The sequence below is a fragment of the Streptomyces sp. cmx-4-9 genome, from assembly GCF_046548835.1.
Taxonomy (GTDB): domain Bacteria; phylum Actinomycetota; class Actinomycetes; order Streptomycetales; family Streptomycetaceae; genus Streptomyces.
The window spans coordinates 896971-952776 of record NZ_JAEBEE010000001.1; the positions used below are offsets into that span (position 1 = coordinate 896971).

General features: G+C 72.2%; 52 protein-coding genes, 2 tRNA genes, 1 pseudogene and 1 riboswitch (2 of these 56 cut by a window edge). Of the genes and pseudogenes, 26 read left to right on the top strand and 29 right to left on the bottom strand.

What is annotated here, in order from left to right:
- The 3 genes from ACLJTM_RS04190 to ACLJTM_RS04200 all read left to right on the top strand — a co-directional run.
- Positions 1-615, top strand: partial view of a globin domain-containing protein gene (locus tag ACLJTM_RS04190; RefSeq protein ID WP_411101945.1) — the 3' portion only. It extends 582 nt beyond the left edge of the window; only the last 615 of its 1197 coding nucleotides appear in the window; its start codon lies beyond the left edge, outside the window; its stop codon occupies positions 613-615.
- 155 nt (positions 616-770) lie between these two features.
- Positions 771-1361: an N-acetylmuramoyl-L-alanine amidase gene (locus ACLJTM_RS04195; protein WP_411101946.1), complete on the top strand. Its 591-nt coding sequence runs from the start codon at positions 771-773 to the stop codon at positions 1359-1361.
- A gap of 100 nt (positions 1362-1461) precedes the next feature.
- Entirely contained in the window at positions 1462-2400 is a 939-nt protein-coding gene (locus tag ACLJTM_RS04200; RefSeq protein WP_411101947.1) for a 1-aminocyclopropane-1-carboxylate deaminase/D-cysteine desulfhydrase, read from the top strand.
- On the opposite strand, the gene ACLJTM_RS04205 is transcribed toward ACLJTM_RS04200, so the two are convergent.
- On the bottom strand, positions 2397-3977 hold the full coding sequence (locus ACLJTM_RS04205) for a Na+/H+ antiporter (protein WP_411101948.1): 1581 nt from the start codon (positions 3975-3977) through the stop codon (positions 2397-2399). The genes ACLJTM_RS04200 and ACLJTM_RS04205 overlap by 4 nt on opposite strands.
- A 53-nt stretch (positions 3978-4030) precedes the next feature.
- Between ACLJTM_RS04205 and ACLJTM_RS04210 the strand changes: the two genes are divergently transcribed.
- The 3 genes from ACLJTM_RS04210 (at position 4031) to ACLJTM_RS04220 (ending at position 5943) form a co-directional block, all read left to right on the top strand.
- On the top strand, positions 4031-4291 hold the full coding sequence (locus tag ACLJTM_RS04210) for a UBP-type zinc finger domain-containing protein (protein WP_411101949.1): 261 nt from the start codon (positions 4031-4033) through the stop codon (positions 4289-4291).
- A gap of 213 nt (positions 4292-4504) precedes the next feature.
- On the top strand, positions 4505-4918 hold the full coding sequence (locus tag ACLJTM_RS04215; RefSeq protein WP_411101950.1) for an anti-sigma regulatory factor: 414 nt from the start codon (positions 4505-4507) through the stop codon (positions 4916-4918).
- An 11-nt stretch (positions 4919-4929) separates the two neighbouring features.
- Positions 4930-5943, top strand: a complete 1014-nt coding sequence (locus ACLJTM_RS04220) for an RNA polymerase sigma factor SigF (RefSeq protein WP_411102276.1) — start codon at positions 4930-4932, stop codon at positions 5941-5943.
- Between the two features lie 33 nt (positions 5944-5976).
- Here ACLJTM_RS04220 and ACLJTM_RS04225 read toward each other — a convergent pair whose 3' ends face one another.
- A complete protein-coding gene (locus ACLJTM_RS04225) occupies positions 5977-6420 on the bottom strand; it encodes a hypothetical protein (protein WP_411101951.1) in 444 nt (147 codons plus the stop codon).
- Between the two features lie 83 nt (positions 6421-6503).
- Here ACLJTM_RS04225 and ACLJTM_RS04230 point away from each other — a divergent pair, with 83 nt between their 5' ends.
- Positions 6504-7469 carry a diacylglycerol/lipid kinase family protein gene (locus tag ACLJTM_RS04230; RefSeq protein ID WP_411101952.1) on the top strand — a complete coding sequence of 322 codons (966 nt, stop codon included), beginning with the start codon at positions 6504-6506 and terminating at the stop codon, positions 7467-7469.
- A gap of 320 nt (positions 7470-7789) precedes the next feature.
- Complete coding sequence (locus ACLJTM_RS04235; protein ID WP_003953983.1) at positions 7790-8047, top strand: WhiB family transcriptional regulator; 258 nt, start codon at positions 7790-7792, stop codon at positions 8045-8047.
- Between the two features lie 182 nt (positions 8048-8229).
- On the opposite strand, the gene ACLJTM_RS04240 is transcribed toward ACLJTM_RS04235, so the two are convergent.
- Entirely contained in the window at positions 8230-9699 is a 1470-nt protein-coding gene (locus ACLJTM_RS04240) for a sensor histidine kinase (RefSeq protein WP_411102277.1), read from the bottom strand.
- A gap of 800 nt (positions 9700-10499) precedes the next feature.
- Between ACLJTM_RS04240 and nagB the strand changes: the two genes are divergently transcribed.
- On the top strand, positions 10500-11285 hold the full coding sequence (gene nagB, locus ACLJTM_RS04245) for a glucosamine-6-phosphate deaminase (protein WP_411101953.1): 786 nt from the start codon (positions 10500-10502) through the stop codon (positions 11283-11285).
- A 40-nt stretch (positions 11286-11325) separates the two neighbouring features.
- Here nagB and ACLJTM_RS04250 read toward each other — a convergent pair.
- The 4 genes and pseudogenes from ACLJTM_RS04250 to ACLJTM_RS04265 form a co-directional block, all read right to left on the bottom strand.
- Positions 11326-12804: pseudogene (locus ACLJTM_RS04250) on the bottom strand (glycoside hydrolase family 3 protein); the annotation flags it as partial.
- A gap of 7 nt (positions 12805-12811) precedes the next feature.
- The gene (locus ACLJTM_RS04255) at positions 12812-13684 is read right to left on the bottom strand and encodes a carbohydrate ABC transporter permease (protein WP_411101954.1); all 873 of its coding nucleotides are present in this window, start codon (positions 13682-13684) and stop codon (positions 12812-12814) included.
- Complete coding sequence (locus ACLJTM_RS04260; RefSeq protein WP_411101955.1) at positions 13681-14676, bottom strand: carbohydrate ABC transporter permease; 996 nt, start codon at positions 14674-14676, stop codon at positions 13681-13683. Before ACLJTM_RS04260 ends, ACLJTM_RS04255 begins: the two co-directional genes overlap by 4 nt.
- Before the next feature lie 76 nt (positions 14677-14752).
- On the bottom strand, positions 14753-16036 hold the full coding sequence (locus ACLJTM_RS04265) for an extracellular solute-binding protein (RefSeq protein ID WP_411101956.1): 1284 nt from the start codon (positions 16034-16036) through the stop codon (positions 14753-14755).
- Positions 16037-16326: 290 nt separating this feature from the next.
- Between ACLJTM_RS04265 and ACLJTM_RS04270 the strand changes: the two genes are divergently transcribed.
- The 6 genes from ACLJTM_RS04270 (at position 16327) to ACLJTM_RS04295 (ending at position 23934) form a co-directional block, all read left to right on the top strand.
- On the top strand, positions 16327-17091 hold the full coding sequence (locus ACLJTM_RS04270; RefSeq protein ID WP_031144861.1) for a GntR family transcriptional regulator: 765 nt from the start codon (positions 16327-16329) through the stop codon (positions 17089-17091).
- Between the two features lie 101 nt (positions 17092-17192).
- Positions 17193-19415: a carbon starvation CstA family protein gene (locus tag ACLJTM_RS04275; RefSeq protein WP_411101957.1), complete on the top strand. Its 2223-nt coding sequence runs from the start codon at positions 17193-17195 to the stop codon at positions 19413-19415.
- Entirely contained in the window at positions 19412-19609 is a 198-nt protein-coding gene (locus ACLJTM_RS04280) for a CstA-like transporter-associated (seleno)protein (protein WP_411101958.1), read from the top strand. Before ACLJTM_RS04275 ends, ACLJTM_RS04280 begins: the two co-directional genes overlap by 4 nt.
- 99 nt (positions 19610-19708) lie before the next feature.
- A complete protein-coding gene (locus ACLJTM_RS04285; protein WP_411101959.1) occupies positions 19709-20203 on the top strand; it encodes a GNAT family N-acetyltransferase in 495 nt (164 codons plus the stop codon).
- 17 nt (positions 20204-20220) lie between these two features.
- A riboswitch (cobalamin riboswitch) is annotated at positions 20221-20379 on the top strand.
- 136 nt (positions 20380-20515) lie between these two features.
- Positions 20516-22918, top strand: a complete 2403-nt coding sequence (locus ACLJTM_RS04290; protein ID WP_411101960.1) for a ribonucleoside-diphosphate reductase subunit alpha — start codon at positions 20516-20518, stop codon at positions 22916-22918.
- Positions 22918-23934 (top strand): ribonucleotide-diphosphate reductase subunit beta, encoded by a 1017-nt coding sequence (locus ACLJTM_RS04295; RefSeq protein ID WP_411101961.1) that lies wholly within the window; start codon positions 22918-22920, stop codon positions 23932-23934. Before ACLJTM_RS04290 ends, ACLJTM_RS04295 begins: the two co-directional genes overlap by 1 nt.
- On the opposite strand, the gene ACLJTM_RS04300 is transcribed toward ACLJTM_RS04295, so the two are convergent.
- Complete coding sequence (locus ACLJTM_RS04300) at positions 23931-24158, bottom strand: hypothetical protein (protein ID WP_411101962.1); 228 nt, start codon at positions 24156-24158, stop codon at positions 23931-23933. The two genes, ACLJTM_RS04295 and ACLJTM_RS04300, sit on opposite strands and share 4 nt — an antisense overlap.
- Before the next feature lie 81 nt (positions 24159-24239).
- Between ACLJTM_RS04300 and ACLJTM_RS04305 the strand changes: the two genes are divergently transcribed.
- Positions 24240-25211 (top strand): helix-turn-helix domain-containing protein, encoded by a 972-nt coding sequence (locus ACLJTM_RS04305; RefSeq protein ID WP_411101963.1) that lies wholly within the window; start codon positions 24240-24242, stop codon positions 25209-25211.
- Positions 25212-25541: 330 nt separating this feature from the next.
- Here ACLJTM_RS04305 and def read toward each other — a convergent pair whose 3' ends face one another.
- The 8 genes from def to ACLJTM_RS04345 form a co-directional block, all read right to left on the bottom strand.
- Entirely contained in the window at positions 25542-26180 is a 639-nt protein-coding gene (gene def, locus ACLJTM_RS04310; RefSeq protein WP_411101964.1) for a peptide deformylase, read from the bottom strand.
- A gap of 83 nt (positions 26181-26263) precedes the next feature.
- A complete protein-coding gene (locus ACLJTM_RS04315; RefSeq protein WP_411101965.1) occupies positions 26264-27274 on the bottom strand; it encodes a tetratricopeptide repeat protein in 1011 nt (336 codons plus the stop codon).
- 119 nt (positions 27275-27393) lie between these two features.
- Positions 27394-28680 carry an HD-GYP domain-containing protein gene (locus tag ACLJTM_RS04320; protein WP_411101966.1) on the bottom strand — a complete coding sequence of 429 codons (1287 nt, stop codon included), beginning with the start codon at positions 28678-28680 and terminating at the stop codon, positions 27394-27396.
- The gene (locus ACLJTM_RS04325) at positions 28677-30197 is read right to left on the bottom strand and encodes an HD-GYP domain-containing protein (RefSeq protein WP_411101967.1); all 1521 of its coding nucleotides are present in this window, start codon (positions 30195-30197) and stop codon (positions 28677-28679) included. Before ACLJTM_RS04325 ends, ACLJTM_RS04320 begins: the two co-directional genes overlap by 4 nt.
- 211 nt (positions 30198-30408) lie before the next feature.
- Positions 30409-30732 carry a mycothiol system anti-sigma-R factor gene (rsrA, locus tag ACLJTM_RS04330; RefSeq protein WP_411101968.1) on the bottom strand — a complete coding sequence of 108 codons (324 nt, stop codon included), beginning with the start codon at positions 30730-30732 and terminating at the stop codon, positions 30409-30411.
- Positions 30729-31373, bottom strand: coding sequence for a sigma-70 family RNA polymerase sigma factor (locus ACLJTM_RS04335; protein ID WP_030709911.1), 645 nt, complete (start codon positions 31371-31373; stop codon positions 30729-30731). Before ACLJTM_RS04335 ends, rsrA begins: the two co-directional genes overlap by 4 nt.
- A gap of 416 nt (positions 31374-31789) precedes the next feature.
- Positions 31790-32464, bottom strand: a complete 675-nt coding sequence (locus tag ACLJTM_RS04340) for an alpha/beta family hydrolase (RefSeq protein ID WP_411101969.1) — start codon at positions 32462-32464, stop codon at positions 31790-31792.
- Between the two features lie 30 nt (positions 32465-32494).
- Positions 32495-33313 (bottom strand): SOS response-associated peptidase, encoded by an 819-nt coding sequence (locus tag ACLJTM_RS04345; RefSeq protein WP_411101970.1) that lies wholly within the window; start codon positions 33311-33313, stop codon positions 32495-32497.
- A 53-nt stretch (positions 33314-33366) separates the two neighbouring features.
- Here ACLJTM_RS04345 and ACLJTM_RS04350 point away from each other — a divergent pair, with 53 nt between their 5' ends.
- From ACLJTM_RS04350 to ACLJTM_RS04365, 4 genes are all read left to right on the top strand, one after another.
- Positions 33367-34080 (top strand): M50 family metallopeptidase, encoded by a 714-nt coding sequence (locus ACLJTM_RS04350; protein ID WP_411101971.1) that lies wholly within the window; start codon positions 33367-33369, stop codon positions 34078-34080.
- A 53-nt stretch (positions 34081-34133) separates the two neighbouring features.
- Positions 34134-35507, top strand: a complete 1374-nt coding sequence (aroA, locus tag ACLJTM_RS04355; protein WP_411101972.1) for a 3-phosphoshikimate 1-carboxyvinyltransferase — start codon at positions 34134-34136, stop codon at positions 35505-35507.
- Between the two features lie 8 nt (positions 35508-35515).
- Complete coding sequence (gene rsgA, locus ACLJTM_RS04360) at positions 35516-36526, top strand: ribosome small subunit-dependent GTPase A (RefSeq protein ID WP_411101973.1); 1011 nt, start codon at positions 35516-35518, stop codon at positions 36524-36526.
- A 144-nt stretch (positions 36527-36670) separates the two neighbouring features.
- Positions 36671-36994: a DMT family transporter gene (locus tag ACLJTM_RS04365; protein ID WP_073911826.1), complete on the top strand. Its 324-nt coding sequence runs from the start codon at positions 36671-36673 to the stop codon at positions 36992-36994.
- Between the two features lie 33 nt (positions 36995-37027).
- Here ACLJTM_RS04365 and ACLJTM_RS04370 read toward each other — a convergent pair whose 3' ends face one another.
- Positions 37028-37573 (bottom strand): TetR/AcrR family transcriptional regulator, encoded by a 546-nt coding sequence (locus tag ACLJTM_RS04370; protein WP_411101974.1) that lies wholly within the window; start codon positions 37571-37573, stop codon positions 37028-37030.
- A gap of 135 nt (positions 37574-37708) precedes the next feature.
- Here ACLJTM_RS04370 and hisN point away from each other — a divergent pair, with 135 nt between their 5' ends.
- Both hisN and ACLJTM_RS04380 read left to right on the top strand, forming a co-directional pair.
- Complete coding sequence (hisN, locus tag ACLJTM_RS04375) at positions 37709-38512, top strand: histidinol-phosphatase (RefSeq protein WP_411101975.1); 804 nt, start codon at positions 37709-37711, stop codon at positions 38510-38512.
- A 186-nt stretch (positions 38513-38698) separates the two neighbouring features.
- Complete coding sequence (locus ACLJTM_RS04380) at positions 38699-39091, top strand: cyclic nucleotide-binding/CBS domain-containing protein (protein WP_411101976.1); 393 nt, start codon at positions 38699-38701, stop codon at positions 39089-39091.
- A gap of 90 nt (positions 39092-39181) precedes the next feature.
- On the opposite strand, the gene ACLJTM_RS04385 is transcribed toward ACLJTM_RS04380, so the two are convergent.
- Entirely contained in the window at positions 39182-40651 is a 1470-nt protein-coding gene (locus ACLJTM_RS04385; RefSeq protein ID WP_411101977.1) for a catalase, read from the bottom strand.
- A gap of 139 nt (positions 40652-40790) precedes the next feature.
- Between ACLJTM_RS04385 and ACLJTM_RS04390 the strand changes: the two genes are divergently transcribed.
- Positions 40791-41207, top strand: a complete 417-nt coding sequence (locus ACLJTM_RS04390; RefSeq protein WP_411101978.1) for a Fur family transcriptional regulator — start codon at positions 40791-40793, stop codon at positions 41205-41207.
- Positions 41208-41325: 118 nt separating this feature from the next.
- Here ACLJTM_RS04390 and ACLJTM_RS04395 read toward each other — a convergent pair.
- From ACLJTM_RS04395 to ACLJTM_RS04410, 4 genes are all read right to left on the bottom strand, one after another.
- Positions 41326-41399 (bottom strand) — tRNA-Met (locus ACLJTM_RS04395).
- A gap of 74 nt (positions 41400-41473) precedes the next feature.
- Positions 41474-43330 (bottom strand): tetratricopeptide repeat protein, encoded by a 1857-nt coding sequence (locus ACLJTM_RS04400; RefSeq protein ID WP_411101979.1) that lies wholly within the window; start codon positions 43328-43330, stop codon positions 41474-41476.
- A gap of 192 nt (positions 43331-43522) precedes the next feature.
- Positions 43523-43596, bottom strand: a tRNA-Met gene (locus tag ACLJTM_RS04405).
- A gap of 78 nt (positions 43597-43674) precedes the next feature.
- Positions 43675-46554: a UPF0182 family protein gene (locus ACLJTM_RS04410; protein ID WP_411102278.1), complete on the bottom strand. Its 2880-nt coding sequence runs from the start codon at positions 46552-46554 to the stop codon at positions 43675-43677.
- Between the two features lie 131 nt (positions 46555-46685).
- Between ACLJTM_RS04410 and ACLJTM_RS04415 the strand changes: the two genes are divergently transcribed.
- Positions 46686-47255 (top strand): PPA1309 family protein, encoded by a 570-nt coding sequence (locus ACLJTM_RS04415; protein ID WP_411101980.1) that lies wholly within the window; start codon positions 46686-46688, stop codon positions 47253-47255.
- Between the two features lie 34 nt (positions 47256-47289).
- Here ACLJTM_RS04415 and ACLJTM_RS04420 read toward each other — a convergent pair whose 3' ends face one another.
- The 4 genes from ACLJTM_RS04420 to ACLJTM_RS04435 all read right to left on the bottom strand — a co-directional run bounded on the left by ACLJTM_RS04420 (position 47290) and on the right by ACLJTM_RS04435 (position 50726).
- Positions 47290-48381 carry a PDZ domain-containing protein gene (locus tag ACLJTM_RS04420; RefSeq protein ID WP_411101981.1) on the bottom strand — a complete coding sequence of 364 codons (1092 nt, stop codon included), beginning with the start codon at positions 48379-48381 and terminating at the stop codon, positions 47290-47292.
- Positions 48382-48478: 97 nt separating this feature from the next.
- Entirely contained in the window at positions 48479-48676 is a 198-nt protein-coding gene (locus ACLJTM_RS04425; RefSeq protein ID WP_411101982.1) for a hypothetical protein, read from the bottom strand.
- A 170-nt stretch (positions 48677-48846) separates the two neighbouring features.
- Complete coding sequence (locus ACLJTM_RS04430; RefSeq protein ID WP_411101983.1) at positions 48847-49308, bottom strand: molybdenum cofactor biosynthesis protein MoaE; 462 nt, start codon at positions 49306-49308, stop codon at positions 48847-48849.
- Between the two features lie 236 nt (positions 49309-49544).
- Positions 49545-50726 carry an SDR family oxidoreductase gene (locus ACLJTM_RS04435; protein WP_411101984.1) on the bottom strand — a complete coding sequence of 394 codons (1182 nt, stop codon included), beginning with the start codon at positions 50724-50726 and terminating at the stop codon, positions 49545-49547.
- Between the two features lie 192 nt (positions 50727-50918).
- Here ACLJTM_RS04435 and ACLJTM_RS04440 point away from each other — a divergent pair, with 192 nt between their 5' ends.
- Together ACLJTM_RS04440 and ACLJTM_RS04445 are read left to right on the top strand one after the other, a co-directional pair.
- Positions 50919-52367, top strand: a complete 1449-nt coding sequence (locus ACLJTM_RS04440; RefSeq protein WP_411101985.1) for a zinc-dependent metalloprotease — start codon at positions 50919-50921, stop codon at positions 52365-52367.
- Positions 52364-52894 (top strand): NUDIX hydrolase, encoded by a 531-nt coding sequence (locus ACLJTM_RS04445; RefSeq protein WP_411101986.1) that lies wholly within the window; start codon positions 52364-52366, stop codon positions 52892-52894. The genes ACLJTM_RS04440 and ACLJTM_RS04445 overlap by 4 nt, the downstream gene beginning before the upstream one ends.
- A gap of 84 nt (positions 52895-52978) precedes the next feature.
- On the opposite strand, the gene ACLJTM_RS04450 is transcribed toward ACLJTM_RS04445, so the two are convergent.
- The 3 genes in view from ACLJTM_RS04450 to ACLJTM_RS04460 are tightly spaced (at most 20 nt apart) and all read right to left on the bottom strand, a layout consistent with a single transcriptional unit that may run on beyond the window.
- Entirely contained in the window at positions 52979-53734 is a 756-nt protein-coding gene (locus tag ACLJTM_RS04450; RefSeq protein WP_411101987.1) for an AIM24 family protein, read from the bottom strand.
- Between the two features lie 17 nt (positions 53735-53751).
- Complete coding sequence (locus tag ACLJTM_RS04455) at positions 53752-54432, bottom strand: AIM24 family protein (RefSeq protein ID WP_411102279.1); 681 nt, start codon at positions 54430-54432, stop codon at positions 53752-53754.
- Positions 54433-54452: 20 nt separating this feature from the next.
- On the bottom strand, positions 54453-55806 hold the 3' portion of the coding sequence (locus ACLJTM_RS04460; protein ID WP_411101988.1) for a TerD family protein. The gene runs 305 nt beyond the window's last position; 1354 of the gene's 1659 nt are visible here — the last part of the coding sequence; its start codon lies beyond the right edge, outside the window — the gene reads right to left on this strand; its stop codon occupies positions 54453-54455.

Genomic DNA, 55806 nt, shown 5'->3' on the forward strand with positions numbered 1-55806 from the left:
CAGGTGGAACTGGCCGACGGAGCCCGCCAGATACGGCAGTACAGCCTGGTGGGCGCCCCCGGCTCCGACACCCGCGCGATCACCGTCAAGCGGGTGCACGGACCGGCGGCCGGCGGCCCCGACGGCGAGGTGTCCGGCCACCTCCACGCCCACGTCCGCGCCGGCGACACCCTGCGCGTCTCCGCCCCGTACGGCGACCTCACCCTGCGGGACACCACCGCACCGGTGCTGCTCGCCTCGGCCGGCATCGGCTGCACCCCGATGCTGGCGATGCTGGCGCACCTGGCCGACAGCGGGCACGGCGCCCCGGTGACGGTCCTGCACGCCGACCGCTCCCCCGCGGACCACGCCCTGCGCGGCGACCACCGCGCCCTGACCCACAAGCTCGCCGACGCCTCGGCCCGCTTCTGGTACGAGGAGGACGCGGAGCCGGGTGACGGGGAGGGCCTGCTCGACCTTGCGGCCGTCCCGGTCCCGGCGGGCACCGTGGCCTACCTCTGCGGTCCGCTGCCCTTCATGCGGTCCGTCCGCGCGCAGCTCCTGGCCAAGGGGGTGCGGGCCGCCGACATCCACTACGAGGTCTTCGGCCCCGACCTGTGGCTGGCCTCGGCCTGACCCGGCCCTTCCCGGCCGCCGCACCCCCCCGCATGTCCGGATCGGATCGCTCGGCGTGCGAATGCCCTAGCGGCGGAAGGCTCCCCTCCACTACACCGGAGCGTAAGGAGTCGAACACACAGGGTGTTCCTCGCACCGCACCGAAGGAGGCGGCCATGGCCGCACCCCTGTCCGCGGACCGCTTTATCAAGGCATTGCGGGACGCGGGCCTCACCGTCGTCGAGGTCGGCGCCTGGCGCACCCACAACCGCAACCACAAGGGCCCGTGGGGCCCGGTGCACGGCGTGATGCTGCACCACACCGTCACGCACGGCGCCGCATCCACGGTCGCCCTCTGCCGCGACGGCGACGCCGCCCTGCCCGGCCCGCTCTGCCACGGCGTGATCACCAAGGACGGCCGGGTCCACCTCGTCGGCCACGGCCGCGCCAACCACGCGGGCTCCGGCGACGCCGACGTCCTGCGGGCGGTGATCGCCGAGAAGCGGCTCCCCCCGGACGACCGGGCGGAGGTGGACGGCAACCGGCACTTCTACGGCTTCGAGTGCGAGAACCTCGGCGACGGCCGCGACCCGTGGCCCGCCGTGCAGCTCGACGCGATGGCCCGCGCGGCGGCGGCCCTGTGCCGGGCCCACGGCTGGACCTCCCGCTCGGTCATCGGCCACCTGGAATGGCAGCCGGGCAAGATCGACCCGAAGGGCTTCACGATGGCCTCGATGCGCGAGCGCATCACGGCCCACCTCAAGTAACGCCCTGCCACCCGGCCCGTCCGCCGCCTCCCTCGCCGGGACGGCGGACCGGGGGCTCTGACGTGCGACGGCGCGGGCAGGAGCGCTCCACAATGGACGAGTGAACCGCCCCGCGAACGTTGACGTGCTCTTGCAGCCGCGCCCGCCGTCCCCGTTGCAGGAGATCCGTGACGACAGGTTCGAGCGTCACGGCGTCCGCCTGCTGCTCAAGCGGGACGACCTGGTGCATCCGGTGCTGCCGGGGAACAAGTGGCGCAAGCTCGCGCCGAACCTTCGGGCCGCGGTGGCCGCCGGGCACGGGCGGATCGTCACCTTCGGCGGGGCCTACTCCAACCACCTGCGGGCCACCGCCGCGGCCGGCCGGCTGCTCGGGCTGCAGACGGTGGGCGTCGTGCGGGGCGAGGAACTGGCCGGGCGGCCCCTGAACGACTCCCTCGCCCGGTGCGCCGAGGACGGGATGCGGCTGCACTTTGTGTCCCGCTCCGACTACCGCCGCAAGGCCGAGCCGCCGACGCTGGCCCGGTTGCTGGCCGGGGCGGGCTGCCCCGAGGCGTACCTCGTCCCCGAGGGCGGCAGCAACGCCCTCGCCGTACGGGGCTGCGCGGAGCTGGGGCGCGAGCTGCGCGGGGCCGCCGACGTGGTGGCGGCGGCCTGCGGTACGGGCGGCACCCTGGCGGGCGTGGCGGCCGGCCTCGCCCCCGGCCAGCGTGCCCTCGGGGTGCCGGTCCTCGCAGGCGGCTTCCTGGGCCCGGAGATACGTTCCCTCCAGGACTTGGCCTTCGGCGGCCCGGCCGGCGAGTGGAGCCTCGCGGAGGACTTCCACCACGGCGGCTACGGCCGCGTGCCCGCTCCGCTGGAGGCCTTCGCCGCGGACTTCGAGGAGCGCCACGGCCTCCCGGTGGAGCGGATCTACGTGGCGAAGCTCCTGTGGGCCCTGGCCGCCCTCGCCCGCTCGGGCGCCTTCCCTGCGGGCACCGCCCTGGCCGCGGTCGTCACGGGCCGCCCGCAAGCCCCGCCGGCACGGAGCCCCGGGCACTAGCCCGCCTCCTCCCGGTAGGCCGCCGCCTCTTCCAGGTCGAGCCTGCGCAGCAGGGCCCGCAGCATCTCGTCGTCGATGCGGCGCCGGTCGCGCAGCGAGACGAAGACCTCGCGTTCGGCCGCGATCATCTCGCGGGACAGCCGCCGGTAGACGTCGTCGGCGGACTCGCCGGTCATTGGGTTGACCTCGCCCAGCCGTTCCCACACCGCGTTGCGGCGGCGCTCCATGACGGTGCGCAGCCGGTCCGTCAGCGGCGGCGGCAGGCTGTTCTGCGGGTCCGCCAGGAGTTCGGTGAGGCGCTCCTCCGCCGCCTGCGAGGCCTCGCTCTGCGCCTGCGCCTCCGCCAGGGTCTCGGCGTGCACGTCCCGCGGCGGCAGCTTCAGGGCCCGGATCAGCGCCGGCAGGGTCAGTCCCTGCACCACCAGGGTGCCGATGACGGTGGTGAAGGTCAGGAAGAGGATCAGATTGCGGTGCGGCACCGAAATCGGCACGGAGAAGGCGATGGCCAGCGAGACCACGCCGCGCATGCCCGCCCAGCCCACGATCGCCGGGGCCCGCCAGTCGGTCTCCGGTTCCCGACTGCGGATGCGTGCGGAGAGCCAGCGCGGCACGAAGGTCGCGGGGAACACCCACAGGAAGCGGGCCAGGACCACGGTGACGAAGACCGCGACCGCGTACCAGGCGGCGACCGCGCCCTCGTACTCCCCCAGGCCCTTGAGCACGACCGGCAGTTGGAGCCCGATCAGCGCGAAGACCACCGACTCCAGGATGAAGGCGACCATCCGCCACACCGCCTCCTCCTGGAGCCGGGTGGCGAAGTCGACCTGCCAGTTCCGGTGGCCGATGTAGAGCGCCACCACGACCACGGCCAGGACGCCGGAGGCGTGCACCCGCTCGGCCGCCGCGTACGCCACGAAGGGGATCAGCAGCGAGAGGGTGTTCTGCAGCAGCGGCTCCTTCAGGCGCGTGCGCAGGTGGTGGATCGGCACCATCAGCAGCAGGCCCACCCCGACCCCGCCCACCGAGGCCAGCAGGAACTCCGCGATGCCGTCCGCCCAGCCCGCCCCCACCCCGACGGCGGCCGCCAGCGCCACCTTGTACGCGGTGATCGCGGTCGCGTCGTTGACCAGGGACTCCCCCTGGAGGATGGTCGTCATCCGGTTCGGCAGGCCGAGCTTGCGGGCGATCGCGGTGGCGGCCACCGCGTCAGGCGGCGCGATCACGGCGCCGAGGACCAGGGCCACGGGCAGCGACAGGCCGGGGACCAGCAGGTACGCCGCGTAGCCGACGGCGAGGGTCGCGAAGAGCACGTAGCCCACCGACAGCAGCCCGATCGCCCTCATGTTCGCCCGCAGGTCCAGGTACGAGCTGTCCACGGCGGCCGTGTGCAGCAGCGGCGGGAGCAGCAGCGGCAGCACGATGTGCGGGTCGAGGACGTACGTCGGCACGCCCGGGACGTACGCCGCGGCCAGGCCGGCCGCGACCAGCAGCAGCGGCGCGGGCACCGGTGTGCGGCGCGCCAGGCCGGCCACGGCCGCGCTGCCGGCCACCAGCCCGACCAGCGTCAATACCTCCATCGAAGCCATCCTCCTCCGTCGTGCGCCCGCCCCCGCGTCGTACGCTCGTCATCATGAGCGAGTGCACCCACGTTGCCGAACTGCCGCGCCCCGAGCCCATCCCGCTTGATCGGACTTGCCCGCAATGTCTGGAGGTGGGCAGCCATCCCGTCCAGTTGCGGCTCTGCCTCGGGTGCGGGTACGTGGCCTGCTGCGACTCTTCTCCCCTGAAGCACGCCACCGCGCACTACCGGGAGACCGGTCATCCGGTGATGCGCAGCTTCGAGCCGGGCGAGACCTGGCGCTGGTGCTTTGTCGACGGTTCGATCGTGTGAGCCGGGGGTAGGTCAACCCTCCGCCGGTTCCCCTGATTTGGGCCCGCCGACCTCTAGCCACTGTGCGCACCCGTGGGCTTACCATCAGTCACCGGGGAGGATCCGGCCGGTCAGGCGCTCCGAACGGGCGCCATGAGGGGGTGCCGCGACACGATCGCCCGGATCGCGATAGCGTCACCGGCGAACAGAGCTCGTACCACCTTGGAGGTGAGGGTGTCCCAGATCGCAGGCGAGCCCGGGACCCAGGACTTCGTGGAAGTCCGGCTGCCCGCTGCGGGTGCCTACCTGTCGGTGCTGCGGACGGCCACGGCCGGCCTCGCGGCACGTTTGGACTTCACTCTCGACGAGATCGAGGACCTCCGCATCGCGGTGGACGAGGCCTGCGCGATCCTGCTCCAGCAGGCCGTGCCGGGCTCCGTCCTCAGCTGCGTCTTCCGGCTGGTGGACGATTCGCTGGAGGTGACCGTCTCGGCGCCCACGACGGACGGCCGTGCACCGGAACGCGACACGTTCGCCTGGACCGTGCTGTCGGCGCTGGCCGGCAAGGTCGAGTCGACCGTCGAGGAGGACCGGACGGTGAGCATCAGTCTCCACAAACAGCGCGGCGCGGGACCAGGACCGGCGTGAGCGGCGGGGAGATCCCGGTGCGGGGCGGGGATCGGCCCCGGGTACGGCACGAGGTCGACGGCGGCATCCCGGAGCAGCAGCACGCCCGGCCGCACCCGGCTGACGCGGATGCGGAAGACGGCTTTTTGGACTCGGCGGAGCGACGGGCGGGCCCTGTGAGCGAGAACCAGCACGAACAACCCCAGCCGCCGGCCCCACCGGCCGAGGAGGCGGCCGGTGCGGCCGCGACCGCGCTGCCGGTGTTCCCGGTGTCCGCGCCGTTGCCGGATCCGCGCGACCGCAGCGGCGCGCGGGCCCTGTTCATCGAGCTGCGGGCGCTGCCCGACGGCTCGGTGGAGAAGGCCGAGCTCCGCAACCGCCTCGTACGGATGCACCTGCCGCTGGTCGAGCACCTGGCCCGGCGGTTCCGCAATCGCGGGGAGCCGCTGGACGATCTGACGCAGGTCGCGACCATCGGCCTGATCAAGTCGGTGGACCGGTTCGACCCGGACCGCGGGGTGGAGTTCTCCACCTACGCCACTCCCACGGTCGTCGGCGAGATCAAGCGGCACTTCCGCGACAAGGGCTGGGCGGTTCGGGTGCCGCGCCGGCTGCAGGAGCTGCGGCTCTCGCTGACCACGGCCACGGCGGAGCTGTCACAGCAGCACGGCCGCTCGCCCACGGTGCACGAGCTCGCGGAGCGGCTCGGGATCTCCGAGGAGGAGGTGCTGGAGGGGCTGGAATCGGCCAATGCCTACAGCACGCTCTCGCTGGACGTCCCGGACACCGACGACGAGTCGCCGGCGGTTGCGGACACCCTGGGCGCGGAGGACGAGGCCCTGGAGGGCGTCGAGTACCGGGAGTCCCTCAAGCCGCTCCTGGAGGGGCTGCCGCCGCGAGAGAAGCGGATTCTGCTGCTCCGCTTCTTCGGCAACATGACCCAGTCGCAGATCGCCCAGGAGGTCGGCATCTCCCAGATGCACGTCTCGCGCCTGCTGGCCCGCACCCTGGCCCAGCTCCGCGAGAAGCTCCTGGTCGAGGAGTGACCCTCCGCCCGGCGGCGCCGGGCGGTCCGGTCCTCAGGAGTCGGCCGGCCCGATGCCCAGGGCCTCGGTGGCCGTCGGGTTCACCAGCAGTGCGCCGACGGCCACCGCGGACAGGGCCAGCGCGACGGCGGCGGCGGTCATCGCCCCGCCGGAGCGGAAGAGGGTCCAGGCCACCGGCAGCGCCATCAGCTGGGTGATCAGCGCCGGGCCCCGGCTCCAGCGGCGGCCCAGGCGCAGCCCGCGGGCGGCGACCAGCGGCAGCGCGGCGAGGGCGAGCAGGGTGATCCCGCCGGTCTCGGCCTGGCGTACGGAGTCGGGGTCGCCGGTGAGGCCCTCGACCAGCACATGGACACCGAGGCCGGCGAGCGCCAGTCCCTGCAGGGCGGTGACCACGGCGGCGGCGGTCAGCCGGCGGGGCAGCGCCACGGCCCGGGCTGCTTCGGGGGCGGGGGCCTTCGGGGTCTGCTTCTCACTCACCCCGGCAGCCTAACCGCCCGCCCGGGACCCGGAGGGGACGGGCAGTAGGGTCGGCGCGCGGAGGGGTGGGTAGTCTGGCGCTCATGCGTGCACTTCTCGTGGCCAATCCAGCAGCGACGACCACCAGTGCGCGTACGCGCGACGTCCTCGTCCATGCCCTGGCCAGCGAGATGAAGCTGGAGGCGGTGACCACCGAGTACCGCGGGCACGCACGGGACCTGGGCCGCAGGGCCGCGCACGAGGGACTCGACCTGGTGGTGGCCCTGGGCGGCGACGGCACGGTCAACGAGGTGGTCAACGGACTGCTGCACGACGGGCCGGATCCGGAGCGGCTGCCCCGGCTGGCCGTGGTGCCGGGCGGTTCCACCAATGTGTTCGCGCGGGCGCTGGGCCTGCCCAATGACGCGGTCGAGGCGACCGGAGCCCTGCTGGACGCGCTGCGCGAGCAGCGCGAGCGGACGGTGGGCCTGGGTCTGGCGGCGGGCACCCCGGGCACGGAGGACGAGTCGGTCCCGGCGCGCTGGTTCACCTTCTGCGCAGGCTTCGGCTTCGACGCGGGCGTGGTGGGGCGGGTCGAACAGCAGCGCGAAAGGGGCAAGCGTTCGACGCATGCCCTGTATGTACGACAGCTCGTGCGCCAGTTCTGGGACGACCCGAACCGCCGGCACGGGGTGGTCACCCTGGAGCGGCCCGGCGCGGATCCGGTGACGGACCTGGCGCTGTCGATAGTGTGCAACACCTCACCGTGGACGTATCTGGGCAATCGTCCGCTGTACGCCTCCCCGGAGGCGTCGTTCGATACTGCGCTTGACGTATTGGCCCTCAACCGTTTGTCAACTCCGGCGGTCGCGCGGTACGCGACACAGCTGCTGACCTCGACTCCTGAGCGCGGCCCGCACGGCAAGCACGCGGTGTCTCTCCATGATTTGACCGACTTCACCTTGCATTCGAAGGTTCCGCTTCCCTTCCAGATGGACGGCGACCACCTCGGACTGCGCACCAGCGTTCGGTTCACAGGCGTACGGCGGGCACTGCGTGTGATTGTGTGAGTGGAAGGGCCCAAAGTCCTTTCACTCGAACGTTTACACGTGGGTCCACCCCTAGGAAGTAGGGCTGTGACCTAGTCGACACCGACGAATCAAAAAAAACTTTCCGGAAGGGGTTGTATCCCCGTCCGAGGTTTGCGAATCTCTACATGGCGATCGGGACAGCCCGCAGAACCCGGCACCCACACAGAGCGCCAGAACCCCTCCACGAATCACGGACCACCACCAGGAAACTGGGCGGTCGCCCTTCCCTCACGGGGGGATTCGTGAAAGCGTTCACATTCACAAGCAACCTGCCCGCAATACAAGGAGATGGAGCAGCCATGGACTGGCGTCACAACGCCGTTTGTCGTGAGGAAGACCCGGAACTCTTCTTCCCCATCGGCAACACCGGTCCTGCGCTGCTGCAGATCGAGGAAGCCAAGGCCGTCTGCCGCCGCTGCCCCGTCATGGAGCAGTGCCTGCAGTGGGCGCTCGAGTCCGGTCAGGACTCCGGTGTCTGGGGCGGTCTCAGCGAGGACGAGCGCCGCGCGATGAAGCGCCGCGCCGCTCGCAACCGGGCGCGCAACGCCAGCGCCTGACCACGACTTTCGAGCCTCGACGCAGCGCGTAGTACCTCATATCAGCGCTTGGCAACGTGCTCTTGAACCCCGGATTGGGGTCCTCCCCAGCAATCGCCGGGGGTGGCCCTCAGGTCCGGGGTTCAGTGCTGTCCGGGGCACCTACCGCTCACCCTGCGTGAGCGGAGGGATGGCCCCCCGGGTCACTTCTGCGGGCTGACCGGTATGTCGAGGACCACCTTGGTCCCGCGCGGCCGGGCTCGGACCATGTCGAAGGAGCCGCCGAGCTCCCCCTCCACCAGGGTCCGTACGATCTGCAGCCCGAGGTTGCCGGCCCGCTGCGGGTCGAAGCCCTCGGGCAGTCCGCAGCCGTCGTCGAGCACCGTGATCATCAGTCGGGCGTCCGCGCGGCCGGTGCCGGTACGGGTCGCGGACACCTCCACGGCGCCGCCCTCCCCCTGGGTGAAGGCGTGCTCCAGGGCGTTCTGCAGGATCTCGGTCAGCACCATCGACAGCGGGGTGGCGACCTCCGCGTCCAGGATTCCGAAGCGCCCGGTGCGCCGGCAGTCCACCTTGCCGGGGGAGATCTCGGAGACCATCGCGATCACCCGGTCGGCGATCTCGTCGAACTCGACCCGCTCGTCGAGGTTCTGAGACAGCGTCTCGTGCACGATCGCGATCGAACCCACCCGGCGGACGGCCTCGTTGAGCGCTTCGCGGCCGGTCTCCGAATCCATTCGGCGGGCCTGGAGCCGCAAGAGGGCGGCCACCGTCTGGAGGTTGTTCTTCACCCGGTGGTGGATCTCCCGGATGGTCGCGTCCTTGGTGATGAGTTCGCGTTCGCGACGGCGCAGTTCCGTGACGTCGCGGCAGAGCACCAGGGACCCGATCCGGACCCCCTTGGGCTTGAGCGGGATGGCGCGCAGTTGGATGACCCCGCCGTTGCCCTCGACTTCGGTCTCCCGGGGGGCCCAGCCGCTGGCGAGCTTGACCAGCGCCTCGTCCACCGGGCCCCGGGAGGGGGCGAGTTCGGTGGTGGCGCTCCCCAGGTGTTGGCCCACCAGGTCGGAGGCGAGGCCGAGCCGGTGGTAGGCGGACAGCGCGTTCGGCGAGGCGTAGGTGACCACGCCGTCGGCGTCGAGGCGGATCAGGCCGTCGCCCACCCGCGGCGAGGCGTCCATGTCCACCTGCTGGCCCGGGAAGGGGAAGGAGCCCGCGGCGATCATCTGGGCCAGGTCGGAGGCGGACTGGAGGTAGGTCAGCTCCAGGCGGCTGGGTGTACGCACAGTGAGCAGGTTGGTGTTGCGGGCGATGACGCCGAGCACCCGGCCCTCGCGCCGCACCGGGATCGACTCGACGCGCACCGGTACCTCCTCGCGCCACTCCGGGTCGCCCTCGCGCACGATCCGGCCCTCGTCGAGCGCGGCGTCGAGCAGCGGGCGGCGGCCGCGGGGCACCAGGTGTCCGACCATGTCGTCCTGGTACGAGGTGGGGCCGGTGTTGGGGCGCATCTGGGCGACCGAGACGTACCGGGTGCCGTCGAGGGTGGGCACCCACAGCACGAGGTCGGCGAAGGAGAGGTCGGAGAGCAGTTGCCACTCCGAGACCAGCAGGTGGAGCCACTCCAGTTCGGTTTCACTGAGAGCGGTGTGCTGGCGGACGAGGTCGTTCATGGAGGGCACGCTGCGAGCGTACCCCGGGTACGGCGCATGACTTTCCCCACGCGAATACCAAGGAGTATCCAGGAGGGGCAGGGGCCGCGTAGTGTTGGAGGAAGCGACGGGAGCGCAGGCTCCGTCATTGGATGGACAGAACAGATTGGTCTAGTCCACAATTGAGCAAAGCTTCCGCCCTCCCCGCACAGGAGGACGGATCGAGGTAAGCCGCGCGCTCTGCCCTGATCGCGCAGGCACCTCCCAGACGGCCGCCGGGAACCGCACACCCGACGGCCGAAAGTACTCCGGGCTACGGTGCCGGATGGGCTGAGGGTCCCGTCCTGCACCGTGGCCCAGAGGAACGTGCGGGCGGGCATGCAGGGGCCGGACCGCCACCCCGGGCCCCACCCCTCCCCCGCCGTCCGGGCCGGCACGGCCCGCGGCACACTCCCCTTCCGCTCCCGGCCCCGCGCAGCGCGCACCGGCCCCGCGTCGCTCTCGCCGCGCCCGTCGCAAGCCGCCCGTCGTGCACCCCTGTCGCGCACCGCCCGCCCCGCGCCGCCCCGTCCCGCGCACCGGCCCCGCAGCCGCCCGGCAGGCAGGACGGAGCGGCCTCCCCGGCACCCCGCGGGCCCCCGGACCGCCCCGCCCCGTACAAGGCCGCGCCCCGCGCCCTCCGGGCCCGACGGGCCCCCCGCCCGCAGGCCGCGCACCCGGATCGGGACCACCATGGAAGGGCGCCGGGAACCCTCCCGGAGACGGCAGGCTCTGCTAGATTGGTCTATACCACACCACCACTCCAGATCGGCAGGCACCGCGTGGAAGTTGTCATCGTCCCGGACGCCAAGGCAGGCGGCGAGCTCATCGCGGAGGCCATGGCCGCCCTGGTCCGCCGCAAGCCCGACGCCCTGCTCGGCGTGGCGACCGGCTCTACTCCCCTGCCCGTCTACGAGGCCCTCGCCGCCCAGGTCGCCGTCGGCCGGGTCGACGTCTCCCGGGCCCGGATCTGCCAGCTCGACGAGTACGTCGGCCTGCCCGCCGGGCACCCCGAGTCCTACCGCGCCGTGGTGCTCCGCGAGGTCGTCGAGCCCCTCGGACTGGCGGAGGCCTCCTTCATGGGCCCCGACGGCTCCGCCGAGGACCTCGTCGGCGCCTGCGAGGCCTACGACCGGGCGCTGGCGGAAGCCGGCGGGGTCGACCTCCAGCTGCTGGGGATCGGCACGGACGGGCACATCGGCTTCAACGAGCCGTGCTCCTCCCTGGCCTCCCGCACCCGCATCAAGACGCTCACGGAGCAGACCCGCGTGGACAACGCGCGCTTCTTCGACGACGACCTGGAGCAGGTGCCCCACCACGTCATCACCCAGGGCATCGGCACCATCCTCGACGCCCGCCACCTGGTCCTGCTGGCCACCGGTGAGGGCAAGGCCGAGGCCGTCGCGCAGACCGTGGAGGGGCCGCTGTCCGCCCTGGTCCCGGCCTCCGCGCTCCAGCTGCACCCGCACGCGACCGTGGTCGTGGACGAGGCGGCCGCCTCGAAGCTGAAACTGGCGGACTACTTCCGCCACGCCTACGCCAACAAGCCCGCCTGGCAGGGCGTGTAGGCACCGACCGCCGGTACGCCGGGTCGAAAGAGACGGCTCGGACGCCCGCGATGACCTCCGCCGCCGCCCGGCCGCAGACCCGGGCCGCGCCGTGCGTCGCGATGTGCAGGGCCCCCCGGGGCTCGGCGCGCGGCAGGCCCATCTCGACCACGACCGTGTCGGGGCGGGCCTCGACCAGGGCGTCCAGCACCGCCGTCATCCACGGGTGGCGGTGGGCGTCGCGGACGACCGCGACGACGGTGCGGCTGCCGGCCGCGGCCAGGACCTCCGCGGCCGTGGCCCCCTCCGCGTACACCGCGGAGGCGGTCGCGGGGACCAGCTCGGCCAGTTCGCCGGCCACCCCCCACGGGGTTTCGTCGCCCACCGCGATGTTCGCGACGGGGGCGAGGGTGGCGACGTAGGGCGCGGCGACCGGGGTCGCACGTCCGGTGACGGCGAGGGCCCGGCGGGCGGCCGTCAGGCCGATGCCGGACGCGCCGCTCCCCTCCGGCTGCGCGTCCGGCCGCACCCGGCGGGTCCAGTCGGCCAGGGCGCGGACCCGGGCGGCCGCGTCGGCCAGCCGCTCCTGGGGCAGGGCGCCCTCGCGGACGGCCTCGACCAGCGCGTCGCGCAGGCTCAGGACGGTGGCTTCGTCGGCGAGTCCGCCGCCGACGCAGATGGCGTCCGCGCCGGCCGCGATGGCCAGCACCGAGCCGCGCTCGATCCCGTAGGTCCCGGCGATGGCGTTCATCTCCATGCCGTCGGTGACGATCAGGCCCTCGTAGCCCAGCTCCTTGCGCAGCAGACCGGTCAGGATCTGCGGGCTGAGCGTGGCCGGGCGGGTCGGGTCGAGGGCGGGCACCAGGATGTGCGCGCTCATCACGGCCTTGGTGCCGGCCTCGACGGCCGCCCGGAACGGGACCAGCTCGCGGGACTGGAGGACGTCCAGGTCCGCGTCGATGCGGGGCATCGCGTGGTGGGAGTCGACGTTGGTGTCGCCGTGGCCCGGGAAGTGCTTGGTGCACGCGGCGACGCCGGCCGCCTGGAGGCCCTCGACGTACGCGGCGGTGTGCCGGGCGGCCAGGGTCGTGTCGGCGCCGAAGGACCGTACGCCGATGACCGGGTTGTCGGGGTTGGAGTTGACGTCCGCGGAAGGGGCCCAGTTGAGGTTGACCCCGCACTCGGCGAGCCGGCGGCCCAGCTCGCGGGCGACCTCGCGGGTCAGGGCGGTGTCGTCCACGGCGCCGAGCGCCAGGTTGCCGGGGAAGGACGAGCCGTCCCGGACCTCCAGGCGGGTGACGTCGCCGCCCTCCTCGTCGATGGCGACGAGGACGTCGTCCCGCTCGGCGCGCAGCTGAGCGGTCAGCGCGGCGAGCTGCTCGGCCGAGGCGATGTTGCGGCCGAAGAGGCCGACGGAGGTGAGGCCCTCGCCGACCAGGCGGAGCACCCAGGCGGGGGCGGTGGTGCCCTCGAAGCCGGGCTGGAGCACGGCGAGCGCGTCACGGGTCACGGTGTCGGTGCGGTGCGCGAGGACAGTCATGACGGCGTCATCCCTTCACGGCGCCGGCGGTGAGGCCCGCGGCCATCTTGCGCTGGACGATCAGGAAGAGGACCACGATGGGAACGGCCATCATGGTGGAGCCCGCCATCATGGGGGCGAACTCCGTGCCGTTCTTGGTGGTGAAGTTGCCGAGCCAGACGGTGGCCGTCTGGTTCTGCTGGCTCATCAGCATCAGGGCGTACAGGTACTCGTTCCACGCCTGGATGAACCCGTAGACGGAGGTGGCGACCATGCCCGGGGCCAGGAGCGGGAAGACCACGCGCAGGAAGGCGCCGGTCGGCGTGCAGCCGTCGACCATGGCCGCCTCTTCGAGCTCCTTGGGGATGTTGACGATGAAGCCGCGCAGCGTCCACACGGTGAACGGCAGGATGAACGTCAGGTACGTGATGATCAGGCCGGTGAGCTTGTCGTACTGGCCCAGGTCGTTCAGGAGCAGGAAGACCGGGATGATCATGGCGACGAGCGGGATCATCTGGACCGCGAGGATGCCGACGATCACGATCTTGCGGCCGCGGAAGGCGAAGCGGGAGATGGCCAGCGCGGCCAGCATGCCGACGACGATGCCGATCGTGACGACGACGAGGGAGACGACCAGGCTGCGGCCGACCGGGCCCCAGAAGTCCGAGATCTCCAGCGCGCGCCGGAAGTTGTCCAGCGTGAAGGTGTGCGGGAAGAACTGCGGGCTGGGGTCGATCGCGTCCTTGGCCGGTTTGAACGCCGTGTTCAGCATCCAGTAGACCGGGAAGCCCGCGGTGACGAACACCAGGAGGCCGAGGAGGTTCCAGCCGAGTCTGGACTTCTTGCGCTGCTTCAGGCGGGCGGCGGGCGGGGTCGCGGCGGCCGTGGTGGTGGCGGTCATTCCACCTCTCCGATCTTGAGCATCTGGCGCATGTAGACGGCGACCACTCCGAGCAGCAGCAGCACGGTCACCAGGGCGATGGCGGAGCCGCCCGAGTAGTCGTTGACCACGAAGGCCTGCTGGTACGAGTAGGTGGTCAGCAGCTGGAACTCGGCCTCCGGATTGCCGTTGCGCATCACGAAGACCTGCGGGAAGACGCCCATGTCCCAGATGACCGAGAGGGTCGTCAGCATGACGAGGATCGGCTTCAGGATGGGGAGGGTGACGTGCCGGAAGACGCCCCAGGCGCCGGCGCCGTCGAGGCGGGCGGCCTCCTCCAGCTCCTTGGGGACCTGCGTGAGGCCCGCGCTGAGGGTGATGACGACGAAGGGCACTGCGCCCCAGACCACCAGGAGCATGATCACCGCAAGGCCCTGGGGTCCGCTGGTGAACCAGTTGTGGCCGATCATGTCGACGCCCGGGAGCCGGCTCATCAGGTAGTTGAGGACGCCGTAGTCGGCGTCGAAGAGCCACTTGAAGACGGCGGTGGCGACGATGATGGGCATGCCCCAGCTCGCCACGAGGGCAATGCTGATGAGCGCCTTGACCCAGCCGGAGACCTTCTGCAGCAGCAGTGCGACCAGCATGCCGATGACCATCGTCAGGACGACCGCGCCGACCGCGAACACCACCGTGCGCAGGACGACGGCCCAGAACTCGCCGTCACCGAGGATCTTGGTGAAGTTGTCGAAGCCGACGAACTCGGCTTCCTTGAAGCCCCACAGCTCGGACTTGCCGAAGCTCTGGAAGGAGAGGGACACCAGTCTGTAGAGCGGGTATCCCATGACGAGCACGATGACCAGCAGGCACGGCGCGAGCAGCAGCCAGGGTGTGGCACCCGGCCCCTTGCGCACCGGCTTTCCCCGCTTGCCCGGGCTCCCCGTACCGGTCCCCGGGGGAGTCTTCTGCTTCGCCGGCGGCAGGTCGGCGGTGGTTGTCTGTGCGGCACTCATCGCGCGCTCCTCGAGGTTCCCTCTCTTGACGGGCAGCAGGGCCCCGCCGGTCCGGCGGGGCCCTGCTGACGACAGGTCACTTGGTGTTGATGACCTTGTCGATCTCGGCGTCGGCGGCCTTGGCCGCGTCCTCGACCGACTTGTTCCCGGTGCCGATGTCACGGAGCATCGTCTGGAGGAGCTTGGCCTTCTCGATCTGTCCCCAGCCGGAGGCGGTGGGCACGAACCAGGAGGACTCGGCCGCGGTGGCGGCGACCTGGGTCTTCGGGTCGGACTTCAGCGGGCCGAGGTCCGTCTTGTTGTTCGGCAGGTTGCCCTTGCCGATGAGGCCCTTCTGGCCCTGGGCGCCGGTGAAGACGCCGATCCACTCGGCGGCGACGTCCTTGGCCTTGGACTTGGACGGGATCGCCAGGTCCGAACCGCCGAGGAAGACGGGCAGGTTCTTGCCGTTGGGGCCGGGCTGGACGAAGTTCTCCAGCTTGTCCGTCAGCCCGCCGACCTTGTCGTTCTCCGGGGTGCCGGCCGTGGCGCCCTCCCAGGCCGCGGCGAAGATCGCGGCGGAGTTGCCCTGGCCGAAGACGACCGGACGGTCGGACTCGTCCTTGGTCTTGTCGGCGTGCATGTACTTGTCGAGGAGCTCCTTGTACTGCTTCAGCCCCTTCAGCGACTCGGGGGAGGACAGGGCGCCCTTCCACTTGTCGCCGTCCTTCTTGGCGATGGCGCCGCCGGCGTCGTAGACGTAGGACATGGCGGCGTACCAGTCCGGCGAGGGCTGGTACAGGGCGCTGAACTTGTCGCCCTTGGCGGCCTGGATCTTGTCCAGAGCGGAGGTGTACTCGGCCCAGGTCTTCGGGGCGGCGGTGACGCCGGCCTCGGTGGCGATGTCCTTGCGCCAGGTGCCGACACGGCCACCGGCGTAGTAGGGGACGCCGTAGGTCTTGCCGTCGTAGGTGACGGACTCCTTGAGGGCGTCCAGCCATGCGGCGGAGTTCTCGAACTTCGACGGGTCGACCTCGGCGAAGGCGCCGGTCGACATGTAGCCGATCATCTCGGAGTTGCCCATTTCGACAACGTCCGGGGCCTTGTCCGTGGCGAGCACGGCGTCCAGCTTGGCGTTCTTGTCCGGCCAGCCGTAGTACTCGTGCTTGATGGTGAGGCCCGGGTGCTTGGCGACAATCGCGTCGTCGGCCGCCTTCACCAGCTCCGGCCAGTTGTTCTGGGCGTCGACCGTCAGCCAGACGGTCAGCTCCTTGGCGCCGGAAGCCTTGTCGTCCCCGCCCTTGCTTCCGGAATCACCACATGCCGCGAGGCCGATAACCATGCCCGCGACTCCAACCGCCGCGATGAGCTTGCGCTTCACGCCACCCTCCTCAGGGATGCCTGCCTGCACTTCCCTTGGCCGCCGCGGTGACATACGCGAAGTACTGCACGTGGGGCCGGGATCTGATCCATATTGGTTTAGACCAGTAACCGGAGCTTGGCCTAGACCTTTAGGGGTGTCAAGGGTCTAATGATCGGGTGCTCGGTCCGTTATCGGACCGACACCTGGGGAGAGAGAAGGCCTGTCCCCCCGCACGTGTCACGATGTGACCGCACATATCGGAGGAGCCGGTGACGGCAGCGAAACTGGAGTCGGGAAGGCGGGCGGCGATGGCCACCGAAGGGGCGATCACGGAGCCGGAAAGCGGGGCAGCCACCCGCACGGCACGCGTACCCAAGTACTACCGGCTCAAGCGGCACTTGCTCGACATGACCGAGACCCTGCCCCCCGGCACGCCCGTGCCGCCGGAGCGCACGCTCGCGGCCGAATTCGACACTTCGCGGACCACCGTCCGCCAGGCGCTCCAGGAACTCGTCGTCGAAGGGCGGCTGGAACGGATCCAGGGCAAGGGCACCTTCGTCGCCAAGCCGAAGGTCTCCCAGCCCCTCCAACTCTCCTCCTACACCGAGGACATGAGGGCCCAGGGACTGGAACCCACCTCCCAGCTCCTGGACATCGGCTATGTGACGGCCGACGACACCCTGGCCGGTCTGCTCAAGATCGCCACCGGGGGCCGGGTGCTGCGCATCGAGCGGCTGCGGCTGGCCAGCGGCGAACCGATGGCCATCGAGACCACGCACCTGTCGGCCAAGCGCTTCCCCGCGCTGCGCCGTTCGCTCGTCAAGTACACCTCCCTCTACACCGCCCTGGCCGAGGTGTACGACGTGCGGCTCGCCGAGGCCGAGGAGACGATCGAGACCTCGCTGGCCACCCCGCGGGAGGCCGGGCTGCTCGGCACCGACGTGGGGCTGCCGATGCTGATGCTCTCCCGCCACTCGCTGGACGCCGACGGCGAACCGGTCGAATGGGTGCGTTCGGTATACCGCGGAGACCGCTACAAGTTCGTCGCCCGGCTCAAGCGCCCCGCCGTCTGACCCTGTCCGGATACCGGTATACGGACGGGGTCTTACGTTCAGCGGGCTACCCCCCGTAGATTCCTGCGCTCACGCAGATGATCGACGAGGGGACGAGGCTCATGCCGGAACCGGAAACAACGGGGACAGAACGGGACGTGGCGAGTCCGGGCACCACGCCGGGCTCGCCCTCTGCCAAGTCCATCGCCGCCTGGGTGCTCGTCGGGCTGATCGGCGCCATCGGCTGGGGCGTCCTCGCGCTCTCCCGGGGCGAGGAGATCTCGGCCGCCTGGCTGCTCGCCGCCGCGCTGGGCTCGTACGCCATCGGCTACCGCTTCTACGCCCGCTTCATCGCGCACCGCGTACTGAAGGTGGACAAGACGCGGGCCACCCCCGCCGAACGCCTTGACAACGGTGTCGACTTCCATCCGACCGACCGGCGGGTGCTCTTCGGCCACCACTTCGCCGCCGTCGCCGGCGCCGGCCCGCTGGTGGGGCCCGTGCTCGCCGCTCAGATGGGCTACCTGCCGGGGACCATCTGGATCGTCGCGGGCGTCATCTTCGCCGGCGCCGTCCAGGACATGGTCACGCTGTTCTTCTCCACCCGCCGCGACGGCCGCTCGCTCGGCCAGATGGCCCGGGACGAGATCGGCCCCGTCGGCGGAGCCGCCGCGCTGGTCGCCGTGTTCGCCATCATGATCATCCTGCTGGCGGTGCTGGCCCTGGTCATCGTCAACGCGCTGGCCCACTCTCCGTGGGGCGTCTTCTCCATCGGCATGACCATCCCGATCGCCCTCTTCATGGGCTTCTACCTCCGCGTCCTGCGGCCGGGCCGGGTCACCGAGGTCTCCGTCATCGGCGTCGCGCTGCTCCTGCTGGCGATCGTCGCAGGCGGCTGGGTCGCCGAGTCCTCGCTCGCCGACACCTTCACCCTGGAGAAGGAGACGCTGGTCGTCTGGATGGTCGGGTACGGCTTCATCGCCTCGGTCCTGCCGGTGTGGATGCTGCTCGCCCCGCGCGACTACCTCTCCACCTTCATGAAGGTCGGCACCATCGCCCTGCTCGCGGTGGGCGTGGTCATCGCGATGCCCACCCTGAAGATGCCCGCCGTCACCGAGTTCGCCTCCCGCGGCGACGGCCCGGTCTTCGCCGGATCGATGTTCCCCTTCGTGTTCATCACCATTGCCTGCGGAGCGCTGTCCGGCTTCCACGCCCTGGTCTCCTCGGGCACCACCCCGAAGATGATCCAGAAGGAGACCCAGGTACGGGTCATCGGCTACGGCGCCATGCTCACCGAGTCCTTCGTCGCCATCATGGCGATGATCGCGGCCTCCATCATCGACCCGGGCCTGTTCTTCGCCGTGAACTCCCCCGGCGGCGTCATCGGCACCACGGTCGAGACCGCCTCGGCCGCCGTGACCAACCTCGGGTTCGCCATCTCCCCGGACGCCCTCGCGCAGGCGGCGAAGGACGTCGAGGAGGCCAGCCTGCTCTCCCGTACCGGCGGCGCCCCCACCTTCGCCCTCGGGATGTCGGAGATCTTCTCGGCCGTCATCGGCGGCGCCGGGATGAAGGCCTTCTGGTACCACTTCGCCATCATGTTCGAGGCGTTGTTCATCCTGACCACGGTCGACGCCGGCACCCGCGTCGGACGCTTCATGCTCCAGGACACCCTCGGCAATGTGCACAAGTCCTTCCGGGACGTCAGCTGGAAGCCCGGCGTGTGGCTCGCGAGCGCGGTCGTCGTCGGCGGCTGGGGCTACTTCCTGTGGGTGGGCGTCAAGGACCCGCTGGGCGGCATCAACCAGCTCTTCCCGCTGTTCGGCATCGCGAACCAGCTGCTCGCCGCGGTCGCCCTGGCCGTCTGCACCACGCTGCTGGTCAAGTCCGGCCGGCTCAAGTGGGCCTGGGTGACGGCCGTCCCGCTGGCCTGGGACGTGGCGGTCACCCTGACCGCGAGCTACCAGAAGATCTTCTCCGCGGACGTGAAGGTCGGCTTCTTCGCCCAGCGCGACAAGTACCAGGCCGGGATCGACGCCGACAAGGTGCTGCCGCCCGCGAAGACCATGGGCGAGATGCACACCGTGGTCACCAACGCCACGGTCGACGGCGTGCTGTCGGTGCTCTTCGCCGTCCTGATCGTCATCGTGCTGCTGGACGCCGCCCGGACCTGCTACAAGGCCGCCGTCGACCCGGCGTCGGTGAAGCTGTCCGAGGTCCCGTGGACCGAGTCGAAGATCGTCGCCCCCGCCGGCCTGATCCCGACCGCCGAGGAGCGCGCGGAACTCGCCGCGGCCGGGCTGGACGCGGGCGGCGGCGCCGTCAAGGAGCCGGTGGCCTCGTGAACCGGCTGCGCGGGGCGCTCGCGAAGGCCTGGTCCCACCTGAAGGAGTTCACGGGTGAGGCGGCATACGACCGGTACGTCGCCCACGCCCGCTCCCACGACCCGGCCGCCCCGGTCCTGACCCGGCGCGCTTTCGAACGGGCCCGTACGGACTCCCGCGAGGCCGATCCCCGCGAGGGCTTCCGCTGCTGCTGAGCAGGGAGCGAAGGGCCCCGCCCGTCCGGCGGGGCCCTTCGCCGTGCCCGGCGCCCCCGCGCCCCGGCGGCCGCGGGGCCGTCCTGCACACTCGACGCCATGGACATCGTGATCAGGGCGGCGCTGCCCGCCGAGTACGGACCCTTGGGCGAGATCACCGCGCAGGCCTACCTGGGCGACGGACTGCTCGGCCCCGGCGAGGCCTTCTACGCGGAGGTGCTGCGCGACGTCGCGGCCCGGGCCGCCGACGGGGAGGTGCTCGTCGCGGTCGACGACGGCGTCCTGCTCGGCGGTGTGACCTTCGCCCCACCGGGCAGCCCGCTGTGCGACATCGCCGGACCCGGCGAGGCGGAGTTCCGGATGCTCGCGGTCTCCCGCGCCGCCCGCGGGCGCGGCGTGGGCGAGGCACTGGTCCGCGCCTGCACGGCCCGCGCCCGGGAGCTGGAGGGCGTCACGCGCCTGGTCCTGTCCACGCAGAGCGGCATGACGGGGGCCCGGCGGCTCTACGGACGACTGGGCTTCGTGCGGACTCCCGAGCGGGACTGGGCGCCCGTCCCGGGCCTGACCCTCCTCACGTACCTCCTCCAACTGTAGCCACGCCGACACAACATGTGGGGGTTACCGCAACCGGTCGCCCCCACATGTATGCTCATGCCTGCTGTCGCCGCAGGGGAATCCGGTGCGAATCCGGAACTGTCCCGCAACGGTATGACGTACACCCACGGGTGGACCCGCAAGTCCGAGGACCTGCCGACAGCGCACCCGGCTCGACCGAACCGGGTGCCGACACGTCCGGGCCTCGCGGTTGGGCCGGTGGACGCCATGCGGTGTACGCGTTCCTGCCACGCCCGCATGCGCCCCCTGCTGCCCCGCCGACGGCCGGCCGAGCGAGGGAGAGCTCCCGCCGTGACCATCGCGCCTTCCGCACCGCGCGCCGCGTCCATTTCCGGCGACACCACCGAGGGCCCGGGGGCCACGCTGCTGCGTACCCTCACCGCACTGACGGCCGACCTCCCGGACACCGACCCCGGACGGGTCGCCGCCGCCGCCCTGCGCGGCCGCAGCTCCGCCGCCGACGAGGCCGAACTGCGCGCCCTCGCCACCGAGGCCGCCGCCGGCCTCATCTCCGAGGACCCGGCCTACTCCCGGCTCGCCGCCCGGCTGCTGACGACGGCCGTCCGCGACGAGGCCGCGGGCCAGGGCTCGACCTCCTTCTCGGCCTCCGTCGCGGTCGGCCACCGCGAGGGGCTCATCGCCGACCGCACCGCCGAGTTCGTACGGACCCACGCGGCCCGGCTGGACGCGCTGGTCGAGCACACCCTCGCCGAGGGCGCCGACGACCGCTTCGGCTTCTTCGGCCTGCGCACCCTGCACAGCCGCTACCTGCTGCGCCACCCCCTGACCCGCCAGGTGATCGAGACCCCGCAGTTCTTCATGCTGCGGGTGGCCTGCGGCCTGGCCGAGGACCACAGCGTCCAGGCCGTCGAGGAAGTCGCCTCGCTGTACCGGCTGATGAGCCGCCTCGACTACCTGCCGTCCTCCCCCACCCTCTTCAACTCCGGCACCCGGCACCCGCAGATGTCCTCCTGCTACCTGCTGGACTCCCCGCTGGACGAGCTGGACTCGATCTACGACCGCTACCACCAGGTCGCCCGCCTGTCCAAGCACGCCGGCGGCATCGGCCTGTCGTACTCCCGCATCCGCGCCCGCGGTTCGCTGATCCGCGGCACCAACGGCCACTCCAACGGCATCGTGCCGTTCCTGAAGACCCTCGACGCCTCCGTCGCCGCCGTGAACCAGGGCGGCCGCCGCAAGGGCGCCGCCGCCGTCTACCTGGAGACCTGGCACGCGGACATCGAGGAGTTCCTGGAGCTGCGCGACAACACCGGTGAGGACCAGCGCCGCACGCACAACCTGAACCTGGCGCACTGGGTGCCGGACGAGTTCATGCGCCGCGTCAACGCCGACGCCGACTGGTCGCTGTTCTCCCCGGCCGATGTCCCCGAGCTGGTGGACCTGTGGGGCGACGAGTTCGACGCCGCGTACCGCAAGGCCGAGGCGGCCGGCCTGGCCCGCAAGACCATGCCCGCCCGCGACCTGTACGGCCGGATGATGCGCACCCTCGCGCAGACCGGCCAGGGCTGGATGACCTTCAAGGACGCCTCCAACCGCACGGCGAACCAGACCGCCGAGCCGGGCACCGTCGTGCACTCCTCGAACCTGTGCACCGAGATCATCGAGGTCACCAACGACGGCGAGACGGCCGTCTGCAACCTCGGCTCGGTCAACCTCGGCGCCTTCGTCCTGGCGGAGACCGGGGGGATCGACTGGGAGCGCCTGGACGAGACCGTCCGCACGGCCGTGACCTTCCTCGACCGCGTGGTGGACATCAACTTCTACCCGACCGAGCAGGCGGGCCGCTCCAACGCCCGCTGGCGTCCGGTGGGTCTGGGCGCCATGGGCCTCCAGGACGTCTTCTTCAAGCTGAAGCTGCCCTTCGACTCCCCCGAGGCGAAGGCCCTGTCCACGAAGCTCTCCGAGCGGATCATGCTCGCCGCCTACGAGGCCTCCTGCGACCTCGCCGAGCGCAGCGGCCCCCTGCCCGCCTGGGAGCAGACCCGTACCGCCCGCGGCGTCCTGCACCCGGACCACTACGACGTGGAGCTGAACTGGCCGGAGCGCTGGGAGGCGCTGCGTGCCCGCGTCGCGGAGACCGGCATGCGCAACTCGCTGCTGCTGGCCATCGCCCCGACGGCGACGATCGCCTCGATCGCGGGCGTGTACGAGTGCATCGAGCCGCAGGTCTCCAACCTCTTCAAGCGCGAGACGCTCAGCGGTGAGTTCCTCCAGGTGAACGGCTACCTGGTGGAGGAGCTGAAGAAGCTCGGCGTGTGGGACGCGCAGACCCGCGAGGCGCTGCGCGAGTCCAGCGGCTCGGTGCAGGGCTTCGGCTGGATCCCGGCCGAGGTGCGCGAGCTGTACCGCACGGCGTGGGAGATCCCGCAGCGCGGCCTGATCGACATGGCGGCGGCCCGCACCCCGTTCCTCGACCAGTCGCAGTCGCTGAACCTGTTCCTGGAGACGCCCACCATCGGCAAGCTCAGCTCGATGTACGCGTACGCCTGGAAGCAGGGCCTGAAGACCACCTACTACCTGCGTTCGCGCCCGGCGACGAGGATCGCCCGCGCCGCGTCCGGCGCCGCCGCCGCTCCCGCGGCCGCTCCCGCCGCCCCCCTCCCGCAGGCCGTCGACGCCGATGCGCTGGCCTGCTCCCTGGAAAACCCCGAGTCCTGCGAGGCCTGCCAGTGATGACGTCCCCCGACACCAAGAACCTGCTCGACCCGGGCTTCGAACTGACCCTGCGCCCCATGCGCTACCCGGACTTCTACGAGCGCTACCGCGACGCGATCAAGAACACCTGGACCGTCGAGGAGGTCGACCTCCACTCGGACGTCGCGGACCTCGCGAAGCTGACGCCCGGCGAGCAGCACATGATCGGCCGGTTGGTCGCGTTCTTCGCGACGGGCGACTCGATCGTCTCCAACAACCTGGTGCTGACGCTGTACAAGCACATCAACTCCCCGGAGGCGCGGCTGTACCTGTCGCGCCAGCTGTTCGAGGAGGCCGTGCACGTCCAGTTCTACCTGACGCTGCTCGACACCTACCTGCCCGACCCGGACGACCGCGCCGCCGCGTTCGACGCGGTCGAGGAGATTCCCTCGATCCGCGAGAAGGCGCAGTTCTGCTTCCGGTGGATGGACTCGGTCGAGAAGATCGACCGGCTGGAGACGCAGGCCGACCGCCGCCGCTTCCTGCTGAACCTGATCTGCTTCGCGGCGTGCATCGAGGGACTGTTCTTCTACGGCGCCTTCGCCTACGTGTACTGGTTCCGCTCGCGCGGCCTGCTGCACGGCCTGGCGACGGGCACCAACTGGGTGTTCCGCGACGAGACCATGCACATGAACTTCGCCTTCGAGGTCGTGGACACGGTCCGCAAGGAGGAGCCGGAGCTCTTCGACGACGCCCTGCGCCAGCAGGTCACCGACATGCTCCAGGAGGCCGTCGAGGCGGAGCTGCAGTTCGGCCGCGACCTGTGCGGCGACGGCCTGCCGGGCATGAACACCGACTCGATGCGCGAGTACCTGGAGTGCGTCGCCGACCAGCGCCTGGTCCGGCTGGGCTTCCCGGCGGTGTACGGCTCGCAGAACCCGTTCTCGTTCATGGAGCTCCAGGGCGTCCAGGAGCTGACGAACTTCTTCGAGCGCCGCCCGTCGGCCTACCAGGTCGCGGTCGAGGGCACGGTCGACCTGGACGAGGACTTCTAGGTCCGTTCCGTACGGCGCGGTGCGAGCGCCCCCGCCCACGGGGAACGGGATCCGGGTGACCGGATCCCGGGGCGGGGGCGCTCCTGTGCGGGGCGGCGGGACTGCTGCCGGGCGGCGCGCAGTTGCCGGTCGGTGCGGTGCTCGGCCAGCAGGCCGTGCAGGGCGGGGCCGGCGAGCAGGGCGGCGACGGCGAGGACCGTGAGGGCGTTCCAGAGCGTGTTCATGCCTCCACTCTCGCCGGGCCGGCCCTGAGCGGACAGTGGCAGGACTGTCATGAACGAGCGAATTACTGCCACACTGTGGCCATGCTGACGAATGTGGCCGTGGCCGTGGTCAACGGGGTCGCCCCCTTCGAACTGGGGATCTTCTGCGAGGTGTTCGGGACCGACCGGTCCGCAGCGGGCCTGCCGCGCTACGAGTTCGCCGTGTGCGCGGTGGAGGACAACCCGCTGCCCACCGGGGACGGCCACTTCGGCCTCACGCTCCCGTACGGCCCGGAGCGGCTGGAGGAGGCCGATCTGATCTGCCTCCCCGCCGACCGCCAGGCCCCCGTCCGCACGTACCCCGAACCCCTCCTGGCGGCCCTGAACCGGGCCGTGGACCGGGGGGCGCGGGTGCTGAGCGTGTGCAGCGGGGCCTTCATGCTGGGCGCGGCGGGGCTGCTCGACGGCCGCCGCTGCACCACGCACTGGATGCACGCCCCCGCCCTGCGCTCCCGCTTCCCGCGCGCCCTGGTCGACCCCGACGTGCTGTACGTGGACGAGGGCCCGGTGATCACCTCGGCCGGCACCGCCTCGGGGATCGACGCCTGCCTGCACCTGGTCCGCCAGGAGCAGGGCGCCGAGGTGGCCAACACCATCGCCCGCCGGATGGTCGTGCCGCCGCACCGCGACGGCGGGCAGGCGCAGTACGTCCGGCGCCCGCTGCCCCGCACGTCCTGCGACACGGTCGGCGGGGTGCTCGGGTGGATGGCCCGGCACCTGGACGAGGAGATCACCGTCGAACAGCTCGCGGAGCGGGCGCACATGTCCCCGCGGACCTTCGCCCGCCGCTTCCTCCAGGAGACCGGCACGACCCCCTACCAGTGGGTGCTGCGGCAGCGGGTGCTGTTGGCGCAGGAGCTGCTGGAGACCACGGACGAGACGGTCGACGCCGTCGCGGGCCGCTGCGGGTTCGGGAACGCGGCAGCCCTGCGCCACCACTTCCTGCGGACCCTCGGCACGACGCCGAACGCGTTCCGGCGCACGTTCCGCGGGCCCGGCGCCGCCGTGGCATGAAGGCACGCCCTCATTGGCCGAGAACCACAGGTCACTTGACCCAAACCCGCCCCATCCGTAGCCGGACGCTGACGTACCGTGAACACGGATGTCCGGACCACGCCCGCACCGCGTTCCGGTTCCGAACCGATCTCGCACACTGCTTGGGGGCCTTCATGTCTCGCACCGTCCGCACCGTCGCCGACTCCGGGGACAGCGGCTGGACCTGCGTCCCGCGCTGAGTCCCGTCGCGCGCCGCGGCCCCGTCCGGCCCGGCTCGAACCGTGCGAAGGCCCCCTTCCGGTCGCCCGGGAGGGGGCCTTCGCACGTGGCGGGGTCGGCCGGTGGCCGTCAGTTGTTGGGGACGGTCTCGTAGCGCGCGGTGCCCTCGGCCATCTGCCGCAGGGCGTCCTTGCGGTCCCGCTTGGACAGCCGGTCGATGTACAGGTACCCGTACAGGTGGTCCGTCTCGTGCTGGAGGCAGCGCGCGAAGTAGCCGGTGCCCCGCACCTTGATCGGGTTGCCCTGGGCGTCCTGGCCCTCGACCTCGGCGTAGTCCGGGCGGGCCAGCGAGGCGTACGCCGTCGGGACGGACAGGCAGCCCTCGTTGGAGTCGTCCAGGACCCGCGCGCCCGCCGGCAGCTCCACGAGCTTCGGATTGACCACGACCCCGGTGTGCCGGTTGCCTTCGTCGTCCGGGCAGTCGTAGACGAACACCTTGGCGTCGACGCCGATCTGGTTCGCGGCCAGGCCCACGCCCTCGGCGGCCTTCTGGCTGGCGAACATGTCGTCGATCAGCTGCGCCAGCTCGTCGCCGAACTCGGTGACGTCCTTGCACTCCCGGTGCAGGACGGGGTTGCCGACCACCGTGATGGGGCGGGCGGTGCCGCGCTCCCGGTGGGCGAGCTCACGCTCTGCACAGTCCTCGGTGTCGACGACGTACCCGTCGTTCACCTCGGCCCCGACAACCTCGTTCTCCTGCTGCGCCATGTCCGCCGTACGCCTTCCGTAAGTCACCAAGTCACCGTGTCGCCGGTGGCCACCGATGTGCCCGTACAGCCTAAGGCCCCGGTTCAGCAGACTTCTTCGAGATCCCGCCACTCACGGCTGTCCGGACTGTCCGCGACCCAGCCGTCGAGCAGCCCGCGCACCAGGCCGGGCGGCGCCGCGATACCGCATTCCCGCTCCGGGACCCACAGGGAACCGGACCCGGCCGTACGGTGCCCGAGCGGGCCCGGATGCCCCGGTTCGCTGTGGTCGTGCGGGTCCAGGTGCTCCCCGTCGCCCTCGTCGCTGGCCATCTCGCTCTCCGAGCAGGTCCGGCACAGCAGCCGCACCGAGGAGGACCAGTCCTCCGCGGCGAAGCCCGCGTCCGCGGCCAGCTGCTCCAGGGCGTCGCGGTCGGCCTCCCCGGCCGCCTCCAGCAGCACCACCCAGGTCGGCACCGGGGACGGGGCCCACAGCTCGATCTCGTCGAACACCGGGTACGAGGGGCCGGCCGCGGTGACCCGCTCGCCGTGCGGGACCCCGTCGTGCAGGACCACCTCTCCCCAGCGCCGCCCCGAGGAGGGCAGCGGGATCGACAGGACCTCCATGCGGGCCGGGTCCAGCCTGCGGCCCCAGACCACCTCGGCCTCGCCCTCGGGCGACAGCCGCACCGCGGCGCTGCCGAGTTCCATGCCGACCGGTTCGCCGCCGTGCCTGCCGCTGCCGGCGCCCGCGCCGTGCGGGTCGCCGGGCACCTTCAGCCCGTACGCCTGCCAGGCCCGGCGGGCCAGCGGCCAGTCCTGGAGGGCGGTCGCGGCGATCCCCACGTTCCACCAGTCCGGGGCGCCCGTCTCGCGGTCCAGCAGGGCCACCGCGCGCAGCCCGGCGGACCGGGCCTGCTCCCAGTCGTGCCGGAACTTGTGGAGCAGCGCCAGGTTGAACCAGGACTCCGACAGCCAGGGCTCCAGGTCCGCGGCTCTGGTCAGGAGCGCCCCCGCGTCCTCGTACCGACCGTCGCCGATCAGCGTGAACGCGCGGTCGGTGGCCTGCCGCCACGAGGCCGAGGGCCGATGCCGTACCTTCCCGAAGATCCTCACGATTCCCGCCTGCCTGGGGGCACCTCCCAGCGGTGGCTGGGGGACTGTGGTGCAGCCTTGCGGACACTCTTACTGGCATCCAACCATGCCCACTCGGACGGCCGCTCATTACCCATGGGTTACCCAGGCGGGACGGGAACAACTCTGTCACGCCCGCCCCTGGCCAGAACCCTCGCCAGGCACTCGACGACCTCCGGCTGGTAGTCGTGCCCGGTACCGAGGCGCAACCGCTCCAGGGCGGCCAGTGAGCCGCCCGGGTGACGGCCCCCGCCGCCGTGCCCGCTGAGGTCCTCGTACGCGTTCACGGCCCGCACGATCCGCGCGGCGACGGGCTGCTCCCGGTACGGGTCCGCCTGCCGCTCGACCACCACGGCGACCTCGGCGGGCACCCCGGTCTGGCGGGCCACCTCCCCGCCGAGCCCGGCGATCCGGCGGGCCTCGGCGGCGGGCAGCCCCGCGGTCGCCCCGTCCGGGACGGGGTCCACGAGGGAGAGCTGCCCGATGTCGTGCATCAGGGCGGCGTACTCCAGGACCGTGAGCTCCCGCTCCGACAGGCCCAGCTCCCGCCCGACCGCGCAGCTCAGGGCGGCGACCCGGCGGGAGTGTCCCGGCGGGGTGTACCCGGCGATCTCGGTGGCCCGGGCCAGGGAGGTGATGGTCTGGCGGTAGGTGGTGCGCAGGGCGGTGATCCGGTGGAAGGACATCTGGGTCAGCAGCAGGGGCACGCTGAACACCGGCAGGGCCCACAGCCCGGCGACGGCCACGCCCAGGGCCATCACCACGCCCGTGGCGCAGATCGCCGAGCCGATGCCGAGCTGGGCGCGGAGCTCGTCGCGCAGCAGGGGGCCGTAGGGCCAGCCGGTGCGGGAGCGGGCCAGGGCGGCGGCGAGGACGGCGTCGCACAGGGCGGTGAGGCCGAGCAGGAGCAGCAGGAAGACCACGAGCGCCGGGCCCTGCCCCAGCCGGCCCTCCAGCCGTCCGGAGTGGAACAGCGGCTGGAAGCAGACCGCGGCGAAGGCGACGGCGAGGACCCGGCGGGAGACGTGGTCGAGGCCCGGGCCGCGGCCGCGCGCGATGTGCGGGACGACCCCGGCGAGGGCCGCGGTGACGACGACCGCGACCGTCTGGAGCACCCCGTGCTGGCTGGGCTGTCCCGCGTTCTGGCCCAGCAGCGCGTAGGCGAGGGCTCCGGCGGAGCCGAGCGGCGCGGGCGTGCGGTCCTCGGCCGGGAGGTGGCCGGCGGCGTCCCGCCCGTCGCGCCGGGCCAGCTCCCCGACGGCCACCAGGGCCCCGAAGGCCAGGGCCACCCCGGGTTCCGCCAGGCCGTACCAGAGGGTGTGGCCGAGCGCCGCAGCGGTCAGCAGGCCGGCCGCGCCGCGCACGAGCCAGGCGGCGGACGGCCTCACGGCCCGTCCCCGGTCCGGCGGCGTGGCCGGGCGCTGCTGCCGCCCGGCTCCGCCCGCCCGCCGCCGGGGCCCGGCCGGGTACCGGGTCCGCCCCGCAGGACGGCCAGCGGGTCCCCGGGGGCGGGGGCCGCCGGGGGACCGTCGGGTGCGGGTGCGGGTGCGGGGGGTGCGGGAGCGGGCGGTCCGGCGGCGATCACCTGGAGGTCGTCGTCGGAGGTGACCACGGGATGCCAGCCGTGCCGTCCGATGGCACCCGTCAGGGCGTGCACCATCACGGCGTCGAACTGCGCCCCCGCGCAGCGCTCCAGTTCGGCCAGCGCGGTCGGCACCGGCCGGGCCCGGCTGTACGAGCGCGTCGAGGTCATCGCGTCGAAGGCGTCGGCCACCGCCACCACCCGGGCGAGGACGGGGATCTGCTCGCCGGTCAGCCCGTACGGGTAGCCGGAGCCGTCGACCCGCTCGTGGTGGTGCAGGATCGCGGACCGGGCCTCGCCGAGGAAGCCGATGCCGCGCACCATCTCGTGCCCGTACTCGGGGTGCAGTTCGATGATCCTGCGCTCCTCCGGGGTGAGCGGCCCGTCCTTGCGCAGCAGCCGGGTCGGGACGCCGAGCTTGCCGACGTCGTGCAGGATGCCGGCGATGCGGACCGTTTCGAGGCGGTCCTCGGCCATGCCCAGTTCGCGGGCGATCATCGCGGAGGCCTGGCCGACCCGTTCGCTGTGGCCCCGCGTGTAGCGGTCCTTGATGTCGACGGCCTGGACGAGGGCGCGGATGGTGGCCCGGTGGGCGGCGCGCTCGCGGTGGTACTGGGCGAAGACCCAGCAGGAGATGTACATCGGCAGGAGGACCAGCAGGGCGGCCGGAGGTCCGTAGGGGCTGCGCCACATGACGGCCATCATCAGCCCGGCCAGCCCGTGCAGGCAGTGCGGGGCGAGGGAGCGGGTGAGCAGGCCCTGCCACGCGGTGCGGGCGGGCCGGTGTTCGGCGGTGGCCAGGATGCCGCCGTCGAGGGCGGTGAGGACCAGGCAGAAGACGGCCGCGGCGGCGGCCGCGGGGAGCATCGCGTACGGGAAGTCGGCGATCCGGGCGGGCGCTGCCGCGGCGCCGGAGGCGGAGCCGCCGAGGGCCGCCGGCCCGTGCAGCAGGACGAAGGCCTGCCCGGCCGCCCAGGCCGCCGTCGCCTGCTGGGCGGCGTGCCACACGCGGCGCACCCGGGCGGGCTGCTCGGCCACGGTCTGGGCGAGGCCGCCGGGCAGGGCCACGAGGGCGGCGGCCGCGGGCGGCAGCAGGAACACGGCGGCCAGCAGGACGGGGAAGAAGGAGCCGATGCCCTCGGGCACCCGGCTGCCCGGCAGCGGGCGGGCCTTGAGGCGTTCGCAGCCGAGGTACAGCGCGGCGAGCAGGCCCACGGACGTCCAGGGCGTGGCGGAATCCGCCAGGGCCGGGGCGCAGCAGGCGCAGGCGACGAGGACGGCGCACAGGATGTAGCCGCGCGCGCCCGGTGGAAGTCCCCGCATGGCGCTCTCCTCCCCTGGGCCGCACGACCGTGCACACCGGGCGCCGAATCGGACCGGCACCGATTGGGGAGAATAGGTGGGGCCCCGCGGGAAGCGGACCACAATTTCACATTGCGGCACGCGCAAGCCCCCGGATTAGCACCTTCGAGTGAACGAAGTACCTGTCCGGGGGCGGCGGTTCACACGACGGGCGGAACGGCTCCTGCCGCGGTCAGCCCGTTGCCGGGCGGTCGGCGGTGACGGGGGCGTCGGCCGTGACGTCGTGGTCCGGCACCGCCTGCCCGGACCTGATCAGCTCGATCCGGCCCATCACCTTCGACCGCAGGTCGGCGGGTACGTCGTCCGACCCGCAGCACCGCTTGACCAGCTTCTTGACGGCCTGCTCCAGGCCGTACTTCTCCAGGCAGGGATTGCACTCGTCGAAATGGGTCTCGAACTTCGTGCAGTCGCTGTCCGGCATCTCGTGGTCGAGGAACTCGTACAGGTGGTCCAGGACCTCAGAGCACTCCGTCTCGTGCGGCTCTCCGCAACTCATGAGCCCGAGCCTTTCCGGTCGTTCGACTCTCCGGCACCCGCGGGGACGAGCCCGCGTTCACGGGCGTAGTCCTCCAGCATTCCGCGGAGTTGGCGTCGGCCACGGTGCAGTCGCGACATGACCGTACCGATGGGTGTACCCATGATGTCCGCGATCTCCTTGTACGCAAAGCCTTCCACGTCGGCAAGATAGACCGCGATGCGGAACTCCTCGGGGATGGCCTGGAGGGCTTCCTTCACGTCCGAGTCGGGCAGGTGGTCCAGCGCCTGCGACTCGGCCGACCGCAGACCGGTCGACATGTGCGACTCGGCGCGCGCCAGCTGCCAGTCCTCGATCTCCTCCGCGGCACTGCGCTGGGGCTCCCGCTGCTTCTTGCGGTAGGAGTTGATGAAGGTGTTGGTCAGGATGCGGTACAGCCAGGCCTTCAGGTTGGTGCCCTCGCGGAACTGGTGGAAGGACGCGTATGCCTTCGCGTACGTCTCCTGGACCAGGTCCTCGGCGTCGGCCGGGTTGCGCGTCATGCGCAGGGCGGCCGAGTACATCTGGTCGAGGTAGCCGAGGGCATCCCTCTCGAAGCGCGCGTTGCGCTCCGGGGTCGTCTCCTCCGCGTGGCCTTCGTCGGTCCCAGCGACAGGACCCACCTCCTCCGACTGCGTGGCGGCTCCGAAAGCGGACCCGCTCGAATCGGAGAATAGTCGACCTTCCCGGACCTCCGCCGCTTGAAGCGGGCTGCGCTTCGGGGCGGGCAGTACCGTCCAGTCCAGGTCAGCGCCCTGACGACGGTTGTGGCTGATGACCTGGGTCATGCGCTCCCTCTCCTCCGACAACTTCCCGTACGTACCGACATCCGGGACAACAGAAGGGCCGGGCGGGGCATTCCCGTGCAGGGGACGGGTTCTGCGCCCCGCCGCCGGCCGGGCCCCGGGGCCGATCGGCGTGCCCGGGGGCCGGGGCCTGCCCCCGGCGGCCGCCCCCGACCGGGGGCGGGGCCGGTCCGCGTCCTGCCGCCCCCCTCGGGCAGCGCTCGTGCGGCCCTCCGGCCGCCCTCGTCCGGGCCTCAGCCCGCGGGGCTCCCGCGGTCCGCGGGGCTCGCGGGGGCGGCGAGTCCGGCCAGCCAGGCCGCGGCCGCCTCGGTGATCCGCGCGAGGACCTCCTCCTGGGGAGGCGCCGCCCGCTTGGGCACGGCGAACCCGTGGTCCGCGTACGGGACCTCCACCAGCGTGTGCCCGCCGGCCGGGAACTCCTCCGGGCGCCCGAAGGGGTCCCTGGCGCCCTGGACCACGAGCGTGGGCCGGCCCGCGCCGGTGAGCTCGGCGGCCCGGGACTTCTCCGGTCGGCCCGGCGGGTGCAGCGGGAAGGCCAGCGCCAGCACCCCGGCCGCGTCCAGCTCGGCGGCGGTGCGGCAGGCCACCCGGGCCCCGGCGCTGCGGCCGCCTGCGACCACCGGCAGCCCGGACTCGGCAAGGGCCGGCCACAGCGCGCGCCAGCCCTCGTCCAGCACCTTGGGCGCGGCCGCGACCTTCTTGCCGGCCACCCGCCAGGGCTGCTCGACCAGGGCCACGGTGACGCCCCGGGCCGGCAGCGCCGCGGCCAGGGCGGCCAGGTCCCGGGCCTCGATGCCGCCGCCCGCGCCGTGGCCCAGCGCGAGGACCAGCTGCGGCCGGCGGGCGGCGTGCCAGGTGATGCGGGCCTCGCCCGCCGGGGTGGCGACGCTCTCGGTACGGGTGCTCATGCCCCCATCGTTGCGTCCCGCCCCGTCCGGTCAGAAGAGGGTGCCCTCCTCCGGCGCGGCGAGCTCCGTGAGGAGCTCCGGACCGTTGTTGCGCACGTTGCTCACCGCCGTGGACACCGGGTAGGCCCGCATCAGCCCGCCCGGCGGCGGCGCCAGCAGCTGCCGCAGCGAACCCTCGGTGTCGGTGTCCGCCGGGTCCAGCCAGGCGTCCCAGCGGTCGGGGGTCAGCATGAGCGGCATCCGGGGGTGGATCTCGGCGAGCGAGCGCGGCCCGTCGGCGGGTGCCGTGCCCAGCGGCGCGGTCTCGGCCTCGGTGGTGATCACCGAGCAGGTGACCCGCCAGGCGAGCGGGTGCGCGTCGGGCAGGGCCGGGTCCCGCCAGAACTCGTATATCCCGGCCATCGCGAAGACCGAGCCGTCGCAGGGCAGCACGAAGTACGGCTGCTTGCGGGCCCGCTTCCTCCTGCCCTCGACCTCCAGCTGCCGTTCGTCGGGGGCGGTGACCCACTCGTAGTAGCCGTCGGCGGGGACGATGCAGCGGCGCTGGGCGAAGGGCCGGCGGAAGGAGGGCTTCTCCGCGAGGGTCTCGGACCGGGCGTTGATCATCCGGGCGGCGCCCTCGGCGTTCTTGGCCCAGGAGGGGACCAGTCCCCACCGCAGGACGCGCAGCTGGCGAACCGGACGCGGGTCCGCGGCGTCCTTCAGGGGACGGTCGAGGACGACGTGGACCTCCTTCGTCGGCGCCACGTTCCAGTCGGGGGCCGGTGACTGCTCCGGCTCCCACCGCTCGATGCCGAAGACCTCCGCCAGGTCCTCGGGTTTCCGGCTCGCCGCATACCTTCCGCACATGGCTGCCACACTGCCATGGCATCCGCCCACCACCGCAAGGAGCCCGCCCCTCCATGGACAGCAGCACGACAGCCGGCCTGTGGGACCGGCTCACGGGCATACAGACCGCCCCCGAGCAGTGGCTGGTGATCGCGACGGGACTCGTCGCCCTGGCCGCCGTGGGGCCCCGCCCGCTGTGGCGGCTGTCGCGCAACGCGATCACCATCGCGCACGAGGGCGGACACGGCCTGCTGGCGCTGCTGACCGGCCGGCGCCTGGACGGGATACGGCTGCACTCCGACACCAGCGGGGTCACCGTCAGCCGCGGCCGGCCCACCGGACTCGGCATGATCCTCACCGCGGCCGCCGGGTACACGGCGCCCTCGCTGCTGGGCCTGGGCGGGGCGGCCCTGCTGTCGGCGCACCGGATCACCCTCCTGCTGTGGGCCGCCACCGCCCTGCTGGTGGCGATGCTGGTGATGATCCGCAACGCTTACGGGGCCCTGACCGTCCTGGTCACGGGCGGCACCTTCGTGGTGGTGGGCTGGCTGGCCCCGGCAGAGGTGCAGGCCGTGTTCGCGTACGGGGTGGTGTGGTTCCTGCTCCTGGGCGGCGTACGCCCGGTCTTCGAGCTCCAGGCCAAGCGGCGCCGCGGCGGAGCGCCGGACTCCGACGCGGACCAGCTCGGACGGCTCACCGGTGTGCACCCGGTGGTGTGGCTGGTGCTCTTCCACATCGTCGCGCTCTGCTCGCTGACCGGCGGCGGGCGCTGGCTTCTCGGTCTCTGAGACGGCGCAGCGATCAAGATCCGGGGCCGTGGGAAGCCACTAAAGTGGGGGCCATGACCGAGACCCCCTCGTCCCCCGCCCTCTGGCCCGCCCCGACCGCCGATGCCGCCGTCCACGCCACCGTCACCGTGCCGGGTTCCAAGTCGGTCACCAACCGCGCGCTCGTGCTGGCCGCGCTGGCTTCCGAGCCGGGCTGGGTGCGCCGTCCGCTGCGCTCGCGCGACTCCCGGCTGATGTCGGACGCCCTGCGCGCGATGGGGGTGGGCATCGAGGAGACCGTCTCGTCCAGCTCGGCGGGCGGGGGGGAGACCGGGGAGGCCTGGCGGGTCATCCCGGCGGGCCTGCACGGTCCGACGACCGTGGACGTGGGCAACGCGGGCACGGTCATGCGCTTCCTGCCGCCCGTGGCCACCCTCGCCGACGGCGACATCCGCTTCGACGGCGACCCGCGCTCCTACGAGCGCCCGCTCGGCCAGGTCATCACCGCGCTGCGCACCCTCGGCGCCCGCATCGACGACGACGGACGCGGCGCGCTGCCGCTGACCGTCCAGGGCGGCGGGGCCCTGGAGGGCGGCACGGTCCAGATCGACGCCAGCAACTCCTCGCAGTTCGTCTCCGCGCTGCTGCTCTCCGCCCCGCGCTTCAACCAGGGCGTCGAGGTCCGGCACGTGGGGGCGAACCTGCCCTCGATGCCGCACATCCGGATGACGGTGGAGATGCTGCGCGCGGCGGGCGCGCAGGTCGACACCCCCGAGGCCGGCGGCGAGAAGGACGTGTGGCGGGTCGCGCCCGGCGCGCTGCTGGGCCGCGACATGGTGGTCGAGCCGGACCTCTCCAACGCGCAGCCCTTCATGGCGGCCGCGCTGATCACCGGCGGTACGGTCACCGTCCCGGACTGGCCGCGCCGCACCACGCAGCCCGGTGACGCGCTGCGCCGGATCTTCACCGAGATGGGCGGCTCCTGCGAGCTGACCGACGCGGGGCTGGTCTTCACCGGGACCGGCAAGGTCCACGGCATCGACGTGGACCTCGGCGAGGTCGGCGAGCTCACCCCGGGCATCGCCGCCGTGGCGGCGCTCGCCGACTCGGAGTCGGTGTTGCGCGGGGTCGCGCACCTGCGCCTGCACGAGACGGACCGGCTGGCGGCGCTCACCCGCGAGATCAACGCGCTCGGCGGGGACGTCACCGAGACCGCCGACGGCCTGCACATCCGGCCGCGCCCGCTGCACGGGGGCACCTTCCACACCTACGACGACCACCGGATGGCCACGGCGGGTGCGGTGATCGGCCTGGCCGTGCCGGGCGTGCTGATCGAGAACGTGGCGACCACCGCGAAGACGCTGCCGGACTTCCCCGCGATGTGGACGGACATGCTCGCGGGGGACGGGGCGGACCCGGCCGCGCAGCGCGCGGGTGCGGGAGCGTAGGGCCCGTCATGCGCAGGTACGGCAAGCACACCGACGAGGACGACATCCGCCAGCGGCCCAACCCCAAGGGCAACCGGCCCCGGACCAACATCCGGCCCAAGCACGAGGACGCCTCCGAGGGCTTCGTCCTGACCGTCGACCGGGGCCGGCTGACCTGCCTGGTCGGGGACCGCACGGTGCACGCCATGAAGTCCAGGGAGCTGGGCCGCAAGGCGGCCGTGGTGGGCGACCAGGTCTGGATCGTGGGGGACCTGTCCGGCAAGAAGGACACCCTGGCCCGGATCGTACGGATCGAGGAGCGCAAGTCCGTCCTGCGGCGCACCGCGGACGACGACGACCCCTACGAGCGCGTCGTCGTCGCCAACGCCGACCAGCTGGCCATCGTGACGGCCCTGGCCGATCCGGAACCCCGCCCCCGGATGATCGACCGCTGCCTGGTGGCCGCGTACGACGCCGGGCTGGAACCGCTGCTGGTGCTCACCAAGTCGGACCTGACCTCCGCCGACAAGATCCTGGAGATCTACTCCACCTTCGGCCTGAACTACGTGGTCACCAACCGCGAGGAACTCGCGACGGGCGACGCCGCCGACCGGGTCCGCGACCGGCTCCACGGCCGGATCACGGCCTTCGTGGGCCACTCGGGCGTGGGCAAGACCACCCTGGTGAACTCGCTGGTCGCCGAGGACCGCCGGCGGGCCACCGGGCACGTCAACGCCGTCACCGGCCGCGGCCGGCACACCACCACCTCGGCGCTGGCCCTGCCGCTGCCGGGCGGGGACGGCTGGGTGATCGACACCCCGGGCGTGCGCTCCTTCGGCCTGCACCACGTGGACCCGTCCCGGGTGATCCTGGCCTTCCCCGAACTGGTCCCGGGCACCGAGGGCTGCCCGCGTGCGTGCAGCCACGACGAGGCGGACTGCGCACTCGACGCCTGGGTGGAGGCCGGACACGCGGACCCGGCGCGGCTGTACTCGCTGCGCAGACTGCTGCAGACGCGGGAGCGCCGGGAGGGCGACTAGGCAGAGGCGACCCGGGCCGGCGCCGCGGGGCGGGGTTTGCGGGGGGCCGTGTCCGGTGAATGGATAGGCCCACCAAGTGGCGCACGGGTTCTGGCCGGGACGCCGGCCCCGGACCGGGTCACGTGACGCGGGGAGGCATTCGACATGGCGTGGCTGCTCGTCGTGGTCGCGGGGTTCCTGGAGACCGGTTTCGCGGTCTGCCTGAAGCTGTCGCACGGTTTCACCCGGTTGTGGCCGACCATCGCTTTCGCGTGCTTCGCCCTCGGCAGCTTCGGCCTGCTGACGCTGGCGCTGAAGAAGCTGGACGTCGGTCCGGCGTACGCGGTGTGGACGGGCATCGGGGCCGCCGGGACGGCCATCTACGGCATGGTCTTCCTCGGGGACCTGGTCTCCACCCTCAAGCTGGTGTCGATCTCGCTGGTGATCCTCGGGGTCATCGGGCTGCAGCTGTCCGGTTCCGCGCACTGATCCCGGCGCCGGCCCGCGCCCCGGCCCGCGGGGCTATCCGGCGCAGGGTCGCAGCAGTTCGGCGAGCGCCGGGCCGGCCGGGCCCTCCGGCGGGGCGATCACACAGGAGAGCGCGAGCCGGACGGCGAGTTCGCAGCGCTGCGCCCCCTCCCCCGGGGTGAGGGCCGCGGCGGCCCGGTCCCGTACCTCGCGGGCCAGCTGGCCGGGGCCGGGCGGCCCGGCGTCCGGCCGCGGCGGCAGTCCGGGGGCGGGCAGCGCGGCGTTCCAGGCCCCGGTGAGCAGGGCCCGTACGACGGGCTGCGCGCGGGCCGCGCGCACGGTCCACTCGGCAACGGCGAGGAGCCGCTCGGCGGTCGTGGCGGGCGTGCCGAGGGCCCGGTCCACCCCGTCGAGGTACCGTTCGGCCTCCTGCCGGACCAGGGCGCGGCCCAGGCCGGCCTTGCCGCCGAACTCGTTGTAGAGGGTCTGCCGGGACACCCCGGCGGCGGCCGCCACGTCGACCATCCGCACGGCAGGCCAGGGGCGCGCGGCGAGCGCTGCCGCGGCCGCATCCAGCAAGGACTCCCGGGCTGCCGGCATCGTCGTCTCCCCACTGGCCTGGCGGCTGGGCCTCCCCGCCAGAGTTGACGGGGCGACAGGTCCTGTCAAGAGCGCCTCCCGGCCGCAGGGTGGACCTCGTTGGTGGGGGTCCGGGAGTCCCGATACTGTTCGGCCATGCCCGAGTATGACGATGACCTGCGCCTTGCCCTCGAACTCGCCGATGCGGCGGACGCCGTCACGATGGACCGGTTCCGCGCCCTCGACCTGGTGGTCGAGACGAAGCCGGACATGACGCCGGTGAGCGAGGCGGACAAGGCGGCGGAGGAGGCCGTACGGGCGGGGATCGCGGCGGCGCGTCCCGACGACGCGATCCTGGGCGAGGAGTACGGCCTGGTGGGCAGCGGCCCGCGGCGCTGGGTGGTGGACCCGATCGACGGCACGAAGAACTACGTGCGCGGGGTCCCCGTGTGGGCGACGCTGATCTCCCTGATGGCCGAGGGCCCGGACGGGGTCTTCGCACCCGTCGTCGGCGTGGTGTCGGCGCCCGCGCTGGGCCGCCGCTGGTGGGCGACCCGCGGCGGCGGCGCGTTCGCGGGCGGGGCGCTCGGTGCGACCACGGCGATCGGCGTGTCCAAGGTGGCGGGACTGGGCGACGCCTCCTTCGCGTACTCCTCGCTGAGCGGCTGGGAGGAGCAGGGCCGCCTCCCCGGATTCCTGGACCTGGCCCGGTCCTGCTGGCGCACGCGCGGGTACGGCGATTTCTGGCCGTACATGATGGTCGCGGAGGGCTCGCTGGACCTGTGCGCGGAGCCCGAGCTGAACCTGTGGGACATGGCAGCCGTCGCGGTGGTCGTCGAGGAGGCCGGCGGGCGTTTCACCAGCCTGGACGGGGTGGACGGGGTGCACGGCGGGAACGCCGCGGCCTCCAACGGGCTGCTGCACGCACCGATGCTGGAGCTGCTGCGCCCGCGCGGGTGAGGCGTGGCCGGGAACGGCCGGCGGGCGCGGGCGCACCGCCGGGCCCGCACATGCGTGCCCACGCGCCTTCTTGTCGGCCCCCCGCGTCCGTGGGAATCTGAGGATCCGCCTGCTTGTGCGCTTGTGAAGGCCTTCTCAAGTGCACCCATCGAGCGGCGGGACTCACCCCAGGAGGTGGCTCTCTTCATGCTCGTCCGTGACGCCATGAGCACCGTGATCCTCACCCTCGGCCCCGCACACACCCTCCGCCAGGCGGCCTGCCTGATGTCCGGCCGGCGCGTCGGCGCCGCCGTCGTCCTCGACCCCGACCACAGCGGGATCGGCATCCTGACCGAGCGCGACATCCTCAACTCGATCGGCGCCGGCCACGACCCCGACCGGGAGTCGGTGGGCGCCCACACCACCAACAACGTGGTGTTCTGCACCCCGGACGCCACCATCCAGGACGCCGCCGAGGCGATGGCCCACGGCGGCTTCCGGCACCTGATCGTCCTGGAGCACGGCGGCCCGGTGGGCATCGTCTCCGTACGCGACATCATCCGCTGCTGGGCCCCGGAGCGGCGCACGGTCCCGGCGTAGCGGCGGCGCACCGCCGCGGCCGGGAACGACGACGGGCCGGGACCCCCGAGAGGGTTCCGGCCCGTCGCCCTTGCCACGGCAAGCAGTCGGTCAGCCGCGGAGGGCCTGGACCGCGGCTTCCAGCCGCTTGCCGAAGTCGCCGTCCGCCTGGCGGAAGTTGTTGATGGCGCGCTCGACGATGTCGTCACGGGAGACCTTGGCGATGAAGCCGGACAGGTTCTCGATCAGACGGGCCTTCTCGTCCTCGGAGAACAGGCGGTAGAGGTTGCCCGCCTGGACGAAGTCGTTGTCCTCGCGGTGCACCGGGGCGGCGTGGTTGCCCGTGCCGCCGGTGACCGGGGTGGAGATCCACAGCGGACGGTCCGTCTGGTGCGGTCCGCCGAAGCTGTTGGGCTCGTAGTTCTTCGCGCCCTTGTGGCGGCCGTCGTACAGGGCGCCGTCACGGGAGTGGGTGCGCGCCTCGGTGGCGTGCGGGCGGTTCACCGGCAGGTGGTCGGCGTTGATGCCGACGCGGTAGCGGTGGGCGTCGCCGTAGCCGAAGAGGCGGCCCTGGAGCATCTTGTCCGGGGAGGGACCGATGCCGGGGACGAAGTGCGCGGGGCTGAAGATGCTCTGCTCGACCTCGGCGAAGACGTTCTCCGGGTTGCGGTTGAGCTCCAGCTTGCCGATCTCGATCGGCGGGTAGTCCGCGTGCGGCCACACCTTGGTGAGGTCGAACGGGTTGAAGCGGTACTCGGCCGCCTCGGCCGCCGGCATGATCTGGACCTGCACGGTCCAGCTCGGGAAGTCGCCGCGCTCGATGGCCTCGCGCAGGTCGCGTTGGTGAGAGTCGGGGTCCTCGCCGGCGAGCCGGTTGGCCTCGGCCTGGGTGAAGTTCTTGATCCCCTGGTCGGTCTTGAAGTGGTACTTGACCCAGAAGACCTCGCCGGCCTCGTTGTTCCACTGGAACGTGTGCGAGCCGAAGCCGTCCATGTGGCGGTAGGACGCCGGGATGCCGCGGTCACCGAAGAGCCAGGTCACCTGGTGGGTCGACTCCGGGCTCAGGCCCCAGAAGTCCCACACGTTGTCGGCTTCCTGCGAGCCCGTGTACGGGTCGCGCTTCTGGGTGTGGATGAAGTCCGGGAACTTGATGGCGTCCTTGATGAAGAACACCGGGGTGTTGTTGCCGACGAGGTCGTAGTTGCCCTCTTCGGTGTAGAACTTCAGCGCCCAGCCGCGGGGGTCGCGCACGGCGTCGGCGCTGCCCAGGTTGCCGGCGACGGTGGAGAAGCGCAGGAAGGTCTCGGTCTCCTTGCCGACCTCGGAGAGGAACGCGGCGCGGGTCCACTGCGAGACGTCGCGGGTCAGCGTGAAGGTGCCGTAGGCGCCGGCGCCGCGGGCGTGCACCACGCGCTCCGGGATGCGCTCGCGGTTGAAGTGGGCGAGCTTCTCGAGGAGGAGCTGGTCCTGAACCAGGACGGGGCCGCCGATGCCGGCGGTCTCGCTGTTCTGGTTGTCGGCGACCGGGGCTCCGGCCTCCGTGGTGAGCGGTCCCTGCGTCACGTGCGCCTCCTGCGTCATTCCTGCATGTCCTGTCCTCGGCCTGCTCGGCCGGTGCCGTACTCGATCCTACGATAGACTTTGTCTAAGTCAAGCAAGGTTCCAAAAACATACGGGTTCAGGAGTTACACCCAGTCCCCACACTGTTAGGCTGGCGTACATGAGTGACCTGCTGGATCGACTTCGCGGACGCGGATGGCGCATGACCGCACAGCGGCGCGTCGTGGCCGAGGTGCTCGACGGTGACCACGTCCACCTCACGGCCGACGAGGTGCACGCCCGGGCGGCGGCCCGGCTGCCGGAGATCTCCCGCGCGACCGTCTACAACACCCTGGGCGAGCTCGTGACCCTGGGCGAGGTGCTGGAGGTCTCCACGGACCGCCGCGCCAAGCGCTACGACCCGAACGCCCACCGGCCGCACCAGCACCTGGTGTGCGCCCAGTGCGGTGCGATCCGCGACGTCCACCCGGCGGGCAACCCACTGGCCGACCTGCCCGACACCGAGCGCTTCGGCTTCGTGGTCTCGGCGGTCGAGGTGACGTACCGCGGGGTGTGCCCGAACTGCGCCGCCGCCTAGCCCACCAGGGCCGTGGGACACGGAAGGGCCGGGAGCCGGAGCTCCCGGCCCTTTGCCGTTGTCGGACCGCAAACGACTCGAGGCCCGGATCCATGGGATCCGGGCTTCGGGCCTTCAGTAGCGGGGACAGGATTTGAACCTGCGACCTCTGGGTTATGAGCCCAGCGAGCTACCGAGCTGCTCCACCCCGCGTCGGTAAACCCGACTGTACGTGAGCCGGCGCGGCAGATGCAAATCCCTTCCGGGGCCGGCCGGCGGGGCCGGGGTCAGGCCGACAGCTCCTCGGCCAGGGCCTCGCGCAGCCGGGCCGCCCGTTCCGAGACCTCGGCGGGGCCGAGCTCCATGGCCCGCACGCACCACTTCTGCCCCTCGGCGAGGTCGCCGTGGCGCGCCGCGAGCAGGCCCAGACGCAGGGCCGCCCGACCGTGGCCGGCCACCGCCGCGCGGGTCCACCACAGGGCCGCCTCGGGCTCGTTGCCCTCGCGGGCCAGCAGCAGCCCGAGGTTGAAGGCTCCGTTGCGGGACCCGGCCTCGGCCGCCTCCCGGTACCAGCGGGCCGCCACCGCCAGGTCGCCCCGGGCCGCCGCCAGCATGCCGACGCGGACCTGCGCCCGCCGGTGCCCCAGCTCGGCGGCCCGCTCGTACCACTCCTCGCTCTCGGTCCGCGGGACGCCGGACAGCGGCTCGCCCAGCGCCACCGGCTCCGCGGGCGGGGCCAGCGACTCCAGCAGCGAGGCCAGCCGGAAGGCCGCCTCCGCGCTCCCGCCGCCGGCCGCGCAGCGCAGGTGCCGCTCGGCGGCCCGCTCCTCGCCGTCCCGCACCAGGGCGATGCCGACCTGGAGCGCCGCGTCGGTGTGGCCCGCCGAGGCCGCCCGCTCGTACCACTTCAGAGCCGTCCGGTCCTCGTCGCGGCTGGCGAAGAGGATGCCCAGGTTGAAGGCGGCGTCCACGCTGCCCGCCTCCGCCGCCTTCGAGAACCACGGCTCCGCGCCCTCCGCGTCGCCGCCCTGGAGCAGCAGGATGGCGAGCGCGTTGGCCGCTTCGCGGTGTCCCGCGTAGGCCGCGCGCCGGTACCACTGCTCGGCCTGCGCGGTGCGGTCCTGCGCGACGCACAGCAGGGCGAGGTTGTACGCCCCGTTCTGGTCGCCCGCGTCCATGGCCGCCCGGTACCAGCGCTCCGCGGTCTGCGTCTCCCCGCGGGCGGCGTGCAGCGCGCCCAGCGCGTTGGCCGCGTTCGCGTCGCCGTCCTGGGCGGCGCGGTGCCACCACACCGCCGCGTTCTCCTCGTCCCCGGCGTCGCGCAGCAGGAAGCCCAGCGCGCAGGCCGCGCGGGCCTCGCCCTGCTTGGCGGAGGTCAGGTACCAGCGCCCGGCCTCCTTCAGCTCGCCGCGCGCCTCCAGCAGGGCGCCCAGGTGCAGCGCGGCCCTTCGGTGCCCGCGCGCGGCGGCCTGGCGGTACCACTGCTCGGCCTCGACGGGGTCGCCCTTGCGCAGGTGGCGGGCGAGCCGGTAAGCGGCTTCGCGGTGCCCCTGTTCCGCGGCGGCCCGGAACCAGCGCTCGACTCCCTTGTCCCCCCGGTGCTCCAGCAGGTCGGCCAGGCCGTACGCGCCGAGGGCATGGCCGGACTCGGCCGCCTGGCGCAGCCAGTACTCGGCGGCGGGCTCGTCCCCGCGCTCGCGGAAGTGGCGGCCCAGGGCGTGGGCCGCCGGCGCCGACCCGGCGACGGCGGCGACGCGCCACCAGCCCGCGGCCTCTTCGGGGTAGCCCCGCTGGTGCAGGAGAACGCCGAGGTTGTTCGCGGCGGCCCGGTCCCCCTCGGCGGTGGCCCCGCGCAGGTACGGCTCGGCTCCGGCCAGGTCGCCGCGGCGCAGCAGCAGCGCGCCGAGCACGCTCATGGCACCGGGGTCGCCCTGGTCGGCGGCCACCCGGTGGCGGGCTTCCAGCTCGGCGTCGCTCGCCGTGTCGGTCTCGGCGAACATCTCCTGCGCGAAATCCGCATCGGTCAGCACGGTCTGCGCGTTGACAGCGGGAGCCGTCTCCTCGGCGCCCGTACCCGGCTCCGCCTCCGCCCTCACAAACCGCCCTGTCTCCAGCAGAGTTGACCTGTCCCCCATAAATCCCATCGTCGCATCACCTGCTACCCGCGTACACCTGGTATGTCGCAGTCAGTGAGGTCACTACAGCGTTTTGTCGACATGCCCACAGAGAGACAAGTCAAACACGCTCCTACCCCAACTCACTCTCCCTAGCTACCGCGTGTCCACTCCGGACATGACGAAGGCCCGGATCCCATGGATCCGGGCCTTCATCTTCAGTAGCGGGGACAGGATTTGAACCTGCGACCTCTGGGTTATGAGCCCAGCGAGCTACCGAGCTGCTCCACCCCGCGTCGGTGAAACCACAGTATCACGACGCGGGACGGGGCCCTTACCGACCGCAGGCGCGGCCGGCAAGGGCCCGGCGGCCGCTAGCCGCCCGGGGCGGGGGACGGCGTCAGCTTGGCCTCCGCGTCGACCGCCCGCTTCAGTGCGGCCTTGATCTCGTCCTGCGCCTTGCCGAAGGCAGCCCAGTCGCCGGCCTGGCGGGCCTTGTCGGCATCCTCCACGGCCTTCTGCACGTCGGCGAGCGCCGCCTTGACCGTCGGGTCGGTGGCGGGCGGCGGCGGGTTGGTGGTCCCGTCCGGCGGGGTCGTCGTCGGCGGGGTGCTCGGGGCCTCGGCACCGAAGACCACGTTCAACGCCTTCTCCAGGGTGTCCTCGAAGGCCACCTGGCCGCCGTAGGTCACCAGCACCTTGCGCAGGATCGGGTACTTCACGCCGCCGCCGCGCACGTACACCGGCTCGACGTTGAGCATCCCGCCGTCCAGCGGGATCGTCAGCAGGTTGCCGTACTCGACCTGCGAGTCGCCCCGGCTCAGGATGTTGATCTCCTGGGCGATCTCCGGCTTGGAGTTGAACTTGCTCTGCACGAGCTTGGGGCCGTCGACCGGGTTGCTCGTCGGCAGCTTCAGGACCCGGATCTTCCCGTAGTCCGGGGTCTTCGGGTCCGCGTTGATCGCCATGAAGGCGCTCAGGTTGTCGCGGCCATTCGGCGTGAAGGTGGTGGTGAGGGAGAAGACCTGCTCCTTCTCCTTCTGGTCCGGCATCTTCATCGACAGGTAGTACGGCGGAACCGCGTTGCCCGCCTTGGTCGTCGGGTCGTCCGGCACCGACCACGCCTCGCTGCCGCTGAGGAAGGTCTGCGCATCGGTGACGTGGTACCGGGTGAGCAGCTCGCGCTGGACCTTGAAGAGGTCCTGCGGGTAGCGCAGGTGGTCCATGAGCGGCTTGGAGATCTCGCTCTTGGGCTTCACCGTGCCCGGGAACGCCTTCATCCAGGTCTTCAGGACCGGGTCCTCGGTGTCCCACTGGTACAGCTTGACCGTGCCGTCGTAGGCGTCGACGGTGGCCTTCACCGAGTTGCGGATGTAGTTGACCTGGTTCTCCTGCGCCACGACCGCGCGCTGGCTGTTGGTCAGCGAGTCGGCGGTGGTGTCGCCGAGGGTGGTGCGGGAGGCGTACGGGTAGCCGTTCGTCGTCGTGTACGCGTCGACGATCCACTGGATCCGGCCGTCCACGACCGCCGGGTAGGGGGCGCCGTCGATGGTCAGCCAGGGGGCGACGGCCTCGACGCGCTCCTTGGGCGTGCGGTTGTACAGGATCCGCGAGCCCTCGCCGATGGCACCGGAGTAGAGGATCTGCGGCTCGCTGAAGGTGAGCGCGTACGCCGCCCGGTTGACCGGGTTGTCGAGGCTGACGCCGGAGCCGCCCTGGTAGCTCGTCTCCTTCTCACCCTTGTCGTCCGAGTAGTCGAGCTCCTTCTGCGGACCGCCGACGATCGAGTACTGCTTGGTCTGCTCGCCGTAGTAGATCTGCTGCTCGAAGGTGCCGAGTTCGCCCTTGGACGGCAGGTCGGACTCGATGAAGACCGGGTCGCCGGTCTTGGTGACCTCGGTGCCCTTGGCCGCGACCACGCCGTAGCCGTGCGTGTAACGGAAGTGGTCGTTGATCCAGTTGTTCTTCGGGATGCCCGCGAGGTTCAGCTCGCGCAGCCCGATGACGGTGTCCTGGCCGTTGTACCGGTCGACCGCCAGGGTGGGCGGGAAGCCGTAGTAGCCCTTGTTCTGCTGGAGCTGCTGGAAGGCCGGGGAGACGATGTTCGGGTCGAGGAGGCGGATGCTCGCCGTGGTGTTGGCGTCGGCCCGCAGCTTGTTCTTGTCCGCGTTCGCCGGAGCGGCTCCCGCGTACTCGTCGACCTTGGTCTCGGCGATCCCGTAGGCGTCACGCGTCGCCTTGATGTTCTTCTCGACGTACGGGGACTCCTTGGCCTGCTCGTTCGGCTGGACCTGGAACTTCTGCACGATCGCCGGGTACAGGCCGCCGATCAGGATCGCCGAGAGCACCATCAGGCCGAAGCCGATGACGGGCAGCTGCCAGGTGCGGCGCCACAGCGTCGCGAAGAACAGCGCGGCGCAGATCGCGGCGATCGCCACCAGGATCGTCTTGGCCGGGAGGTACGCATTGGCGTCGACGTAGCGCAGGCCGGTCCAGTTGTCCGCGGCCTTGAAATCGCTGGACTTCACGGCGAGGCCGTACCGGTCGAGCCAGTACGCGATCGCCTTGAGGGTCACGAAGAGGCCGAGCAGCACCGACAGGTGCCCGGTCGCCGCGGCGGTGGCCCGGGCGCCCGGGCTGGTCACGCGCAGTCCGCCGTACAGGTAGTGCACGACGGCCGCGGCGATCACCGACAGCACGACCGCGGCGAAGCCGAAGCCGAGCAGGAAGCGGTACCAGGGCAGGTCGAAGGTGTAGAAGGACACGTCCAGGTGGAACTCGGGGTCCTTCTGCCCGAAGGACACCCCGTTCACGTACATCAGCCAGGTCTTCCACTGGCCGGCCGCCGAGGCGCCCGCGATCAGGCCCACGAGCACCGCGATGCCCAGGAGCAGCCACTTCTTGTACGGGGCGATGCTCATCCGGTACCGGTCGAGGCTCTGCTGCTCCATCGACATGGCGCTGAGCGGGGGCCGCAGCCGGTACGCCAGCCAGATGTTCAGCCCCACCGCGCCGGTCATCAGCAGACCGAAGACCGAGAACAGCCCGATCTTGGTCCACAGGGTGGTGGTGAAGACCGAGGAGTACTTCACGGAACGGAACCAGAGCCAGTCCGTCCAGAATCCCGCGAACATGATGAAGAGCATGGCCAGGACGGCCAGCACGCCCAGGGTCATGAGGAGAGTGCGGGCCCGCCGGGACGGTCGGCCGACTCTCATCCGTGGCCCCGAGGGGCCTCCGCCGCGGTCCGGCATCTGGAAAGCCAAGGTGCGCACCTCTGAAAGTCGCTGTATCCGGTGTGAAGGGGGCCCTCGATCGTAGAGCCCACTCATGCAACTTACTGAGGCTTTGGTCAGTTCCCGGTATCCGGTGGAAAGGAGGCAGGATGTTGTCCATGTCCAACCTTTCGCCTTCCCCCGGCACGCCGATGGCGGCCAGCCCGCTGACCCGTGCCTGTCTCGAGATCGACGAGTACGCGGCCGGACTCGGCTGGGACAAGCCCGCCCGGCTGTTCGCCCTCGTCGACACCGCCCGGCTCAAGAAGCAGGAGCCGCGGCTGGCGAGCCAGCTCGGCCTCGACCAGGACGACGCGGGCAAGTCTTCCCTCACCCCGATCGAGCAGGAGGAGGTCCCGGCCGGCACTCCCCTCGACACGTTCCTGGGGACCCTCGCCTGGCCCGACGCGGTCGTCGGCTGCGCCCTGACGGTGGAGCGGCTGATGCTGCCGCCGTCGGCGGAGGCCTCCGTACCGGAGGGCCTCGGCGACAAGCAGCTGGCGAAGTGGGTCGCCGGCCACCCGGAGCGGCAGGAGGTCCGCCTCACGGTGGCCGTGCTGCGCGACGGCTCGCGTGAGTCGGCCGTACGGCTGCGGGAGAAGGACTCCTCGACCGAGGTGCTCACCGGCGGCAACCTGGTCCCGGGGCTGGCCGAGGCCCTCGCGGCGACGTTCTCCTAGTCCCGCACGGGGCGGGCGGGGCCGGGCCGGACGCTCAGGAGGTGCTGCTGCACTGCGGCAGCCCGGCCTTGTCCCCGGTGCGGATCTTCTCCAGGGCCTTCGTGGCGTCGTCGATGGTGGAGACCTTCACCAGGGTCAGTCCGCCGGGGACGTCGGCGGCTGCGGCCGCGCAGTTCTCGGCGGGCGTCAGGAAGAACTCGGCGCCGGCCTGGCGGGCGCCGATGGTCTTCATCTGGATCCCGCCGATCGGGCCGACCTTGCCCTTGTCGTCGATGGTGCCGGTGCCCGCGACGAACTTCCCGCCGGTCAGGTCCTCCGGGGTGAGCTTGTCGACGATGCCGAGGGCGAACATCAGGCCGGCGCTGGGGCCGCCGACGTCGGCCAGCTTGATGTCGATCGTGAACGGGAAGGTGTGGTCGCTCCCGGCGCGGATCCCGACGACGGCGTGGCCGTCGCCCTCCGCCTTGCCCGTGGTGATGGAGACCCTGGCGGAGCCGGTGGGCTCGCGGTGGGCCTTTGCCGCCTCGGCCACCTCCGTGGCGGGCAGCACGGTGAACTCCACCGGCTCGCCGGCCTTGTGCCGGGTCACGTAGGTGGCGACGTCCTCGGGGCCGGTCACGGGCCGGCCGTCGACGGCCTGGACCACGTCGCCGGCGTGCAGCTTGCCCTCGGCGGGGCTGTCCTTCACCACGGTGGAGACGATCACCCGCGCGGTGACCGGGATGCCCAGCTGGCGCAGGGCCGCCACCTTGGCGCTCTGCTGGGACTGGCTGAACTCCTCGGCGTTCTCCTGCGAGGACTGCTGCTCCGTCTTGCCGTCCGGGTAGAGGTTCTCGTGCGGGACGACGATGTTGTCGCCCGCCAGCCAGCCGTACACCGCTTCCAGCAGGTTCATGTCGTAGTCCGCGCCCGTGACGCGGACCGTCGTCATGTTCAGGTGGCCGCTGGTCGGGTACGTCTTGCGCCCCGCGATGTTGAGGACGGGCTCGCCGTGCGAATCGCCGAGCGTGTTCACGGTGGGGCCGGGGCTCATCTCGGAGTAGGGGACCTTGATGAACACCCCTGCGCAGAGCAGCGCGAACAGCATCAGGGTGGAGGCGAGCATCGTCGCAGTGCGGCGTGGCATGGATCCGACAGTACGGGACGGCCCTGGCGGGCGGCCCCTGGGGCCGGGCCGTACGGGGGCGGTCCGCGGAACTCTCAGCGGATTCTCACGGGACGCCTCAGACGGCGTCGGAACCGGAGTGCGCCTCCGCCTTCGCCCGGGGCCGGTCGGACCGGTCCATGGCCTCGCGGAAGCGCGCGTAGCCCGCGAGCTCGGATATGTCGCCCTGGGTACGGTCCCGGGCCGCCCAGCTGCCCCATATCGCTGCGCCGACCGCGGCCAGCAGCGGAATCAGCAACCACGCCAGTGACGCCATGGGCGAGCCTCCCTACCCCGAGAAGTACGTGTCGTTGGTGGCTTCAACGCTGGTGCCCGGACAGGGGTTACGCAAATCGAGGGCGTGTTGCGCGGCCGAACGGGTGCGAGGCTACCCCCCTCCGGGGGGTGTTGCGCGCGCGGGGGTTCGGCCGGCGGCCGGTTGTGCCGTCAGCAGGCCCCGACCCATTCCTCGGTGCCGTCGGCGAAGGTCTGGTGCTTCCAGATGGGGACCTCGTGCTTGAGGTCGTCGATCAGCATCCGGCAGGCCTCGAAGGCCTCGCCGCGGTGCGGGCAGGAGACGGCCACCACGACCGCCAGGTCGCCGACGGCCAGGTCGCCCACCCGGTGCACGGCGGCCAGGGCGCGGACCGGGAACTTCGCCACGACGCGCTCGGCGACGCGGCGCATCTCCGCCTCCGCCGTCGGGTGGCAGGAGTAGCCGAGCGCCTCCACGTCCGCCCCGCCGTCGTGGTCGCGCACCGTGCCGACGAAGAGCGTCGTCCCTCCTGCCGCCTCGTCCCCGACGGCCTGGAAGACCTCGTCGATCGAGAGCGGGGTGTCACGGATCTGGAGCAGCCGGATCGGGTCCGGAGCGGCCTGCTCGCCGGGGTGGTCGAAGTGCGGTGCCATACCGTCCATCGTGCCCTAGCCGCCGCCGCGGCGAAATAGCCGGATCACCCGGCGCACGCCGTCCCGATTGGGAGCCTCCTACAGGAAACCGCTGGTGGTGGCCGGTTTCCGGCCAGCGGCCCGGCCGCCCGGAGCCGGAGCCCTCCGGTCCCGCCCGGGCCCGGCGCGGGCGGCGAGCCGGGTCCGGCCGGGCCGCGAGCACGCCCCGAGGGGGCCTTGAGGGTCCGCCCGGCGCCTCAGATGCCGCGGCGCTTGCGGGCACGGCGGACCGCGGCGGCGGCGCCCAGCAGGGCGACCGTCGCGCCGGCGGCGCCGGCGGCCGTCGCGGCGTCCTTGCGGCCCAGCCTGCGGCCCGCGACGGTGTGCCGACCGGCGACCTCCTGGAGCAGCTCGGCGAGCACCTCCTCATTGGTCCAGCGGGGGCGCCAGCCCGCCGCGTGCAGTCCGCTGACGCTGACCACCCACGGGTGCATCGTGTACGCGAGGTCCCCGGCCGGGGACGGGGTCAGGCCGATCCGGTGGAGCCGGGCCGCCGCGCCGAGCGCGACCGCCGAGGGCAGCTCCATGCGGCGGATGCCGCTGAGCTCCTCGACCTCCTCCTGTTCCAGCCAGCCCTCGCAGCCGACGGCCAGCTCACCCTCGACCTTCTCCAGGGCGGCGTATTCCAGGGCGCTGACCAGGTCCTCCACGTGGCAGAACTGCCACGTGGGGCGGGAGCCGGCCACCACCAGCAGGCGCGGGGACTCGAAGTAGCGGGTCAGAGCGGTGTCGGTGCCGCCGACGAGGACCGCCGGACGGACCACGGTGACGTTGAGCCCGGGGTGCGCGCGGGGGGCCCGCCGCCCCAGCCGCTCGATCTCCAGCAGGTCTCCGACGCCCGTGGCCTCGGCGGTGGCCCGCAGCTCGGAGTCCTCCGACAGCGGGATGTCGTTGTCCGGCAGCGCCCCGTAGACCATCGCCGAGGTGCACAGCACCACGCGGTGCACCCCGGCCGCGGCGGCTGCCGTCAGGACGGTCTGGGTGCCGCGCACGTTGTACGCGGTGCGGGCCGCGGGGTCCGATTCGAGGTCGAGGTCCAGCGCCAGGTGCACCACCACGTCCGCGCCGCGCAGCTTCTCGGCGATCGCAGGGTCCCGTACGTCCAGGACGTGCCACTGGGCGGCCGCGCACTCCCCGCGCCGCTCGTCGATGGCCAGCACCTGCTTGACCTCGTCGGAGGAGGCCAGGCGCTCCACCAGGGCCGCGCCGACCCCGGAGGCCGCACCGGTGACGGCGACCACCGGGGCGTGCCGCCGGGAGCCGTCCGGGTTACGCGGCTGGCGAACGCCGGCGGCGCTGTCACCGTCGTCGGGGCGGTTTTCGGCGTCGTGGGTCGCGGGGCTGTGCTTATCCGAAAACTGCGGATCCGGGGAACTCACCAGGCGTCTCCAGCGGTTGTCTTCAGTAGGGGCGCGCCGTGACGCGTACCCACCAGGTGATGTCCATCCTGCCGCAGCCCAGGAGTCGGCGGAGCACCGAGCCCGGAAGCGGGTGGGGTGTCTACGCTGGGTGGTGTTGTCGGACCATTGCCCGTCGGCACCCGCCGGCGGCCCTACGAGCCGAGGAAACCCGTGAGCGACACCCCATTCGGATTCGGCCTTCCGCCGGAGGAGCCGGAGAACGGCGACGAGGGCAGGAAGAAGGGCGGTCAGGGCGGTCAGGGCGGCCCCGCGAATCCGTTCGGGTTCTCGGGCATGGGCCTGCCGGGCGGCGCCGGAGGCCCGGGCGGCGCGGACAACCCGTTCGCCGCCATGTTCGGCGCGATGAACCCCGGCGACCTGGGCGCCGCCTTCCAGCAGCTGGGCCAGATGCTCAGCTACGAGGGCGGTCCCGTGAACTGGGACATGGCCAAGGACATCGCCCGGCAGACCGTGGCGCAGGGCACTGCGGACGGCGTGAAGGACTCCAGCGTCGGCGTCGCCGAGAAGTCGGCGGTCCAGGAGGCCCTGCGCCTCGCCGACCTGTGGCTGGACGATGCGACCTCCCTTCCGTCCGGCGCCGCCACCGCCGTCGCCTGGAGCCGCGCCGAATGGGTCGAGGCGACCCTTCCGGTGTGGAAGGAGCTCGTGGACCCGGTCGCCGAGCGCGTCGGCGCGGCCATGGGCGGGGTCCTGCCCGAGGAGATGCAGGCCATGGCGGGCCCGCTGCTCGGCATGATGCGCTCCATGGGCGGGGCCATGTTCGGCCAGCAGATCGGCCAGGCCGTGGGCACCCTCGCGGGTGAGGTCGTCGGCTCGACGGACATCGGGCTTCCGCTGGGCCCCGCCGGGAAGGCCGCGCTGCTGCCCCTGAACGTCGCGGCCTTCGGCAAGGACCTGGGCGTCCCCCCGGACGAGGTGCGCCTGTACCTGGCCCTGCGCGAGGCGGCCCACGCCCGGCTCTTCGCCCACGTGCCGTGGCTGCGCTCGCACCTGTTCGGCGCGGTCGAGGGGTACGCCCGCGGCATCAAGGTCGACACCTCCAAGCTGGAGGACGTGGTCGGCCAGCTCGACCCGTCCAACCCGGAGCAGCTGCAGGAGGCGCTGGCGGGCGGCATGTTCCAGCCGCAGGACACGCCCGAGCAGAAGGCCGCCCTGGCCCGTCTGGAGACGGCCCTCGCGCTGGTCGAGGGCTGGGTCGACGCGGTGGTGCACGCGGCGGCGAAGCCCCGGCTGACCTCGGCCGACGCCATGCGCGAGACGATGCGCCGGCGGCGCGCCTCGGGCGGTCCGGCCGAGCAGACCTTCGCGACCCTGATCGGCCTGGAGCTGCGCCCGCGCCGGCTGCGCGACGCTTCGCGGCTGTGGGCTTCGCTGACCGACGCGCGCGGTGTGGACGGCCGGGACGGGCTGTGGGAGCACCCGGACATGCTGCCGACGGCCTCCGACCTGGACGACCCGGACGGCTTCGTGCACCGCGAGCAGCTGGACTTCTCCGAGATCGACAAGATGCTCGGCGAAGCCGCCCGCAGGCAGGACGACGCCGGCGGCAACGGTGCCGTGGACGACGCGGGCGACCAGGACGGTGAAGGTCAGAAGTGAGCCTGTACGACGACGCGGTCCTCGTACTGAAGCAGTACGAGGACCAGCCCGAGCTGCGCGACCTCTACCTGGAGCACCTGGCGGCCCATCCGGACGGGGTCTACAAGCCCTGCCGGGCCGGGCACGTCACCGGCAGCGCGCTGGTGGTCGACCCGGACCGCGGGCGCGTTCTGCTCACCCTGCACAGGAAGCTCGGCATGTGGCTGCAGATGGGCGGCCACTGCGAGCCGGGCGACGCCACGCTCGCCGACGCGGCCCTGCGGGAGGCCGCCGAGGAGTCGGGCATCGCCGCCGGGCTGAGCCTGGTCCCCGGCGGCCCGGTCCGGCTGGACCGGCATCCGATCCCGGAGCCCTGCAACTGGCACCTGGACGTGCAGTACGCGGTGCTCGCCCCGGCCGGGGCGGTGGCGGAGATCAGCGAGGAGTCGCTCGACCTGCGCTGGTATCCGTACGCGCAGGTGCCCGAGGTGGCCGATGCCTCGGTGGTCCGGCTACTGGAGGCGACCCTGGTGCGGCTCGGCGCCTGAGCGGAGCCGGGGGCCGCGGGCGGCACGGCTCAGGGGCGGTCCCCGTCGGGACCCCGCCCCTGAGCCGTGGCCGTGCCCGGGACGCTAGTTCCAGGCGTTGTTCTGGTTCTGCGCGTGGGCTCCGTGCTGGCCCATGCCGAACTGCGCCGCGGCGCCCTGGCCGAGCTGGGCGTTCTGCGGCGGCAGCACCTCGCTGGGCTGCACCAGCGCGAAGCCGGTGCCGAGGAAGCTCAGCTCCCAGCCCTCGCCGGTGTTGCCGCGGCGCCGCCACACCCCGGCGGAGTGCGTCTGGGCCTGCATCTGCACGCGCAGCGAGGTGGACCAGGCGACGATGGCGTCCGCGTCGGCGTTGACGTACTTGTCCGGGGTGACCTGCATCATCAGCGGCTGTCCGGAGGTCATCAGCGCGACCTTGCCGCGGCCGCTGATGTTGAGCTGGTACTTGCCGGAGCCGGAGATCCCGTACTGGCTGTCCACCGCGATGACCTCGATGTGCAGGGTGGAGTCCAGGGCCAGCACGTAGCTGCTGTCGACGGTGAGCGCGTCGTGGTCCACGTCCACGACGTGGACGTACTGGGCCAGGTTGGCCAGGTAGACCGTGCCCTGCCCCGAACACCGCATGAGGTCGAGGCCCTCGCCGGTGCGGCGGCGGGCGCCGCGCTGGTTCGCGCTCTGGTACTCGCCGTCGAAGTCGATGATCCCCTGGTAGGCGACCATGGCGCCCTTGCGGGCGAGGACGTCGTCGGAGCCGGTCAGTGAGACCCGCAGCAGCTGCGGGTTCTGCACGGCGTACCGTTCCTGGGACTGCGCCTCTGCGTGGGCGAAAAGTGCACTCTGCATGATGTGTCCGCTCCCCCTCAGCCCCGGGCCCGGAGCCGGTCGGTGCTGTCCTCGCTCGGCTGTACGACGACGATGCCCTGGCCGGAGAAGGCCATCTGGTAGGCCTCCCCGCTGCCCCGGCCGATCATCGACGAGGCCTTGAAGCTGCGCTTCCCCTTGACCTTGAGGTTCGGGGACCAGGCGACGAGCGCGTCGGGGTCGACGTACGTCTCGTCCTCGCCCCGGCCGCAGTCGACCACGATGGGCGTGCCGCGGGAGGTGATCGCGACCCATCCGGTGCCGGAGACCTGGACGTTGAACAGGCCCTGGCCGGCGAACTTCGCCATGCCCTTGACCCGCTCGACGCCCCACTGGAGGTGGGCGTCGAAGGCGAGCAGGTTGGTGCCGTTGACGGACAGCGCATCGTTGTCGAGGTTGATGACGACGACGTCGGCGCCGTAGTCGGCGAGGTAGAGGAGCCCGTCGCCGGTGCACTTCATCAGGGGGGCGCTCTCGCCGGTGAGCCACTGCGAGGCCATCTGGCGGACGGCCGGCGGGTTGGGCTCGTACTGGACGAAGCCCTCGTAGGCCACCATCGAGCCGGTACGGGCGAAGAGGTCCTGGCCGCTCTGCATGGCGACCTTGAGCATGGCCCGGCCGTGGTTCTCCATGCGGGCCCGGACGGGGGTCGGGGCGTAGCCCGCCAACTGCTGGTTCATTGCGTTCATGTCGGGCTCCCTCAGACCTCGTACGGCTGGACGACGATGAAATTGCCGGGAGCGCCGCGGAACTGGAGGTTCACGGTCTCCCCGCTGTGGCCGGGGTAGGCGTTGCGCCGCAGCCGGACCTGGCTGGACAGGATCACCTGGGAGGCGGCCGACCACGCCACGATGGCGTTGCTGTCCGCAAAGGTGGTCGGGGTGACGGGCAGGACGACGGGGACGCCGCGGGTCTTGACGATCACCGTGCCGGTGCCCTGGAACTGCATGGTGAACAGGGCGCCGCCGGGGATGCCGTGGCCCTCGATCCGGCGGACCTCGTGCTGGAGGGACTCGTCGAAGGCGAGGACGTTCTCGGCGGAGACGCACAGGGCGTCGCCCTGGAGCTCGACGGCGTGCAGGTGGGCGCCGTTCTCCGCGAGGAAGACCTGGCCGCGGCCGGTGCAGCGCATGAGCTGCATCTCCTGGCCGGTGGCGTTGCCGACGATGCGGCCGGCGAAGCCCGCACCCTTGTAGCTGAAGTCGACCTTGCCCTGGTACAGGACCATGCTGCCCTGGCGGGCCAGGACGGCCTGGCCGCCCATCGCGAGGTCGACCCGCATGAGCTGCTGGTTCTGCGGGGTCCAGCGGGCTCCGGTGGGAGCTTCCTTGTACGGCTGGAGCGCGGCGGCGAGCCCGGCTCCGGCGGCGGCCTGCGACGCGGTGCCGGGCTGCTGGCCGTAGGCGGGCGGCTGGGCGGGGACCTGTCCGTGGCCGGGCTGCTGCCCGTAGGGCGCAGGGGCCGGGGCCGGCGGGGGGACCTGGGCCGGGTACGCCCCGGGGAGCTGGCCGTACGAGGGCTGCTGCGGCGGCTGGCCGTACGGGGCCGGGGGCGGCGGGGCGAGCGGCGCGGCCATGGTGGGCGCGGCGTGCACGGGCGCGGCCGGCGGCTGGTAGGGCTGCTGGTGCGGCTGCGGTTGCTGGTGCGGCTGCGGGGCGGGGCCGCCGAAGGACGGCGCAGGGGCGGGGGGCTGCGGGGCATGGGCCTGCGGCACGTGGGGCTGCGGGGCCGGGGCGCCGAAGGAGGGTGCGGGGGCGGCGGCCTGGGGCGGCGGGGCGAAACCGGGCGCCGCGCCGGACTGGGCCGGGACCTGCTGCCCGGGCTGCGCCTCCTCGGCGACCTCGCCGCCGAAGTTGCGCAGCAGCGCGTCGAGGCCGCCGTCGAAGCCCTGGCCGACGGCGGCGAAGCGCCACACGTCCTTGAGGTAGAAGTCGCCGAGCATCACGGCGCGCTCGGTGGTGAACTCCGAGCCGGTGAAGGCGTAGCGCACGACCTCCTCGCCGCCGGCGACGATCCGGATGTAGCCCGGTCCGATCTGCGACATCTGTCCCGCT

Coding starts and splice junctions, on each gene's coding strand:
- ACLJTM_RS04195 (WP_411101946.1), top strand. CDS start 771: ATGGCCGCACCCCTGTCCGCGGACCGCTTTATCAAGGCATTGCGGGAC.
- ACLJTM_RS04205 (WP_411101948.1), bottom strand. CDS start 3,977: ATGGAGGTATTGACGCTGGTCGGGCTGGTGGCCGGCAGCGCGGCCGTG.
- ACLJTM_RS04210 (WP_411101949.1), top strand. CDS start 4,031: ATGAGCGAGTGCACCCACGTTGCCGAACTGCCGCGCCCCGAGCCCATC.
- ACLJTM_RS04230 (WP_411101952.1), top strand. CDS start 6,504: ATGCGTGCACTTCTCGTGGCCAATCCAGCAGCGACGACCACCAGTGCG.
- ACLJTM_RS04235 (WP_003953983.1), top strand. CDS start 7,790: ATGGACTGGCGTCACAACGCCGTTTGTCGTGAGGAAGACCCGGAACTC.
- ACLJTM_RS04240 (WP_411102277.1), bottom strand. CDS start 9,699: ATGAACGACCTCGTCCGCCAGCACACCGCTCTCAGTGAAACCGAACTG.
- ACLJTM_RS04255 (WP_411101954.1), bottom strand. CDS start 13,684: ATGACCGCCACCACCACGGCCGCCGCGACCCCGCCCGCCGCCCGCCTG.
- ACLJTM_RS04260 (WP_411101955.1), bottom strand. CDS start 14,676: ATGAGTGCCGCACAGACAACCACCGCCGACCTGCCGCCGGCGAAGCAG.
- ACLJTM_RS04270 (WP_031144861.1), top strand. CDS start 16,327: ATGGCCACCGAAGGGGCGATCACGGAGCCGGAAAGCGGGGCAGCCACC.
- ACLJTM_RS04275 (WP_411101957.1), top strand. CDS start 17,193: ATGCCGGAACCGGAAACAACGGGGACAGAACGGGACGTGGCGAGTCCG.
- ACLJTM_RS04285 (WP_411101959.1), top strand. CDS start 19,709: ATGGACATCGTGATCAGGGCGGCGCTGCCCGCCGAGTACGGACCCTTG.
- ACLJTM_RS04295 (WP_411101961.1), top strand. CDS start 22,918: ATGACGTCCCCCGACACCAAGAACCTGCTCGACCCGGGCTTCGAACTG.
- ACLJTM_RS04300 (WP_411101962.1), bottom strand. CDS start 24,158: ATGAACACGCTCTGGAACGCCCTCACGGTCCTCGCCGTCGCCGCCCTG.
- ACLJTM_RS04305 (WP_411101963.1), top strand. CDS start 24,240: ATGCTGACGAATGTGGCCGTGGCCGTGGTCAACGGGGTCGCCCCCTTC.
- def (WP_411101964.1), bottom strand. CDS start 26,180: ATGGCGCAGCAGGAGAACGAGGTTGTCGGGGCCGAGGTGAACGACGGG.
- ACLJTM_RS04325 (WP_411101967.1), bottom strand. CDS start 30,197: ATGCGGGGACTTCCACCGGGCGCGCGCGGCTACATCCTGTGCGCCGTC.
- rsrA (WP_411101968.1), bottom strand. CDS start 30,732: ATGAGTTGCGGAGAGCCGCACGAGACGGAGTGCTCTGAGGTCCTGGAC.
- ACLJTM_RS04340 (WP_411101969.1), bottom strand. CDS start 32,464: ATGAGCACCCGTACCGAGAGCGTCGCCACCCCGGCGGGCGAGGCCCGC.
- ACLJTM_RS04345 (WP_411101970.1), bottom strand. CDS start 33,313: ATGTGCGGAAGGTATGCGGCGAGCCGGAAACCCGAGGACCTGGCGGAG.
- ACLJTM_RS04350 (WP_411101971.1), top strand. CDS start 33,367: ATGGACAGCAGCACGACAGCCGGCCTGTGGGACCGGCTCACGGGCATA.
- aroA (WP_411101972.1), top strand. CDS start 34,134: ATGACCGAGACCCCCTCGTCCCCCGCCCTCTGGCCCGCCCCGACCGCC.
- rsgA (WP_411101973.1), top strand. CDS start 35,516: ATGCGCAGGTACGGCAAGCACACCGACGAGGACGACATCCGCCAGCGG.
- ACLJTM_RS04365 (WP_073911826.1), top strand. CDS start 36,671: ATGGCGTGGCTGCTCGTCGTGGTCGCGGGGTTCCTGGAGACCGGTTTC.
- ACLJTM_RS04370 (WP_411101974.1), bottom strand. CDS start 37,573: ATGCCGGCAGCCCGGGAGTCCTTGCTGGATGCGGCCGCGGCAGCGCTC.
- hisN (WP_411101975.1), top strand. CDS start 37,709: ATGCCCGAGTATGACGATGACCTGCGCCTTGCCCTCGAACTCGCCGAT.
- ACLJTM_RS04380 (WP_411101976.1), top strand. CDS start 38,699: ATGCTCGTCCGTGACGCCATGAGCACCGTGATCCTCACCCTCGGCCCC.
- ACLJTM_RS04385 (WP_411101977.1), bottom strand. CDS start 40,651: ATGACGCAGGAGGCGCACGTGACGCAGGGACCGCTCACCACGGAGGCC.
- ACLJTM_RS04390 (WP_411101978.1), top strand. CDS start 40,791: ATGAGTGACCTGCTGGATCGACTTCGCGGACGCGGATGGCGCATGACC.
- ACLJTM_RS04400 (WP_411101979.1), bottom strand. CDS start 43,330: ATGGGATTTATGGGGGACAGGTCAACTCTGCTGGAGACAGGGCGGTTT.
- ACLJTM_RS04410 (WP_411102278.1), bottom strand. CDS start 46,554: ATGCCGGACCGCGGCGGAGGCCCCTCGGGGCCACGGATGAGAGTCGGC.
- ACLJTM_RS04415 (WP_411101980.1), top strand. CDS start 46,686: ATGTTGTCCATGTCCAACCTTTCGCCTTCCCCCGGCACGCCGATGGCG.
- ACLJTM_RS04420 (WP_411101981.1), bottom strand. CDS start 48,381: ATGCCACGCCGCACTGCGACGATGCTCGCCTCCACCCTGATGCTGTTC.
- ACLJTM_RS04425 (WP_411101982.1), bottom strand. CDS start 48,676: ATGGCGTCACTGGCGTGGTTGCTGATTCCGCTGCTGGCCGCGGTCGGC.
- ACLJTM_RS04430 (WP_411101983.1), bottom strand. CDS start 49,308: ATGGCACCGCACTTCGACCACCCCGGCGAGCAGGCCGCTCCGGACCCG.
- ACLJTM_RS04450 (WP_411101987.1), bottom strand. CDS start 53,734: ATGCAGAGTGCACTTTTCGCCCACGCAGAGGCGCAGTCCCAGGAACGG.
- ACLJTM_RS04455 (WP_411102279.1), bottom strand. CDS start 54,432: ATGAACCAGCAGTTGGCGGGCTACGCCCCGACCCCCGTCCGGGCCCGC.